Here is a 42,555-nt window from a genome sequence, read left to right as displayed (position 1 = left end):
CCAGCCATAGGATTATAATTAGCGGTTATCTAAAGTGTCCGCTAAAAAAACCAAAACCATTAATCAGAGGGGTCAATATGCTCCGGAATTTTGACCAAAGGGGGTCAACATGATCCGGAATCTTTATCAAATTCTTGCTTTAGGGGGTCAATATCCGCCGGAATGTCAGTCGAATCTGGCCAATCAGGCCACTTTCACTAAACAAAAACATTCCGATTCTGAGGGGTCAACATGCTCCGGAATATCCACCAGTGATTCTTTTAAAGAAAAATGGCTCAGTAGGTAAATAAGCTATTCTTCTCTTATCAAAATTTTCAGGAATTGAGATTAGCCCTTCATATTTCTCTATACCAACCAAACATTTGATAAATGTTGACTTCCCAGCACCATTTCTACCAATGATTCCGTGGATCATTCTTTCTTTGAAAGACCAAGAAATATTATTGAGAACATCTTTTCCCCCAAATTTTTTACACACATTTTTAAGAATGATCATAATGAAAAAGGTGCTTAATATTTGAAATAGCCTTATAATAAAAGATTGGAAATGTAATTAATGAAATTGGGAAGAATATAACAGAAATTGCCACTATAGTACCTTGCACGATACCAATCTCTTGAGGACAAGAAGCATATTTTGCCAAGACAACCAAACCTATGAATAACATCCCCAATATCAAAAAAACTAAAAATTCAATGTTCAATCCAAGTTTCAAAGTAATAATCAAAAACATTGGAAGCACCAATGACAATGTCAAAAATAAAGATTCCAAAACTTTCTTAAATAGAAAATCCTGAACTGATCTAACTTCAATTCTCAAATAACTTGAATCCTCTATATTTGATGAATAGAATGTCGATATCAAAGCAAACATTCCCAAAAAAGAAATAATGCTAAACTCATATAGCCAAGAATAATCAATAACTAAAACAGATAGATAAAGAGAAATCAATACCAGAATATTTTTTCTAAATCCTATCTGAAACTCAAAAGGATATTTAAAATAAGGTGTTGAGCTTTTTTTATACTAAAAAGTTCAAATCTAAAAAATGCATATATAAATGGAATAATTAAAACAAAAAATGACTCAAGATAATATCCATGGTAAACTACCCCAATAAAAAATGGTAAACATATCAAGCCATTTTCTACCAATCTAATCTTAATATTTTTACTTGTACCATAAATCATCTCAAGAAAAGATGATTTTTCAAAATTCACTCTTGATTGTAAAGTAAAAATCAGAGATGCTAAATAAATATATTGAGGAAAATAAAAATGCGTAAAATTAGAATATGATGCAAATATGAAAACTAAGGTTGAAAAGAGAAATCCAAAAATTGGGTTAATTCCCATTTCTCTAAATTTTCTAGAAATTGAAAATAATTCAATTTTGAGATATTCAATCATTGCAATAATTAATCTAACTTCAAAAAACAAAGAACTAATATACAAAAATATTTAACCTATAGCACTTACGAGCTTTATGAATTTAGTTGGATACATTCGTTTTGCTCAAAATAAATAAAACTGATAATAAAGACTATACAAAACTAATTCATGCCTTTACACTTACTTAAATAAAGCTCTTCTTCCAACTCTAATTCCTCGTAGCTTTCTCCCGCAATTCTGCGGGACAGGTTCTGCACCTCAGCAAACCTTTGCGAGCCTACATTTTATTTCCCCCAATTCTTCTCCCCTGCCTCTATCGCAAGCTCCAAAATATTCTGACGCGGTGGCAATGGACAGGTAGCAAAAGGAGTGAAAACACAAGGTGGGTTATAAGCTTTATTGAAGTCCAAAATCACAATGCCATTTTCATCGGCCTTCTGGGTATAGAGATAACGGCCTCCCCCGTATGTCTCAGCACCACTTGTGCCGTCAGCAAAGATCAAAAACAATTGATCTCCTTCTTCCAAAGCATCAATATTATATACCCTACCTTCAAACCCAAAGCTTAAATACCCTACTGATTTGGCAGCATAAGTTTGTCCCAAAACATTGGAAATTGGAATCTCTTTGGCAGGTTCATAAGGGATGAATTTTGCCTCAAATCTCCATTCTTTGTCAACTGGAAATCTATCAATCCCATGAAAATCACGAATCGTTTCTGACTCAAGGTCTCTCAACCTCAACCCGATCAAGTCCGATCTTTGCAATACATTTGCTCGAAATTGATTAAAGGAAATAGTAGGTGAGAAATTCATCTCAGGATCAAAAACCAAGGATTTTTCTGAAATTGATTCATTTCCAATCTGAATTCCATCTATCTCAGGATCAAAATACACTTGCTCAGCTACTCTCTCAAATGTCCCAAAAAACAAAGGAAAACCCTCTCCATCTACCAATAATTCAAAGCCTTCTTCAGTTCCTAGCCTGTTGGTATCTTGCTCAAACCAATACAAGCCAATCAAGTTCAACCAACCATTTTCTGATTTCAAAGATTCTATCCGATTATTATACCAGTTTTCTACTTCCTCCAAATGCGCTTCCTCTGTAATCGAATAGTGCAATTCCTTTTCTTTTTGACAAGAAGAAATAATGAAAGTCAATATAAATAAACCTGATAAGTACTGCTTCATAGATGAATTGAATTGCTAAAATTGATGATAAATTTATTGATGACTTCCCCGCTCTTAAACTTCCCGACCAGAAATTTCATTCTTTATAAAATCCTCAAACTTCCGAACTTCCAATGTATCTAACATTGTCCTTCGTAATTTTATTTTCGATTTCTCAGATTTTAAAATCAGAACATTATCTATTTTCTCGATAGTTTGCACTTCATCCATATCCATTTTCTTTTTGAAAAGGCTATGTTTGATAATTGTCTTTCCCACTATCTCAACATAAGGGATTTTGATTGAATAAAGTCCTGCCGCGATCCCTGCTAAACCAATTATTATCTGTGGAAATGCCGTAAACTTAGGGTAATCTGTAAATAGCCCAATCAGGCCAAATACAACCTGAAGAGCAGAGAAAAAAATCAAAACCTTATAAGAGTACTTGTCATAAATTTTCATAGGCTTTACATTGATCAAAGGAAGGTGTTTTTCTGAACTATCTATGCAATATAAGAAAATACTTATCCAAAATCTTAAGAAATTATAGAACAGAGATTGAACGGATTTGCTAGAGAATCACAGGTTATAAAAAATGAACATGGATTTACCGAACTTTGCCACTTACTAAATAAATGCCTGATTTAGTTTAAATCCGATAATAATTGATATTAGAAACTATTTAAATTAATTAATGGACTGATAACTAATCATCAAATAACTCTTGAGTGCTACACTAAGGCTCTCAAAAGTGAGGTAAATAACGATTATCCATGGTAAACTGAAAAAAAGGCTGACCACCGGCCAGCCTCTTATTTCATTTATTAACCATTAATTCAACAATTAAAATCTTATAATCCAAACAACCTTGGAAGCCATAAAGTCAAACCAGGCCATAAAGTAATCACGATCAATCCCAATATCATTGCTATAAAGAAAGGAATCAAAGGTTTGACGACTTTCTCGATACTGGTCTGGGCGACACCCACTCCTATAAAGAGCACCGAGCCTACAGGTGGGGTACACAAACCAATACAAAGATTCAAAATCATGATGATTCCAAAATGCACAGGATCTATTCCCAAAGCTGTAACTATAGGCAAGAATATCGGTGTAAAAATCAATACCGCCGGAGTCATGTCCATGAATATCCCAACAAATAAAAGCAAGATGTTGATCAGTAGAAGAATCACGAAGATATTATCACTGATAGACAACAAGGATTCTGAAATCGACTGGGGAATGTCTTCACTTGACATTACCCAAGACATACTCATGGATGTAGCGATCAAAAGCATCACAACTGCTGTAGTCTCAGAAGATTTTAGCAAAATGGAAGGAAGTTCTTTCCATTTCAATTCTCTATAGAAAAATGAAAGCGCCAAAGTGTAAATCACTGCAATAGCAGAGGCTTCAGTGGCAGTAAAAATACCACCTACAATTCCTCCCATCACTACGACCAATAGCATCAAGCTAGGAAGCGCTCTTAGAAACTTGCTCGTCAATTCTTTTAATGTAGTCGCTTGACCTCCTGGAAGATTTTTTCTTTTCACAAATACTGCTGCTGTCAACATCAACAATAAACCAATGAAAATCCCTGGGACATATCCTGCCACAAAAAGTGCAGCTATCGAAACTCCACCGGATGCCAAAGAGTAAACTATCAAAATGTTTGAAGGAGGAATGATCAATCCTGTCGTCGAAGCAGTAATGTTTACAGCTGCACCCAACTCTTTTGGATAACCTTCATTCTCCATTCTTTTTCCCAAAATCCCACCAATGGCAGAAGCTGCCGCCGCCGCAGAACCAGCTATTGCACCAAATAACATGGCCGCAATTACGTTTACATAAAGCAAGCCTCCTGGAAGCCTTCCTGTAATAGCTTTGGCCAATTCTATCAATCGGTTGGCAATTCCTCCCCGATTCATGATTTCACCTGCCAAGACAAAAAATGGAATGGCCAATAACGAGAAACTATCCAACCCTGTGCCCATTCTCTGGGCTATGGTAGTAGCTGATGGACCAGCAGCCACCGAAACCATCAAGGTCACAAGACTTGACAAACCCAAGCTCCATGCTACAGGCATTCCTATCGCCATCAATGTGACAAATGTCAATACAAGAATTATTATACTTATATACTCCATCTTAAACGTCGTTTTGGGTTTTGATCAAATGAAAAATTGCAGCTATTTGATAGTAAACCACCAAAATACCGCTTGCCGGAATGATCCCGTAGATGTAAGCCAAAGGAATCTGTAAAGTTGCAGACTTTTGACCCAACATATAGGTGATATAAACCAAGTTGCTACCTCCTAGGATCATCGCTGTTATCGCAAAAACCATGATGAGCACATTGATTAGGATCTGCAGTTTCATCTTCGCTTTTCCTTCCAATTTTCTCAAAACAATGTCTATTGCCAAATGTTGATTTTGGCCAGCTACGTACGCTGCACCCAACATTCCGAGCCAGATCAGCATGTAGCGTGAAAGCTCATCTGTGAAAGAGGAAGGATTTTGAAAAATATATCTTGATAAAACCTGCCAAGTAACATTCAAAACCATCGACCCCATCAAAACGATCAGGAGCCAAGAGATGATTTTATCTAAATTCTGTTTGTATTCTATGCTAAACATTTTTCTAATAGGTCTTGGGTTTTGAGGTTTGATTTAAGGTTGTTTCCTGATTTGATCTACAACTGAGTACAACTCCGGTTGAGTCACTTTCAAATCATCATACATACTTTCTACAGACGCCCTGAATTCATCCTGCTCTGGATAGACTATCGTAACTCCAGCTTTTTCCATTTCTGCCAAAGACTCCTCTACTGCTTCTGCCCAAATCTTGTATTGGAATTCAGCTGATTCATCTGATGCTTCTTGAAGCCATTGCTTTTCTTGGTCAGAAAGCAAATTCCAAACTTTGGTACTGATGATCATGATATCCGGTACGGCAGTATGTTCATTGATAGAATAGAACTTACAAACTTCATAATGTCTGGAAGTGTACAAACTTGGGGGATTGTTCTCAGCTCCATCCACGATTCCTTGCTGAAGTGCTGTGTATAACTCTCCATAAGAAACTGGCGTAGGAGAACCTCCAAAATTCTTGACCATATTGATAGCCGTATTGCTTTCCATCACCCGGATTTTCAAACTTTTCAAATCATCTGGCGATTCAACAGGTTTGGATTTGGTATAAAAACTCCTTTTTCCCGCATCATAATAACACAAACCTCTCAACCAAAAATCTTCACCATCAAGCAAAAGCTGTTTTCCTATTGGACCTTTTAAGACATGATCCCTATGTTCATCATTTTTGAACAGGTAGGGCATGCTAAATACTTGAAGCTTTGGAGCAAAACTTTCCATTACAGCAGAGGAGACTTTAGTCATTCCCAAGCTCCCAATTTGTAACAGTTCCACCAATTCCCTTTCAGATCCAAGTTGTTGGTTGGGGTAGATTTTGATGATCATTTCGCCATTGGACTTTTCTTTGACCCTATCGGCCAAAAACACCATTGCTTCATGAACAGGATGGGTGACTCCCAACCCATGTCCAAGTTTGATCACCCTCACTCCTCCCGGACCCTTGCAGGCAGAGAGAAAAAAGAATGAAATAGCGATTATGTAAAATATTCTAAATTTCATTTGAAAGCAATTTTGGGTTGTATCAGTTATGATCTAATGGTTTTAATCAATGCAATTGTAGCATTTATTTTTTCCTGAAGTATCTCGTACTGTCCCGATTCTATTATTTTTTTATCAAAAAGTTGGGAGCCCATACCTACGCAATGAACTCCAGAAGCAAACCATTCTGACAAATTTTCTTCTGTTGGTTCCACACCACCCGTAGGCATCATTTTCACAGCTGGCATGATTGATTTTACAGCTTTTATAAATCCCGCTCCTAGAAGGTTCCCCGGAAAAGCTTTGACTAGTTTGGCACCATAACTTTTAGCCTGAAATACTTCTGATACCGTAGCACATCCAGGTACCCAAAGCATTCCTTTCATATTACAGAAATGCGCCACCTCCGGGATCAGTGCTGGAGAAACTATAAAATCTGCTCCTGCAAAATTGAATCTTTGCGCATCGGATACCGTAAATATCGTCCCAATACCCAAGTACAGACCTTCAAATTGCTCACTGTATATTTTTAAGGCCTTGAATACTTCAAAAGCATTTTCTTCTCTATTGGTAAACTCAAAAACTCTTACTCCTGCCTCATAGGCCGATTTCAAAACTGATTTGGAAACTTCAATGTCCTTATGGTTGAATACAGGGATCATTCCTGTGTCTGTCATGGCTTGAAGGATGGTGTTGTGTTGGTTCATTTGTATTGTAGATTTATGATTGTAGATTTTAGTCCAGATAGCTATCGGGAAGATTTTGGTATTGTAAGATTTGAAGATTGAAAGATTTGAAAATTACAAGATTGGTAAATTGTTGTAAATGCTTGTCCGCCGTGGAGGATTATAAGGTTTGAAAGTTGGAATGTTTTAAGGTTGGCACTGCTCTTTCACCCTTTCTAATTCCTCCTTCATCCTTCCTAATTCACCCTTCCTAATTCCTCCTTCATCCTTCCTAATTCATCCTTTCCTACCTCAGCAGTTTTCCAACATTTTCACCTTTCACGAGTGATTTGACTTCGGCTAGGCTTACCAGATTGGCATCTCCAGGGATGCTGTGCTTCAACACGGATGCTGCTACTCCAAACTCCAAAGCTTCTTCATCAGAAAGATGGAGCAATCCATAGATCAATCCTGCCATATACGCATCCCCGCCACCTACTCTATCTACAATATGCGACATTTCGTAAATTTGTGAAGTCAACAAATTCTCCCCATCCCAAAGCACTGCATATAATTCATTCACTGATGCTGAAATCGAATTTCTCTCTGTTGTAGTTATATATTTGATTTGAGGAAAATCAGCCTTCGCTTTTTCACAAGCTGCCAAGTAATCCTCTGCTTTGATTCCCATACAATTTTCAAAATCAGCCAATCCAGCAACAATGACTTGTGTGTGTTTGATCAACTCAGGCATAACATCAAGAGGACCTTTGCCATACTGCCAAAGGTTTCTTCTATAATTGATATCCCCGCTTACCATCATCCCCCTTTTGCTGGCAGCTTCCAAAGCCTTCAAGGTAAGATCTGCAGCTTTCTGTGAAAGTGCAGGTGTAATTCCTGTCCAATGAAACCAATCAGCTCCATCAAATACCTGATCCCAATTAATTTCTGCCCCATCAAAATTCGCAAAAGCAGAATCAAAACGGTCATAAACTATTTTTGAAGCTCTTTGCATGGCGCCATTTTCGAGAAAATAAAGACCCATTCTTCCTTCGGCTGTATAAATGTAATCAATTCCTACCCCTACCTGTCTCAGGTAGTTGGTTGCAGCTTTTCCCAAATCATGATCAGGAAAAGCGGTCACATGATATGCATCAACACCCCATTGGGCTAGGGATACAGACACATTGGCCTCTGCTCCCCCATAGACGATTTGAAATTGGTCAGCTTGCAAAAAACGCTCATTTCCTGGTGTACTGAGGCGCATCATCACTTCCCCCAGTGTAATTACCTTTTTAGTCATTTTGTAAATTTATTTCCAATGGTAAATTAATGGCTTATATTTTCTTTTTTGAAATTCTTTTGCCTAAATTGTGCAATCGATTGCGCAATATAAACAAAATAATCAATGAACCATAAGTTTTTACAAATTCATCCACAAGACAATGTACTTGTCGCACTTACCGACTTGACACTTGGTGATGTAATAGAATTTGAAGGTAAATCTATCACTTTAAAAGAAAGTATCCCAGCCAAACATAAGTTTGCTTTGAGCAAATTAGAGGAAGGGGATTATGTCTATATGTATGGATCCGTAGTAGGCAAAGCTGTATCAATCATTCCTGAAGGTGGAGTCCTTACTACTGCCAATGTGAAGCATGAAGCCAATTCCTTCAGCGAAAAGACTGAAACAACAGGATGGACCAAACCTGATTTTAGCAGGTTTGAAGGACGTACTTTCAAAGGCTTCCATCGCAAAGATGGTCAGGTCGGGACTGCCAATTATTGGATAGTGGTACCACTTGTATTTTGTGAAAACAGAAACGTGGAAGTCATCAAGCAAGCATTTATTGATGAGCTTGGTTTTGGCAAACCAAATCCATTCAAAAATCTTGTGCAACAAATGGCGGAATTGTACAAATCAGGAAAAAAAGAACAGATTGAGACATTGGTGGTGGATGAAATCATCCAAGAAAGAGAACCAAAACTGTTCAAAAACATCGATGGTATAAAATTTTTGACCCATCAAGGCGGTTGTGGTGGAATCAGGCAGGACTCTGATATGCTCTGTGCACTTTTGGCAGGATACATCAATAATCCAAATGTTGCAGGAGCTACTATTTTGAGTTTAGGATGCCAAAATGCACAGCCAGCAATACTCCAAGAAAGACTTGCTAGAATAAACCCAAATTTGGATAAGCCAGTGATCCTTCTGGAACAACAGAGAGAAGGCACCGAAAACAACTTGCTTTCTCAAGCAATCAAGCAAACTTTCATTGCAATGGCCGAAGCAGACCAGCAAGAGAGGCAGGAAGCTCCATTAAGCAAACTGACAATTGGTTTGGAATGCGGTGGTTCTGATGGTTTTTCGGGTATTTCGGCAAACCCAGCCGTTGGCCATGTATCTGATTTGATTGTAGCTTTGGGAGGGAAATCAATCCTTTCAGAATTCCCTGAGCTCTGTGGTGTCGAACAAGAATTGATCAACAGATGTGTAAACAATGAAATTGCATCAAAATTCAGCAAACTGATGGTGGATTATGCCGCTTCTGCCGAGGCAGTAGGTTCAGGATTTGATATGAATCCTTCTCCTGGAAATATCAAAGATGGTCTGATCACAGATGCCATGAAATCTTCGGGAGCAGCCAAAAAAGGTGGCACTTCTCCTGTGGTAGATGTACTTGATTATGCAGAATATGTTACCAAACCAGGTCTAAATCTTTTGTGTACTCCAGGAAATGACGTAGAAAGCACTACAGCAATGGCTGGTTCGGGTGCCAATATCATCCTATTCACAACAGGACTAGGCACACCTACTGGAAATCCTATCACTCCAGTGATCAAAGTTTCCTCCAATACAAAATTGGCCAATAGAATGCCAGACATTATAGATGTAGATACGGGTGGAATTATCTCTGGAGATAAAACTATCCCTGAAATGGGAGAAGAAATGCTCGAGTACATCATCAAAGTAGCCAGTGGAGAGATCAAATCCAAAGCCCAACTCCTAGATCAGGATGATTTTATTCCTTGGAAAAGAGGGGTTTCATTGTAGATTTTAGATTGTAGAATTTAGATTTTAGATTGGCTTTGGAATAGCAATGGGCTGAGGCTTTAAGGAGTCTCAGCTTTTGTATTTTGAAGTTGGAGGGATGAAAGCTTGCCAAATAGAATTTCAGGGGATGAACCATGTGACCTTTGAGTGCACCATGGCTTACTTGCAAGTCTTCACCTTCAGTTTGGAATAATTTTCCTGTCTTGGAATTGCATCTATTTAGATTTAGAGGTATCACAGAAAAGTGTCAAGTGAAAGTGGGTTGATACTGGATGGGTGTAATTTGGAATCTTAGCTTTTTTTATTGAATTTTCTTGAAGAATCTAAAATACTCTCCTATCAAAATGATCGATAAACTGAAAGCATATTGTAGCCGATTTGTACCTTTGATTGACAAAGAGCTTGATTTAATTGATGAATATTTTGAAATCAGGGTAATCAAGAAAAAAGACTTTTTGCTTCAAGATGGAAAAGTTTGTGATTTCATTGGTTTTTTGGCAGACGGTACTATCAGGCATTTTCATATTAAAGATGGAAATGAAAAAACCTGCGATATATCTTTTGAGAATTCTTGGATAACAGATTTTCAAAGTTTTACAAACAACACTCCTTGTATTATGAATTTTCAGGCAATGGAGGAAGCAACTGTATTCGTAATCCAAAAAGATAAACTTCATAACATCTATCGCGAATGCAGTAAATATGAAACCTTTGGCAGGCTGATGGCTGAACAAGTTGCACAAAGAGCAACAGAGATTGCCATGTCCCTTTCTTCAGAAAAACCGGAAGAAAGATTTCAAAAGCTTTTGAAAAACCAACCTGATTTATTCCAAAAAGTACCTCAAAAATACATAGCCAATTTTCTGGGAATAAGTCCAGAAAGTTTGAGCAGAATCCAAAGAAGAATTCACAATAAACAAAAATCTTAACTTAAGTCATCGTCTTTACAAGCTTTGTAATTGCAAATTTGTATTTCTAAAAAGTTCCTAAAAAATGAAATACAGATTATTCACCTTAACGATTTTAGCAATGACAATAATAAGCAGTTTGACAGCCCAAGAACTAGATATTAAAAAAGTTAAATTTTATGAACATCAATTAGACGATGTAATGGAGTTGATTGATGTTGAGGAATTGAAATCAAAACTCAAAGAGGTTGAGTTGCAATTTGAAAAAGATCCTTCAGAGATAAACAAAACAAGGCTAGGAATCATATACCATGAAACAGCACTAAATCTTGGATTTCTCTCAAAAACGAGCTTCAAAGGTTATTCAAAAAAAAGTTATGATGTATTGAGCGAAATTTACCTTGACAACAAAACCACCAGAGAATTATTGCCCTTTATCACATCTTATCGTGCTTCTGCTCTTTCATTGCTCGGAGGAGAAACAATGAAACTAGGTTTGGTGGGTGATTCTTTCAAGTTGTTTGAAGAGAGTATAGCCATGTATGGTGAAGTCAGCTATTCACCCGAATTCTTAAGGGGAAGTGTTGCTGAAAATTTGCCTTGGTTTTTCTTTTCGAAAAGAAAATTTGCGAAAATAGATATGCAATCCATTATTTATAAGCAAAATAAAAACAGTGATTATGCCAATTGGAAAATCATGAGTTTTGTCTATTGGGCTTGGGCGAATCAAAGACAGGAAAATAGATACAGATCCCAAGCGCTGACCTATTTAGAAAAAGCCATTGAATTGGATCCAAATTATAAGGCTGGAAGGCAAAGAGCCGAAGAGTTAAAAGCTAAGTTGAATAAATGAAAAATTCAATTTGCCCAATTGTGAGAATTACTGATATTTTCTGAATGCTTGCAAGGCGCACATAGTTCCTTGGTCCCAAAGCAACTCTTGCTTATCAAGCATTTCTTGAAATCCCGTCAGATTAACCCATTTGACTGCTGTAATAAAATCTGTATCAGGATTCTCTGGCGGATTATCCATAATCATCGGATTCTCAGCAATAAAATAATGAATTGGTCTATTGCCAAAGACTCGCTCTGACGAGTAAAGATGATAAAATACTGATGATTCCATTGATACTTCTTCTGCTAATTCTTCAATAGCATGGGTAATGATGTCTTTGTCAACCTTATCCACTCCTCCACTTACAAACTTCCAGAATTTCCTATCGTAGGTGTGGATATATTCTTGAATCAAAAAAATCTCTCTGGTTTCGGTGTTAAAAGGAAAAACAATTACAACCTCACGATCTTTTTTATTTGGCTTTTCAACCAACTTTTTCTCAATAGACTCTAGCATTTTCTAAAAGTGGTATTCAATTGACTATCAACTATTTTTTCAGCATGCAAAAGTAGGGAAATTAAATGGTAATTATAAGTACAAACTCAAAGTAGATGGACTAAAAAAGGCATCATTCCTGATAAAGATAAAGTCTAAATGGTCACGTTGAATATAAATTACTGCTTTGATCTAATTGTTGTGTAAAAAAAGCAACCAATGCCTCGAACTCCTCTTTCCTAATTATAAACTTTCCACCACCAGCATTTTTCCTTTGGAAGCTTGGAAACGAATATTTTTGGCAATGGTATATTGTTCGGAATGGTACCATTCTTTGGCTCTTTCTACAGATGGGAATTCTAAAACTACCAACCTTTGAGGATTCCATTCCCCTTCGAGGGATTCGGTTTGGGCTCCTCTAACAATGAATTTCCCATCGAATGCCTCTACTGCAGGCAAACTCAACTTCTTATATTCTTCATATATTTCAGGATTATGGATTTCTACTTCTACTAGGACAAGTGCTGGCATGATTGAGTTTTATTTGAGTTTAGAATGCAAATTTAAGATTTCAGGATGTACATTTCGACATATTGAAAAATTTTGTATTTATAATTTCAATTGAAAAATTGTCTCTCCTTTCCATTTGAGCAGCTCTTTTCTCATAGATAAATTACGAGGTTTTGCGGAACTAATAGAGGATATTATCGAGGCTCAGTAACTTCAAAGTACAAATGGTAATGATTGCTACATCCAGGATTGAAGCTGGCTTTGCAATTTGGGCATGTGTTATCTGAATCCATATATTCTTTGACGCTGAGTTCCTTGGCGCAAACACCGCATAAGATCGCTTTTTGGTCAAATTCAGATTTAGGCCAAACTTCATGCTTGTGATCAGCTTCCTCTTCATGGCAAGAGAAACACGGATAATATTTCTCACAACATTTAAACTTAATAGCAATAACATCCAATTGAGAATGCCAATGTACACAGCGTGTTTGTTTATCGACTGATTTTCCAAAAACCCTCACCTTCCCAACTTCAACAAATTTGAATGGGGATTCTACTTTTTCTTGAGCAAAAGAAGAATTTGAAAAAACAAAAATTATTAAAATGGTAATGTAGAGTTTTGCTTTCATTGATGTTTTACTTTTTCATTAATCCAATACGCTCCACTTAGAGATTCTATTTAGAACGCTGCAAGGTACTACAAACATGAATTTTTTTTAACAGTTTAATAAAAACAAATATTTAAAGATGATCAAACAGTTCACCGTCATCCGACCTCATCTGATTGAAATCAACTTCATACAATCTTATAAATTACTAAGATAACTAAGCTGATATTCAGATTACCTAATTGTAATTCCCAACTTATATTTTCCAACTTGATCATATCAAAAACTTCATGAAAAAATAAAAAATTAAAAAATAGGATGTCTTGCTTTTGTTTGCGCCAAGATAGCTGCGATCAAAAATGCCGTGGCTGTATGTCCTGAAGGAAATGTATTGTAATGTGCAATCTTCACGCCCTCTACCAAGTGCAATGACAAATTTTCAAAAACCAACATCGGACGAGGCGCTCCACGAAAAAGACACTTTTTTGTCAAAAGAATAAACAAAAAATGAATCAATGCCCCCAAACTCAAAGTCAATCCATAGGCTGATTTTTTGAAAAATATTATTGGCAAAAACACCAACAAAATCAACCCATCACCTAAGTGGGTAATATTTTTGAAAAAAGTATCCAAAATTGGGTGATGTAAAGAATTTACCAAGAGGAAAAAGGCTTTGTTGCTGTGATTCAAAACCAAAAGAAAAAATACAATGGTACTGAAAAGCAAGTAAAAGGTAAAAGCAGGGATATCTTTTCGAAATGTCATGAGCTCAAATTCAAATTTCAATACCTTACTATCACTACAAAAATCGTTGAAGAGAATCTAATCGAATTGTTAAGACTAGTTTAATATCAAATAAACCTTCATGTTTGCTCAATAGAAGGATTTAGAGAAGGAATTAAAATTAAAAACATCAAAAAATGATCAATTCAATTTTCTATATTTAACAACGCTCCTTAAATATTTCTCGTCTTGTAGAAAAGTTAACTCAATGGAACTTTTACTGGAAAAAATTTTATATCAACACTCCTATCTCACGCTGTTTGGGTTGACAGTGGTTTATTTTTCTATCCTTTACTTTGGATTGGGCCCATTGTTTCTTCAAACGTGCAAATTCCTCGAAAAAAAGAATATTCTTCAAAAAATCACTGCTAAAAAGATTTCAAAAAAGCAGTTGAATTTTGAAATAAGGCATTCAATCAAATCTATTATTATTTTTGGCTTTTCTGTACTTCCCATTATCTATTTGATACGTGTGGGAGCTATCCAACTTTTGGCAAATACTTGGATAAACATCACTTTAGGTCTCATTATACTAACCTTGTGGAATGAAGTCCATTTTTATGTAGTCCACCGATTGATGCATCAAAAATTGATGATGAAGCATGTCCACTATATACATCACAAATCCACAATTCCAACAGTATATTCAGTTTACAGTTTTCATTGGCTTGAGGCAGCATTGCTCAGCACTATTCCATTGACTATTGTTCCATTTATTCCCTTTTCAATCGTCGCAGTATTTATATATCCTACTGTCAGCATCCTGCTAAACTTTGCTGGTCATTGTAATTATAGGTTTGGGTCTGGAAAAGGAGATAGTTGGCAACTATTTGGAACAGCTCACAATGAACACCATACCAAAGGAAGAAATAACTTTGGTTTTGCATTGAATTTTTTAGACAAATTATTTTCAAAGCCAAACAAGCAACTATGAATGATGTATTTATAACAAGTTCGGGAACCTTTATGCCAAATCAGCCAATTTCCAATGATGAGATCGAAGATTTTTTGGGAAGGATAAATGGCAAAAGCAGTAGAAATAAAGAGCGTGTTTTGAAGCAAAATGGGATCAAAACTCGATATTATGCTTTGAATGAAAACCAAGAGACTACCCATTCTAATGCTCAACTCGCTGTAAAGGCGGTAGAGAACGCACTTCAAAAAAGTAGTTTAAGAGCTGCTGATGTGTCTTTATTGTGCACAGGAACGACACAGGCAGATTTGCCCATTCCAGGATTTGCAAGTATGGTACATGCGGGTTTGGATTTTGAGAGGTGTGAAGTCTCCAGCCATCAAAGTGTCTGTGCGAGTGGGATCATGGCATTGAAGAATGCTTTTTCCCAAATCAAGTCTGGTGAAAAACAAAATGCAGTATGCGTAGGTAGTGAACTCGCCAGTAGGCTTTTCAAAGCTTCTAGATTCGAAGCACAAGGCAGCGATAGTCTTCCCTTTTCTGTGGATTTTTTGAGATGGATGTTATCTGATGGGGCTGGCGCGTTTGTCTTACAAAATCAAAAAAGTGAGACCAACATATCCCTTAAAATCGACTGGATTGATATAAAATCACACGCCAATGAATTCCCTGTTTGCATGTTTACAGGCAAAACGGACAATAAGAATGAAAACGAGCTAACATGGTTGGACTATCCAAGTTATGAGGAAGCTTCAAAAGCTGGAGCCATCAACTTGAGGCAAGACCCAAGGCTTTTGGATAACTTAGTCAAAACAGGAGTTGCCCATTATTTTGAATTGATCAATGATGGGAAAATCAACAGGGAAAAGATTGATTGGTTTTGCTGTCATTATTCCTCGGAGGTGTTTAAAGGACCAATACGTGAATTGATGGAAAAAGGTGGAGGGGAGATTTCCGAAAAGAAATGGTTCAGCAACTTGACTAGTAAAGGAAATACAGGTGCTGCATCGATATTCATTATGCTTGATGAATTGATGTATTCGGGAAAATTAAAACCGGGAGACCAAATCCTTTGCATGGTGCCTGAGAGTGGGCGATTTATTACTACTTTCATGCACCTCACTGTAGCAGGAAATGCTGACCAACACCGAAAGGGGTATGTGCAAAGAGAAATTGAATCTCCGGAATTATTGATTGCCGAAAATGAAACTTCCGAGTGGCTGATCAGAAACTTAGCTCAGGTATGGATCGACTTCGAAACTGAATTGCTCAAGGTGCCGATAGTTATCAAAATCCATGATGGAAATTTGAGTCTCGTTGATTACAAGCTACTTTTGACTGATCTCCGACAACAGGTAATAGACGGTTCGCAATGGATCTCCCGTGCCGCTTCCAATATTGACATTGATCTATTTGAACTGCGTTCTGCATTTATCAAACACACTGCCGCAGAGCATAAAGATTATCAGATGTTGGAGAAGAATTTCGGTGCCTTGGGTGAGGATATTGAAAAAATAAGAAGTGGAGAAAAAAATATCGGTTCAGTAGCCTTGACTTCATTTATGTTTCAGCAAGCCAGCAAACCAAATCCTATTGACTTACTAGGTGCAATGTTTATCATCGAAGGAATTGGAAAACGCCTAGCTGGATATTGGGGAAGGATGATTCAGGATCAACTCAATCTGCATGATGATCAGGTGTCTTTTTTTACTTATCATGGGGTAGCCGATGAAAATCATTTCCATAATTTGGAAAAAGCATTGGATCATCCACGGATGAATCTTGAATTGGCAAAAAAGATTGTAAAAACAGCCAAAACAACTGCAAAACTATATGTAATGCAGTTGGAAGAATTGGGAAATTATTAAGTTTATCAAACAAATAAATATGGATTATTCAACCCACGACGAAAGAGACCCTAACCCTTGGTTAGCCCTGTATCTTGACGATAGCATTCCGATAAATCCAAAGACCAAGCTGGCTTTGATGCGGGACAATTCATCAAAATCTGTCAGATACTTATTGCCATTTATTCAGATATGGTCCAAAGTAGCCATGTTTTTTATTCATGTATTTAAATACTTTTTACCAAGAGGTTTCAATTCTTCAAAAGTTCTGCACCGAATACTCGCCTGGGGACTAAAAAACTTCGTAAGCCCTGATGCCAACTTGCTTATTTTCCGTCATTTTCATGTGGGGACAGAAATACTTCAATTTATTGCAGGAAATATACCCGGTGTAGAACTAGTAGGAAACCCATTGAAACCGAAGGATTTTGAAAGTATCAAGGATGACTTATTTCTAAAACATGATTTAAATCTTTACAATTTTGTCATTAACCTAAACAGGCAACTAAAAGAAAATAACCTGACTATCCGACCTCCAGAAAAAATCAACTTAGATATGATCACAGAAGATCAATTTGACCATATAGCGTTTCCGAAAAAATGGACAAACATTCTGGATTTGAGATCTGCTATTGAACTATTTACTCCTTTTTATCAGCTATTTTTGACTTCCAATGACTTTATCCGTGCATCAAACTCCCTGCAACTGGACGAAACCATCGCCATTTACACTTCTCAAATCCTTTCCTCTCCTGCACATCTGGGGTTGGTGAACAACAAGCACCCGATGGTCCCTGTAAGCACCTACAGTGCTGCATACAGATTGGTTTTGCATGGATTAGCCGCTGAAACCCTTCATGAGATTTTGGTAAAAATGAAGCTCACCAAAATCAAAGATGGAATTATTGTAACCTAATCAAATCCTAGCATCACCCTCCTATTCCATTCTCAACTTTTCGATTTCTGAAAAATCAATCGTTTTTGATGGATCAAAATGAATCAAAGAGAACTCTCTTCTTAAATTACTGATATCATTCCTTATATACATTTCAATGTTTTTGACTAAGGTAAAATAGTGGAAACACTTATAAATTGTATTTTATATAAAATTCAAAATAACCCCTGAAAAAAACTTTTTAGATAAAAACAAAATAAGGAAACCTAAAATTAATTGTAGTGGCATTTCCTGAATTTGGGGTTTTATTTCCCAGCTTTATTTTTTGAAATCAATTTATATCTAGAAAAGTTGATCAATGGGATCAAGAGTTATAAGCTTAGAAAGTGAAGGGGAAAATCATTTTTTCATAAAAATTCAGCTTTAACGTATCATTTTGAGCATTTTTTCAAAAGCAATTTTAAAACGCATGAATTCCCTAACCATTATTTTTCTTTAACAAATTTGAATTAAGGATAGTCGGAATAGAAATTGAACAGTTTGTATAAAAAATAATACAAACCAAATAAAATCACCATGCTATATATCAACAACAAACCAACAGGAATTCTACCACTTTTGGCTTTAGCAAAAAAGAAAGATGACGATGTAGATAAAAGATCAAACAGGGACACACCTGGAGAATCTGATGGTGCAAGACCCCCAAGAAAAGAGGAGTACAAAAACAGTGAAGGCAAGAAGAAAAAGAATTCTCCAGAAGGTCGAGATCAAGAGGTAGATAATGAGGAAAAAGATAAAAACCAAAAGAAGTAAATCAATAAATGATAGAAATAAGAATCATAACTTTTATGATAGCGACATTTTTTGGGATCGATAATAGTAATATTTATTCAGAAGCTGTCCAAGTCGAAATTGATCCTGAGAGCAAAACCATCCTTGTTTATCAAAAAGCCTTATTTACTTTCATCAAGGAGAATGATGAAATCCTACTAGTTTTGCAAGAATTGGAAGTTCTGGGAAATCCAAATAGGCAAACTCCTTCTGGAGAAATCTGGAGCAATGAACAGGATATGTATGAATGGGTTGGATTAGATTTGATATCAAACAAAGACGAAGAAAAGCTTGATGCAAAACTTCAACTCAAATATAAAGATGATGAATTTTTACTAGGTATGGGAATAAGCTATTCCGAAAAAGATGAAGCATATACAATGGTAAATTTTGAATCGGACAATATTCAATCAAGTGAAGGCAAATTAAAAGGCAACTATTGGATTTTTAAAGAAAAAATAATTTTCACCATAGAACCTTTTGAAATTGAGCCAAATATACAAGGGGCTAAAAAAATCAATTTATTTCCATTTTGGGAAAAAGTAAAACCTTGATTAGGAGAAGCGAGATACGAGACGTGAGATATGACGCGAGACGTGAGGCGTGAGACACAAGATTTGAGACTTGAGATTTGAGATTTGACATATGAGATGTGAGAGTGAGACAGGACAAAGAAATGAGAAACAAGAAAAGAGACGAGAATCGAGAAGCAAAAATCAAAAGACAAAATTCATTAACCCCGAATGGGGTTAAACTTTAAATAGCCCCGGGTCGCAACCTGGGGATTAATGATGATATAGGAGACAACAACCCCGAAGTGCCTGTCCCGATAATTTCGGGAGGTTGAACTTCTTTAATCTGTCAAGTAAAATCAGGACTCGACATAAACTAGTGACCTTTAAATCAAAAGAAACTTCCTAGGTCTTGAAACTTCCCCAAAGATTTATTTTCAAATAAACATCTATTTGATAGAGATTGAATTTTTGTATATATTTATATTGTATACAATTTAATTTTAAACAATATTAAAATGCACTCATCACCTTTTCAAAAAATCATGAGAATCTTGCTTGGCTTGTTGATGGTACTGGCTGGAATTGGTCATTTGACATTTCAAAGAGAAGAGTTCCAAGCACAAGTACCGAGATGGTTGCCAACTGACCAAGCATTTATGGATTTTGTCGTATTGGCATCAGGAATTGTAGAAATTTCATTGGGGTTAGCAATGATTTTCATTGTCAAATACAGGATAAAAGTAGGAATGGCTCTGGCAATTTTCTTTGTCCTTATATTCCCTGGAAACATCTCCCAATACACCAATGGCATTGATGCCTTTGGTCTAGACACTGACCAAAAACGACTTATTCGTCTATTTTTCCAACCTATTTTGATATTTTTGGCACTTTGGTCAACAGGTGCTTGGAGGTTTCTGATGAAAAAAATTAAATAAATATCCTCAACAAAAAAATCTAATCAGTCTGCTGAAAAATGATGAGTATCCGCAAATTAGAATGCCTCTAGTAAACTAAAGTGCAACATTGCGGATACTCATTTTACTAAAATTCAACTTTCACATCATATAACTTTTCGTTCAAACTTTTTAGCGCAGCTATATCGAATTTGATTACTTTTCGGTCGTAAGTCATCAAGCCATTTACCTCAATTTCTACATCGGTAGTTTGTGTATAAACAGCTGCAGACAAACCTCTTTGGATCAAAGGAATCATTGAGGCCATCAATTCTTTGTATTTTTCTTGAAGTTCTCCCCTGGTTTTAAAACTTTGGTAACCCCAATTATCCTTTTCCTGCCAAGTGTGGCCTTCTACTGGTAAACCTAATCCCCCAAATTCTCCAAGAACAATCACTTGCTCTTTTCCATAAATCTCAGGTTCTGGCATTACAGCATTTGGATAATTGTGCAGGTCAATTATATCTCCTGTGATTTTTGTCCCTTCCATTTCGAAGTTTCCTCCACTTGCACTGTTTACCAGTCTTGAAGGGTCATATTCCATTGTCCATTCTGTAATTTCTTTGGTTTTGAACTGCCCCCAAGCCTCATTGAAGGGAACCCAAACTACGATAGATTGAAAATGACTCAATCCATCAATAATTGCTTTCCATTCTTTTTTGAAAATTCCCTCAGATTCTTTTGTCCTAACTTTGTCTGTACCATGCCCAAGAATCCCAGGTCTTGATTCCCAATTATTACCATGGTCACCATTGGGCATATCTTGCCATACAAGCAAACCTAGTCGATCTGTGTGATAGTACCATCTAGCAGGTTCTACCTTCACATGCTTTCTGATCATATTGAATCCCATTTCTTTGGTCTTCTCTATATCAAAAAGCATTGCCGCTTCTGATGGTGCAGTGTAAAGTCCATCAGGCCACCAGCCTTGGTCAAGTGGACCATACTGAAACAAAAACTCATTATTGAGCATCATTCTTTCTATTCCATTCTGGTCTTTTTCGACACTTATTTTTCTAAGTGCTGAATAACTTTTCACTTGATCCAACACTTTTTTCCCTGATCTGAGCTTGATAGTAACATCATACAAGAAAGGATCGCTGGGAGACCATACCTTTGGATTGTCAATAGTGATTAAGCCATTTTCATTTGCCTTGAACGCGGATCTCCCTACTTCGCTCCCATTTGCTGAGAAAATCACTTCTAGGGTTTGATCCTTATCTGATTTATTGACTTTTGCAGATACTCTGAATGCTCCTTGGTCAAAATCAGGCTGTAATTGCACTTCAGTTAGGTAGCTTGTGGGTACTGATTCAAGCCAGACAGTTTGCCAAATTCCGGTGACAGGGGTGTACCAAATACTGTGAGGTTTCTTCACTTGCTTTCCTCTTGGCTGCGGGCCATCATCTGATGGATCCCAAACCCGAACTGAAAGCTCCTGACTGCTTCCGGATTTCAAAAAATCAGTGATGTCATAGGAAAATGAATCGAAACCACCCTGGTGGATACCTACTTTTTGACCATTGACAAATACCTCTGATTCCCAATCCACAGCTCCAAAATGAAGCAAAACCCTTCCTTTTCTTAATTTTTTATCCAAATCAATCGTTTTGCTGTACCACAGTTCCTGATCTTTCCCTACATTTTTTCCCACCCCTGACAAGCTTGATTCTACAGCAAATGGCACTTTGATCTTGCCTTGATACTGACTAGGCACAGACGTTCCTTTTGCCAAAATTGCATAATCCCATTCTCCGTTGAGATTCACCCAATCGGCTCTTTCCATCTGTGGACGAGGATAATAATCATGGTTCAAACCATCTGATTCTTCAGCCCATGTACTTTGAATAACCGGTTTTGGCAGTTCTTGTGCATTGATTTGCGTGCTAAAACCAAGCCCTAAAACCAATGCAAAAGTCTTTGTCAGAATTTTTCTCCTTTTCTTTTTAAACATAATTATCTGGGTTTATTTTTTATGTGTATCCGCTTTCTTGCACGTAGCCAAACAAAAGATTTTTGGAGGATCGATTTGTGTTTCTGTTGACTGTGAACAGTTGTCTGATGACGAGTATTCGCAACTTACAAAGCTACTTCTTACCCTACGTGCTACATTGCGGATACTCATATTATTTTTTGAAAAATCCTGAAGTCCTGCCAATGATCAATAATTCCCAAATGGAAGCAACTGTCCATCCCGGTGCAAAAATATCATTGTAGAAACCTTTCCCGTTTTTGCCATAATCCCAAGCAGTATGTTGGACTACTTCAGGATAGTAACCTACTTTGCCTATTCCCATCATATTCCCGGGATGCGGTAGCAGCTGCTCTCGCATAGAGGATCTGATCACCTCGGCAAATGCACTAAACTCTGACTGATTTGTTTCTTCCGCCAACCAATCCAGTACTTCATCAAATTCAAAAATGAATACATCAATATGGTTGTTTTCCACCGAGACATTTCCCCACCCCCTACTTTTCAGACCTATATCTCCCAACATTTGCCCTTGTGCAAATGGCACATCCCAAGTGTAGTACCAAGAAAGGGTAAAGTATGCAGCCTTCTTTGCTAGATTTGTGTAGTGAAGTTTTTCTTTTCCCTTGGTAACTTGAGCCAAATAATACATCGCTGTAGCTGCATAAAGTGAGGCTTCTTTGTCCTCACAATCAGCATCAAGGGTGGATGAAAAGTAATCAGATGGATTGATAATCGCCTCTTCCTGATAAATAGCTACTTTCCTCGCTGTTTCCAAGTATTGTTTATCCTTGAAATAATGATAAGCCATAGTCAATGGCAAAACAATAGATGGTGAACTTCCTCCAGTTTCATCAATTACTTTCAAATCTTTATCAAACTTCCTTGGAAAACTCCCGTCAGCAAACTGCAAAGTCATTAGTCTGTCAAATAGATTTTTGATTTTGTCTTCTAGCTCTTTATGTTGTCTTCCCTGCTTTTTTTCATATTTCAAATAAAGCAACAAAGCATAGATTCCTTCTGATTGCCTCCTGATCGAGAATACATCTGTTTCTGTTTTTTTCTCAAAATCAATCACTTCTCGGATCAAGCCACTCGAATTGAATCCATTTGAATTGTAACTATCGAAAACAGCATTAGCCATTTCCACCAATTCTGCGTCCTGATTTGCTTCGCCAAACTCAAGGGCATTGAAAGCATTCAGCAAAACTCTACCTATAAATCCAACTTCCAAAATGCCTGTCGAAGTACAAGTCGCTGTTTCTAAATGCACTCCAGAGAATCCTTTCAATTCTTCAAAATCAACATAGGATGATTTGAAAAAGGATGTTAATGTACTTTTTATTTCATGATCTGTAAATTTCTGGTTCTCCAGAACAGAAGGTTTCATTTCTTCAAAAGAATGCTCCCACACGTCAGCCACAAAATCCGAAAAATCATTTTTATGATGCTTCTGAACCCTGTATTTCAATTGTCTGATTTCTCCTGCCTCAAGTTTGGCAAAAGTAGTAATAGGTTCTGCAAGTGTCAGTTTTCTGATATAAGTGTATGGACGCTCAGCATAAGGAAATGCAAATTCCAAATAGGTTTCATTTCCAGATTTACCGAAACCCAAAGCTCCCAGGTCATTTTCCCCAGAAAGTACAACCTCCCCGGCATCATGGGTGGTCAATGAAAGCGTTTCGATCCCATCCAATCTCAACAAGCTATACCCTTTTTTACTTTTAGGATCAAAAACACTTGTCAAAGGCGTACTCAATCTATCTTCTCTTACCAGCCAGTCTGTAGATTCCCTGATTGAAGGTGCATTATCAGGTGATCGGAGATTTTTTCTGTACCAATACCCTGGCATCAAGACTTGCGAAGGTTCGAATTCAATATCAGAAAAGTGGATTTTAGATGAAAAATTAAAATAAACCTGTTCTTCGGCATTAATGTTCACCAAAATATCAGTGTATTCATCACCTACTTCAAACTGAACTTCAACCTGAACTGGAATTTCTTTGGTAGCCAAAAACTTCCCCGATTCATTTATAACAATTGGGAATTCCTTAGATTGATTTCCAGGTTTTTTCAAGATTAGCGAAAACGTACTATTCTCCTTGACTCCTTCATTTTTACGATCACTTGCCTTGGCGCCGAAAGTCAATAAAAATAGACTGCAAATAAGTATTAAATTTCTCATCTCTTTTTTAATTAAATTCTGGAACAGCCTTACTGCTGATACTTGGAACTCCTGCTTCAATTCTTGGCCATCCATTTTCCCAAATAATTTTATCAAGCATCAATGGTCTTCTGCTAGCTCCATTTTGAAGCAGTGGATTGTTTTTAGGAATGGCATGATAGAGAATCCAGTCTGTTCCTGCTTCATCTGTCATGATATGTCCATTGTGTCCAGGACCTGCAAAACCATAAGATTCTGAATTGGCGCTAAGTATTACTTCTCCGAAATTTCCATCTTTGATATCGTTTCCCGATTTGTCTAAATACGGCCCTAAAAGATTGTCTGACATAGCAACACGAACGCGATAAGTACTGTTTGCTCCAGCGCAGCATGAACCTTCAGATCCGAAATAGATGTATTTGTTATCCTTTTTGATGATATAAGACGCTTCCAGATGATTGTACCCAATATGGATTTTTTCACCTTGGACAGATTTGCCATCATCGGATAATTGCACTGCATAGATTCCATGAAAACTTCCCCAAAAAAGATATTTCTTACCATCTTCCTCAATATAAAATGCATCTATCGAATTTGCAACGCCGATTTCTTGGGAAAGAAACAGTTTTCCTTGATCGATAAACGGCCCCTCAGGTCTATTCGCTATGGCTAAGCCAATACCTGGATTGGGGTCACCCCATGTAGAATAAGAGTAATACATAAAAAATTCATCACCAACCTTGGCCACATCAGGTGCCCAGATTCCTCCATTATTTTTCCAGCTTGGTTTTGAAGGAAATGCCGTTCCCACCAACTGCCAATTGACCAAATCAGTGGAACGTACAATAGGGACAAGTTTGTGACCTCCTTCACTTCCCCAATTGTCCTCTGTACCGTACGCGTAGAAGTAATCTCCTTCTTTCAAAACTGCTGGATCTGCCAATACTGGTGAAAAAACAGGGTTGACATAGGTTTTTTGGACAGGATCTGGGTTTTCATCAATCGGCGTGGTAGGCTCAGTACCATTGTCTCCACAGCCCTGAGAAAAGACAAATATAAAAGCCAAAAACCCGATTTTATTTAAGAAATATTGCATCTGAAAATTTTTTATAATTCATAAAACAGTAACGTAGAGATAAACCTACGTTACTGCATAATTTAATAGGTTATCTTTTTACCAACCCGGATTCTGACTAAGATTTTTGTTGATATCCAAATCCCTTTGAGGAATTGGCAAAAACTCATGTCTTCCGATTACAAAATTATTGAAACCTGGATCCCTGTTTGCGATTTGAGAACCTAGATCACCCCATCTTACCAAGTCTGCCCAACGATGACCTTCTCCTGATAGCTCTAGTAGTCTTTCATGTTTGAGTTGTTCTAAGAATGCTGTCTGACCCAATCCCGGCTGTGTTTGCGATAATGGAGCCAATCCAACCCTAGCCCTTACCCTATCGACATGTGCATAAGCCTGAGCAGTTCTACCTGTTGCATTCAACACTTCAGCATACATCAGCAAAACATCAGCATACCTTACTACTCTGTAATTATTAGGAGATCTATATCCTTCTTCATTTCTCCAGTGATCATTGAGAAACTTCCTGAAATAGGCTCTATTATTTTCCATACCATATCTTTGGGCATAAGTCTGTCCATAAACCATCGTAAACTGAGGACCTCTCTCGTCTGTATTGGCGAAAAGATAAGATGCAGAAAGTCTTGGATCTCTTTCTCCTTGGGTGGTTTGTTCTTTGAGGAATTCTTGAATCGCCCAAGTTCTTGCTTCAGCATCAGCCCATCCAATCCCTGGAGGTGCCATAAACTGAGATATCGAAGTTCCATAATTATGATTTGGTGTATCAACATCGTTATCAGTCACTTCTGTTGGATTGATGGTAAATTGCCATTCAAAAACCGATTCTTGGTTGTTTTCGGAAGTGATCAGAAAATTGTCTCTGTAATTTGGCATCAGATTATAGATCGAGGCTCCTTCTCCAGTCACCAACCAATTTAATGGTCCTTCTGCTTCAGTGTATTTTCCTTGCTGCATGTAAGTCTTCGCCAGCAATGCTTGTGCAGCGCCTTTGGTTACCCTGCCTAAATCCCTGCTATTGGCATAAACGGCAGGAAGTCCATCTACTGCTCGAGCTAGATCCAATTCGACCTGAGCCCAAACATCGGCTTGAAGGGTTGTCGGAGGTAAGTCCGTTGGTTTGGAAGACTCTAGCATCATTGGAACATTTCCCCAAAGCAATGCCAAGTTATAATAGAAATATGCGCGTAGAAAATATGCTTCACCAAGTAATCTGTTTTTTAGATCATTATTCATTTCGATACCCGGAACATTGTCAATCACTTGATTTGCTCTAAATATCCCCACATAACAATCCACCCAAACATCGATCACTGGACCAAAATTATAATCAGGTTGGATAAATCCTCCCATAGCATTTGCCAAATCAGACCATGGACTTCCTGAATATCCCTCGTCAGATCTGGTGACATAGATTATCGGCATCCACCTAGACATTCCCGGTCTAGCGAAGGTTGAGTAAATTGAATTGACACCTTGTTCGGCATCAGTGGCATTTTGCCAAAATACTTCGATCGTAGGCTGATTGGGATTAATGATGTCCAAATCAGGATCACAGCTCATCACCCCAAAGGAAGCTGCCATCAATATATATTTAAGTAACTTTTTCATGTGTTTGTATTTTTTTCTATGGTCATCCCGATTGGTCGGGACAGGCTTTGGAATCTCGCATGATTGAGAATCATCCCATTGTTTGACTTTTTTGTCATGCTCGATTTCATAAATTAAATGCTTTAGGAATATTAAAATTCAAACTGTAAACCAACGGAGTAGATTCTGCTGGCAGGCCAATTTCCATTGTCGAAACCTCTTTGAAGGATTCCGTTACCTGTGACATCAGGATCTAAACCTGAGTATTTGGTAAAAGTCAGTAGATTCTGTCCACTCACAAATACTATTGAATTGCTTACATTCCATCTTTGTAGAAGTGACGAATTAAAATTGTAGGCTACTTCCAAATTTCTCAATCTGATGTAAGAGCCATCTTCCAACCACCTGTCACTTTCCAATCTTGCATTGTCGATCAAACCAGGATCTCCAACTGACACACCAATTCTAGGATCTGTTGTATTGGTGTTGTCTGGTGACCAAGGACTGATATCTGCCCTGAAGTTTGTATTTTGATAGCTGTCAATATCCCTTCTGACACCATTCATCAATGTGTGACCAAATACACCGATCCACTGCATGTTGAAGGAAAAATTCTTGTAAGAAGCATTGAATTGCGCTCCTGTTTGGAGTGTAGGCCAAGGCGAACCAACGAAAGTTCTGTCTTCTTGGTTGATTTCACCATCATCATTTATATCCAAGAATTTCACATCACCAGGCCTTGCAAACGGTTGGATGATCTGTCCATTAGTATTCCTATAGTTATTGATTTCTTCCTGACTTTGGAACAAGCCGTCAGTTTTCAATACATACCATTCACCCAAAGGTCTTCCGATCTGTGATCTTGTAATTCCAGTCTGTATATAGTCAATACCTTCACCAAGATTCCCTACATCCATCACCCTGTTGCGGATGGTGGTCATATTTGCTGACACATCCCATTTGAAGGCATTTTTGATACTTCTGTAAGTTGCTGCCAATTCGATCCCTCTGTTTCTGATGGATGCTGCATTGACTGCTGGTTCACCACCTAGATTCCCTAAGTACCAAGCGATTGGTAAGTTTACCAATACATCCTCAGAAAGGGAATTGTAATACTCAGCAGAAATGGTCAGTTTGTCATCAAAAAATCCTGCATCAAAACCAATGTTATGACTACTCCTTCTTTCCCATCCCAAATTTGGATTGGCTAGTCTAGCTTGGGTTGCTCCCACATAAGCTTGCTCATCAGGACCAAAAATCGCCCTTGGGTTTGAGTTCAGGAATCCTATGTAATCCCAAGAGCCCACTGTTACGATTCCCAACTCTCCATAAGACGCCCTGAATTTCAAATCCGATACCAGAGAAGAATTGAAAAATGCTTCTTCGGAGATTCTCCATCCACCTGCTACAGAAGGAAAAAATCTCGAACGATTGTCAGCTCCGAATCTTGAATCAGAATCGTATCTTCCTGTTACTGTAAGTAGATACCTTTCATCGTAGGTATAATTTGCCCTTCCCAAAAACCCTGAAATAGTGTAATTGACGGGGATAAATCCATCTGCGATCGGATCACCTGTGGCAGAACTTACAGTATTCAAGTATCTTCCATCAAAGGACTGCAAATCTGTCCTTCCTGCCGAAAGCACATCTCTTTTGGTATGTTGCTGAGAATGACCTACCACAGCTGACAAATTGTGCTTGCCAAAAGTCTTTGTGTAGTTCAATGTATGCTCCAACAAGAAGCTGGAAAATAAAGATCTATCTTCAATAATATTGGTCGGAGCAGCTGGTTGGTTAAAATGCCACTCTCCTGCCCTCCTCATTCTTTTATTGTGATCGAAGCTCAATTCAGCACCTGCATTGAACCTGTAAACCAATCCATCCAAAATATCAACATCCAAAAATGCATTTCCGACAACCTTCGCAAAATTGCTGCGGTAGCTATTGATAGCATTCACAGCCACGGGATTCCAAGCGTAGGTAACTGCGTCAGTTGTTCCTTTTCCCCAACCGTCTGGATTTGCACCAGTGATAAATCGTGAATCTTGAACAGGAATGACTGGAAGGTGTAGTGGCATGTCATAAAAAGGATTTCCTGTGCCAGGTGAGTTGGTGATGGAGTTGGTGAAAACCAAATTTTCTCCAAAAGTCACTCGTCCCTTAGTATTTTTGGTATTGATTCTCAAGGCCGCCCTTTTGAAATCATTCCCGATCAAAACACCTTTGTTCTCAAAGTAGGATCCTGAAATCAAATAATTACTATTCTTAGATCCTCCAGACAAAGTGACATTGTAATCTTGGGCATTTCCAAGTCTTGTACCTTCATCATACCAATTGGTATTTATAGCTGGGTCAAAATTCACACCCACACTTGCGGGAGGTGTTAGGCCTGAGTTGTTGAATTGGGTGCGTTGCATTTCGGCAAACTGCACGTTGTTCATCATATTATACCCAGGAGGCAATTGCTGAATACCGAATTTTGCAGAAACACTTACTTTTGGAGTACCTTCAGCACCTTGCTTTGTGGTGATGATAATTACACCATTTGCTGCTCTTGATCCATAGATCGCTGCAGCTGATGCATCTTTCAAAATCTGGATTGATTCAATATCATTCGTATTCATGGTTGGATTGGCATCAGCAATCATCCCATCGATTACGTATAGAGGATTTGAATTGATAAAACTGGCAACTCCCCTGATTTCAACCTGTGCTCCTTGACCTGGAGCACCTCCATTTCTGATAGAAACACCAGGAGCTAAGCCTTGCAGGGATTCGCCAAGAGATGCTGCAGTTACTCTGCTGGTTTTATCCGTACCTACCACGGCTGTTGCACCAGTCAAGTCCTTCTTTTTTACCGTTTGATAACCAATGACAACTACTTCGTTGAGGTCACTGATATCTTCATCCAATTCCACTTCTATAGTAGATCTTCCAACCAAAGGAATCTCTTGTTGCAAAAATCCAATGAAGGATATTACAAGCGTACTTTGGCTACTGCTGACATCTAGCTGGAATTTACCATCCATATCTGTCACAGTACCTTTGGAAGTGCCTTTTTCTATAATGGTAACACCAGGAAAAGGCTCTCCTGTTGTCTTGTCTATTATCGTCCCTTGCACAAGGTGACTACTTTGCGCAATAACAGGCAGATAGTTACAGCTTAGCAATAATAGTAGCCATAAAGCTGATTTCTGTAGCTTTTTTTTCATCGATCATTTTGGGGTTAATGTATTTTATTAAATTTTTCTTTTCAGAAATCCTGAATATTCTTGCAGCATATTTCGCCGCTAAGAATGGTTGAAGCTAGTTCCAATCGTGTTCAATGAATAGCACAAATCCGCCAACATATGATAGAAATCCTCCTTTATAAAGCTTTTGACGGCTTAGTTTCAAAACTTGATTGATTAATTACTTTATTTAAAGTAAGCTTGTTCTAAGATTCAACTGTTAGCCCAAAATCGTGAACCTAGAAAAATCATTTCCTCTTATTCTTAAAAGAAAAAATGGCATTACCCTTTGCTTGATTATTCTTTTCATTTACCTTTTGCCTAATATTTCTTTTGCTCAAAAAACGTATTTTAAGCATATCAATGTAGAGGATGGACTAAGCCATAATACTGTATTTACAATTTTTCAAGACTCAAAAGGCTTTATGTGGTTTGGCACAAAGGATGGTCTCAACCGATATGACGGGCACCAATTTAAAATATTCAAAAACGAACCTGACAAACCACAAAGTCTGAGAAACAACAATGTGCTTTTCATCTATGAATCCGTCGAGAAAAAACTTTGGCTGGGAACAAATGATGGGATTTCAATTTATGATCCCAGCACGGAAACTTTCACGGATCTTTTGGTTACAGATCAAAATAAAGAACCTATCTGGGGTCAAATCCTGAAAATTAAAGAGGATAAATCAGGAAATATCTGGGTAGCATCAAGTTCTGCGGGACTGTATCGCTTTGATCCTAAAACAGAGAAGCTTACGCACTACTATCATATTGCCGATAAATCCGGCTCTTTGGGCTCAGGATCAGTTTCATCTTTGAGCATTGATGAAAAAGGTGTCGTCTGGGTTGGAATTTTGGGAGGCAGTGTTCAGCGATTTGTGCCAGCCAATGAATCATTTACCCAATTTGACAGTCCTGACCATACATTGAAGAAAGACTTGATTTTGGACATATTTGATCATGGGAATGAATTGCTAATTGGAACGAAAAATGGAGGGCTGAAATCATTGGACAAAGAGACTGGCAAACTTAAAGATGTGCTGGCAGAAGATCAGGAAAACAACTCCCTCTTTGTAAGAAACATCGCCAAATATGATGGCCAAGAAGTATGGGTCTGTACAGAATTGGGAGTGTATGTATATAATGCAACGGAGAAAAAATACAAACACCTCGTGCAGAATCCAAATGACCCCTATTCTCTTTCTGACAATGCTGTTTACTCCATTTATAAAGACAATGAAGGTGGCATTTGGCTGGGAACCTATTTTGGAGGAATCAATTACCTACCAAATTCCCCAACGACTTTTGAGAAGTACTACCCGATTATCAACCAAAACTCTATTGAAGGAAAAAGGGTCAGGGAGTTTGTCGAAGATGGCAAAGGCAATATTTGGATAGGAACAGAAGATGCTGGATTGACAAAGTTCAGGCCTGAGGAAAATACTTTTACAAATTACCTACCCAAAAAAGACAAAAATTCCATTAGCTATCACAACATACATGGCTTGATGCTTGACAAGGAAGAACTTTGGATTTCCAGCCATAGCCAAGGTCTCAAACTAGATATTCTCAACCTCCAAGACGAGGAGTTTAAACGTTTGGATCAATCAAATCTTCAAAATCCATTATTTGATTCTGATATATTTTCGATTCTTAAAGATTCTAAAGGCAACAAATGGTTTGGAACCATCTCAGGTGTGTATATCATCCGTGCAGGTCAAAGCACCATGGAGTTTTTCGAGCCACTCAGTATCAGTTTTTACTATGACATCCTGGAAGACAGCAAAAAGAACATTTGGTTTGCAACAGTGAATAATGGTCTCTTTCAATACAATTCCAAAACAGGTAAAATCAAGCATTATATGCCTGAAAATAAAATCAATGGCTCCTTACCAGGAATATCTGTCATTAGCTTATTTGAGGACAGTAAAAAGAGATTGTGGCTCGGAACAGAAGGATATGGGCTAAGCCTCTACAATGAAAAAGAAGACAACTTTGAAACATTCACCACTTCAAATGGACTTCCTAGCAACACTGTTTACAAAATCCTTGAGGATGACTTGGGTTATCTTTGGACGAGTACTGGAATGGGACTTGCTAGATTTTCTCCAGAAAACAAAAAAATAGAATCCTACACCAAATCGGATGGCTTGCTTTCTGACCAATTCAATTACAAATCAGGCCTAAAATCCAAAAATGGAACTTTATACTTTGGTTCTTTGAATGGGTTTATAGCCTTTGACCCAAAGACATTTACCAAAACAAATAAAGAATCGAAAATTGTATTGACTGGTTTGAAGCTGTTCAACGAAGAAGTGCAAGTAAATTCTCCAGATAAAATACTCCAAACCAGTATTTCTGAGACCACATCCATTGACCTAAAGCATTTCCAATCTTCTATCACCATTTCCTTTGCCGCGCTAGGATATACGTTTACTGATTCGTGGAAGTATGTGTACAAACTTGACGGATTGGAAAAAGAGTGGAATTATTTAAGGAAAAACAATGAGGTATCTTACCTAAATATCCCTCCCGGATCATATACTTTCAGAGTAAGAACAGTCAACGACCAGGGAGTTTTCAGCGCTGAAGAAACAACCTTGATGATCAATGTTTCTCCACCATTTTACTTCTCCAACGTAGCGCTGTTTGTGTATTTCCTACTATTCTTAGGCTTGGCTTATTTACTCATTTCTGCATATAGAAACAAAGTTTCCAAAAGGCATAGAGACAATATCCGAAAACTGGAGTCCGAAAAAGAGAAGGAGATTTTCCATGCAAAAATTGAGTTTTTCACAAACATCACACACGAAATCAGAACACCACTGACCTTGATCAAAGGGCCTTTGGAAATTCTTGTGAACTCAAATGAAGGTTTTTCAGATAATACAAAGGAAAACTTACGAATCATGGAGAAAAATGCCAATAGACTGATTCTTTTGAGCAATCAGCTTTTGGATTTTCGAAAAGCTGAAAAGCAAAGTTTCCAACTGAATTTTGTACGAACCGATATCTCGGGGATTTTGGAAGATCTTCACTACAGATTCAAACCTTTGGCTGAAAAAAACCAGCTCAATTTCACCCTGACAGGTGTGGAGAAAAGTTTCTTTGCCGATGTGGATCAAGAAGAAACCACAAAAATCCTGAGCAATCTGATTTCCAATGCGCTCAAATATGGGGATTTACAAGTGAGCATTCAATTGGATACCCATGCATCTGATTACTTTCAGGTACATGTTTGCAACGATGGAAAACTGATAGATGAAGCTTATCAAGAGAAAATCTTTGAACCATTCTATCAAATAGACCCTGACGAAACCCAAAAACCCAGACAAGGAACTGGACTTGGCCTTCCACTTGCCAAATCACTATCCGAAATGCATGGTGGCGAGTTGTTTTTCAATCCATCCTTCAAAACCGGGGTCAATTGCTTCACATTAAAACTTCCGATAAAGCAAGCATACAGCTATCAATTGGAAGAATCTGATGATGCAAAGGTGTACGAGGAAGTGCTTTTGGAAGATGATTCAGTGGCAGATACTATAAACGATACAGCCAAACCAAGTATCCTTTTGGTAGAGGATAATAAGGAACTGCAATCATTTATAGATACCAACCTCAGGAATGAATATCAGATCTACAAAGCTTCAAATGGTATAGAAGCCTTGCAAGTTTTGGATTCCTTGATGGTGGACCTGATCATTTCTGATATTATGATGCCACTGATGGATGGAATAGAACTATGTAAGCAACTGAAGTCCAACCTGGCATATTCCCACCTACCGATAATTCTACTCACTGCGAAAAGCAATATGAATTCAAAAATCGAAGGCTTGGAAGTTGGCGCTGATGTGTATCTAGAAAAACCATTTTCACTGGAATATTTGATCCTTCAAATCAAAAACCTCCTGAAGTATCGAGATCAAGTCAGAAAAAGCTTTGCAAACTCTCCTGGAGTATTGGCTATCAGTATCGCACATACCAAAGCAGACGAGGAGTTCCTTGACTCAGTGAACCTATTTATCAATGAAAACATCTCCAACGAACAATTTGGAGTCAATGAATTGGCCGAAAAGGTAAATATGAGTCAATCAAGCTTGCTGAGAAAAATCAAAGGAATCTCAAAATTAACCCCAAATGAATATATCCGACTTGTAAGGCTGAAACATGCTGCAGAATTATTGGGAACAGGAAAGTACAGTATCTCAGAAGTTTGCTCCATGATCGGATTCAACTCACCCAGCTACTTTTCAAAATGCTTCCAAAAGCAGTTTGGCGAGTTACCGAAGGATTATCAGAAAAATTAAAATAGTCAACGGTGGATAGCAACATAAAAGGTCGATTGATAACTCTGAATTTGTCTTAAGAAAGGTTAAAAACCAAATATTTTTTGATCACAATTTTTTAAATGTCAAAATTACACTAATTTTATGACGAGTGAATTTGTTAAACCCTTTTTATTAGAATTGTGAAAATAACCAGAAGAAATCTAGCCTGCTTGAGTGACAAATGCGCGAAGTAAGAATTACAGAAGTAAGCTTTACAACTAGCCATTAAGAACCGACATGCGAAGATTCTATCTGACCACTAAAAACCATTGTAACCAAATGAAATACCTACAAAATTATTGCTTGACTTTGCTCTTGGCAATTGCATTGAACACACCCTCATTTTCTCAGCAAATGGCGTTCGACAATCCCATCGCAGAACAACGTGCAGATCCATGGGTTTATAAAAATGATGATGGGACCTATTTTCTGATTGCTACAGTACCAGAATATGATAAGATTGTAATCAGACAAGCCAACAGCATCAATGGATTGAAAGATGCCAATGAAAAAGCTGTCTGGCACAAACACGAAAAAGGCGTGATGGGACACCATATTTGGGCACCGGAGTTACATAAAATAGATGGAAAATGGTATATCTATTTTGCCGCAGGTGAAGCTGAAGATATTTGGAATATCAGAATGTGGGTATTGTCCAATAGCTCCGAAGATCCTATGGAAGGAACTTGGGTGGAAGAAGGACAAATCAAAACCGACATCGATTCGTTTTCTTTGGATGCCACAGTTTTTGAGCACAATGACAAAATGTATATGATCTGGGCACAAAATGTACGTGGTGGAGATCATGGTACTGCTTTGGTCATGTCAGAAATGAAAGATCCACTTACCTTAACTGGCCCTGAAATCGTATTGACAGAGCCGGAATACGACTGGGAAAGAGTAAAGTACAATGTCAATGAAGGCCCAGCAGTAGTCAAAAGAGACGGAAGGATTTTCGTGACATATTCTGCAAGTGCTACCAATGAAAATTATTGCCTTGGATTGCTATGGATAGATGAAAGCAAGGACTTGATGGATCTCTCCAATTGGGTAAAATCGCCAGGTCCTGTATTTTTCACAAATGAAGATCTTGAAAGATATGGTCCAGGTCATAATTCCTTTACTGTAGCCGAAGACAATGAAACAGTGATCATGATCTATCACGCGAGGGATTATAAAGAAATCCAAGGCCATGAATTATCAGATCCAAATCGTGCCACAAGAGCCAGAGCCATCAAATGGACTACGAGCGGATTCCCTGATTTCCGTCAAAAAGAAAGAGACTGATTTCGCTTAGAAAAAATAGATATATGAAAAAAAGGTGAAAGAAATGATTTCTTTCACCTTTTTTTCATATCCATATCATTCTAAACACTCGCAAACAAACTTCTTTTCACTCCTGATACTTCTAGCAAGAAATTGTGTAGTTCGTAATTTTTCACAAAACCTGACAAACTTTCACTTCCTGGACCATATGCTGCTAACTCCACAAAATCAGCCGAGTGATTGGAATGTGCCCAGCTGATTGCATTATGCTTTGATAGAATTTGTCCAAAAACCTCCATTGGCAGCTTGTTGGTATTGTAAAGACCATTTTCCCCAACTGTAAAATTCTTCAATAAAAGACTCGCTTCGTCTTTTTCCAAAGTTACATTTTGGTAATGATTGACCATTTCAATTACTTGGGAAGCGGAAGTTTCTTTTTTGATTTGACCCAACAAATATTCATTTGAGCACTTTGAATCAAAAATGCTTTCGAACCTCACATTCTTTGGGCCTGGGTTGAACAAGCCTGGGTTTGCATTGCCATGATCTGTGGTAATGATGACAAGGGTATTTTTGTCCTTCATAGCAAAATCCATCGCTACTCCTACTGCTTCGTCAAAATCAGCCTGATCATAAAGTAAGGCTGATGCATCATTGCCATGAGCTGCCCAATCCACTTTACCTCCTTCTACTTGCATCACAAAACCATTCTGGTTTTTATTCAATAATTCAATCCCCTTTTTGGTCATTTCGGCCAAGCTTGGGATGGACTTTTTCAGTTCTTCATTATTTTCCCTGTCGATCGCATAAGGTAAGCCATCTTCTGAAAAAACTGCCAACACAGGTTTTGTGCCTGTTGCTTTTAGCATTTCGGATTTATCCTTGACGACTTCAAAACCATTTTCTTCAAATTCTGAATACAAATCCCTCCCATCCGAGCGCTTAGAGGGATCAAAAAACTCACGTCCCCCTCCCATCATCACATCAAATTTCAGCTTGAGATAATCCACTGCTATTTGCGGCATGGAGTTTCTGCTGTTTTGATTTACGCAAAAAGAAGCTGGAGTAGCATGTGTAATCTGTACTGAAGTCACACAGCCGACTGCCTTTCCTTCTTCTTTGAATTTTTGTAGAATAGGTCTATGTTCCTCACCGTTTGGACCTATGTTCAGTGAACCATTATTTACCCTGTTTCCTCCACCCCATGCAGAACCTGCCGCTGCGGAATCTGTCACAAAAGAATTTGCAGATGCTGTATCCATCAAGGATCTCCCTACAGTACCTGATTCGTATAGAGAAATCCAGTTTGATGCTTTGCCTAATTTGTGACGCATCAATAAATCTGCCATGTTTAAAGTCCCGGAACTCATACCGTCCGAAACCAAGAAAATGATATTTTTAGCTTTATCAGCGGCATAGTGATTCGGTTTTGCAATGATTGGCCTTGAACCCAATACACTGAAACCTACTGTGGTTAGAAGTCCATTTTTAAAGAAATCCCGTCTTCTCATTGGTGAAATATTTGTAAAATGTGAATGATAAATATCGAAGGTAAACCCAATCTAATAAAATTTTGGGATTTGACGATTAGCAAAATGTTAAGAATGATAATGTTGGAATGTTCGATGGGATAAAGGCCATTGTTTTTGGTGATGGCTTGTATGGACACAAACCATGGGTGGGAATTTACGGGCTATCAAAATTAAATCTATATTAATCCAATATGAAATAATCGTGACTTTACGATCTGCTGGATGCTAACGGTCAATAAATATCTAAATTTGGAGTATTCTAAATTTGTGATGAAGACAACTGCTAATTTTATAAAGCAAATCCAAGAGGGGAATCGAAAGGCTTTTGAAGTGCTTTTTGACACTTATTGGGAAGGGCTTGTCAATTATAGCTTTAGAATTTTGGAGGATCATCAAGCCTCAGAGGATATTGTACAGGAACTGTTTTTGGAAATCTGGGACAAACACAAAGATTTCAACATTACAAGCAGTATTGATGTGTTTCTATATTCTTGCGTCAAAAAGAAAATACTGAAGATCTTCCGCGACAAAGGAATCAAGAAAAAACACATTCAAAGTCTCTATCACCTTGCAGAAAAAGAAGAAAGCCCGATCAAAGAACTTCTGCATGATGAATTGCTTCAATCAATCATCGACACACTTGATCAGCTACCCAAAAAGGAAAAAGAAGTGTATATCCTTCATGAAATAAAAGGCTACTCTGTCAAAGAAATCTCAAAACTTTTTACCGTATCAGAACAAACCGTCCGCAACCAAATTGCTTCTGCAAGCAAAAAAATCAACCCGAGTGTTATCAAAATATTAACTTCCTGATACCAATTTAGCTGCAATACTAATTAATTGTTAATTCGTTTTTTCGCATAGTTATTTTTCATTCCAAATGGTACTTCCTTACAAACGTAAGAACATTGGAAAACCCAAATCTCAAAAAACTCATCAGTCAATACCTAGAAGGTAAGACTTCGGAAGCAGAAAATAAACTCGTAGAGCGATGGTTGGACAACATTGCCGAAGAGAACAATTCCAATTTGCCAAATCTTGATTTTGTGAAATTGAAAGCGAAGCAGCAATTTCTGAGTAAGATTGAAAAAGATCCTACTTCCAAACAGGAAAAAAACAAAATAAATTGGATTTGGAAAGTCGCGGCTGGACTTATCCCGCTATTTGTTATCACTGTGCTTTGGTTACAGTTTGGTAATGAAGAAAAATGGATGGAGTCTTCGACTGCCTTTGGGGAGTTTAAGGAAATCTATTTGCCAGATAGCAGCAAAGTACTCCTAAAGCCAAATTCCAAAATTCGCTATTCATCAGATTTCGGAAAAGAAAGATTGGTTGACTTGGAGGGAAATGCATTTTTTGATGTCAGAAAAAATCCAAATTCGCCATTCACAGTCCAAGCTAACTCACTGGATATAAAGGTTCTTGGAACTTCATTCGATATCATGTCCTTCAAAAACATCACCGAATCCAAAATTACGGTTGCTACTGGTCTTGTGTCTGTGTCCAATGAAGAAGGCGAACTGGCAGTTCTTGAAAAAGCTGACCAATTGACTTATGACAATTCAACCAAATCATTCTTGACTTCAAAATCCTCTTCTTTCGATGATTTACAATTCAAACAATTGGTTTTTGAGGATGAAAGCCCAAAGCAGATTTCACAAATATTATCAAACTACTATCCAATTTCGATCACTTGCGAATTGGACAAGGACATAAAAATTTCTGCCACACTAAACAGTTCACTTGCCTATGAAGATATTATCAACGTCTTGAATGAATTATTAAAAAACCACCAATCATCTATTGTCAAAACTGGAAAAGGAAGCTACTTAATCAAATAACCCTACACCCGGGCCAACGGGTATAGGGAAAGAATTGCTGAATAGTAAACTATTCCAAATCATCTTATTACACACTAATTAAACGCTAAACTAATGAAAAATTTTAAAAAGAGGAAAAACATCCTTTTCACCTCTTTGATTATCCGATGCATGGCATTCTGTCTATGTTGCCAAGCTATTCCTTTGCATGGTCAAGGGATCCCGATGGAAATTGCACAAAACACAAACTCAGAAGTTCCACTTGTCGATCTTTTGAAAACTATTCAAAGAAAAAACAACCTTAACCTGATTTATGACACAAGTTTACTAAAGGGAAAAGTGAGTTCGGCTTCTAAACTAGAAGGTAAGAATTCAGAAGAAATTCTAAGAAACCTGATTAGAGAACATGGTTTGGTACTTGAAAAAAGAAATGACATCTACTTGATCAAAGCCGCTGAGCAGCAAACAAAAGCTGTTAATTCAAACCCGCGCATCATAAAAAACATCACTGGTACTGTAAAAGATGCCCTTACTGATGAACCTTTGTTTGGAGTGAATATTTTGGTAAAAGGCAAAAACCGTGGACAAGTTACAGATCTTGATGGAAACTTTACTTTTACCGAATTGGCAGACAATGATATCCTTATTTTTTCAATGCTGGGATATGAAAAAGTAGAAGTTGATGTAGCGTCTCGATCCAACTGGACGATTGCTTTACAGCCAAAAGACAACCTTCTAAGTGAAGCAGTGGTAGTTGGCTACGGTGAAGTAAGTTGGGAAAAGTTGACCAGTTCGATTAGCAGTGTTTCACCGAAGGAATTCAATAGAGGTGTATTGGGAAATCCAGACCAGTTGCTACAAGGAAAAGTGCCGGGCTTGGTAATTTCCAGAGATGGAAATCCAAATTCAAACGCTTCGGTCGTACTTAGAGGTGCTTCTACTTTGAGAGAAGGTGCAGCTCAACAACCATTTTATGTGATTGATAGAGTACCTGGGGCTTCTATCAACCTTGTCGCTCCAGATAACATTGTTTCCATTGAGGTATTAAAAGATGCATCGGCAACAGCGATCTATGGTAGTAGGGCTGCAAATGGTGTTATTATCGTTACCACAAAAAGGGCACAACCTAATTACGGATTCTCTTACAATGCATACGCAGGTATTGAAAATGCAGCGAACCAACTCCGCATGATGACGGGAGACGAATTGAGATCCTATTTGAGCAAAAATGGTCAGCAACTTTTCCCAAATGACAACAATTACACCTTGGAAAATGGGGACACAACATTTGTAAATACCAATTGGCAAGATGTGGTGATGCGCCAAGGAGTGAGTCAGAACCACACTTTGAGCTATGGCGGTGGAACCGAAAGAGCTTCCTTCAATGCCAGCTTAAACTACTTCAAAAATGAAGGTATCATCTTGGGTACATCAAGGGAAAGAGTAATCGCACAGTTTTCTTTGGAGCAAAAAGGTATCAATGACAGGCTGAAATTGAATTTTCAAGTAACCAATTCACTGGAGAAACAAGAACTTGTAAATGATCAGCTATACAGACAAATGGTCTCTTACCTCCCTACAGTTACTATAAGAAATGAAGATGGTACATTCAAGGAAAATACAATCGACCATACTTCGAACTATTTCAATCCGCTGGCGATCATAGAGCAAAATCAGGAAGAAAGACAATTGAATACTCTGATGGGTTACCTGGGTGCAAGGTTTGACGTTACCAAAAATCTGAATGTCAACATTACAGGTTCATACCAACTGGAAAAAACAGAAGGCAAACTGTACCAAAACAGTGCTTCCATCCTACCAATTGGATATCTTCAGACCTCCTATACAGGTTCACAAGTTGGTGGTTTGGCTAGAAGATTCAGTGTACAAAACAACAGGAAGGTTTTGGAAACATTCTTCGACTACACGCCAATAAGCAATATGAATCATGAACTCAAAATCTTGGGTGGATATTCTTGGCAAAATGACGAGAATAACGATGGCTTCCAAGCGACAAACAATGGCTTTGTTTCAAATGTAACTGGAGCAGACAACTTGGCTTTGGGAACAAATACACTCCGAGTTGACTATGGCAATTTTATGCAAATCCCATTGAGAATCATCTCTTTCTATTCTAGGGTAAACTATTCATTTTTAGACAAATATTTATTCCAAGCATCATTTCGTAGAGATGGATCATCAGCTTTTAGTGTCAACAATCGTTGGGGAAATTTTCCTGCAGCATCCGTTGGCTGGTTGATTCATGAAGAAGAATTCTTTAAAAACCAATCACTTGTCCAAAATCTAAAACTAAGAGCTGGATATGGAGTGACTGGAAACTCACTTGGCTTTGATCCGCTTTTGTCAGTATTCAGATATGGAACAGTAGGTACATATTACAACAATGGAAATTACGAGCAGGCTTTGGGTTCGCTAGCGAACATCAATACAGATTTGAAGTGGGAAAAAACCTCCATGCTCAATCTGGGACTTGACTTTGGCATGTTCAAAGACAAGATTGCAGGTAGCATAGATGTGTATCAAAAAAATACCTCAGATTTGATTTTCTTCTATCCTGTCTCTACAACACTATTTGTTCACTCTACAATGACAGCAAATGTTGGTGAAATCTCCAACAAAGGGGTAGAATTTGCCATTCAAGCCACAGCTGTGGAAAGAGGGAAGTTTTCATGGAACATCAATGCAAATATTGCACACAACAAAAACAGGGTAGAGAAGCTATCAAACTTTGAGTATCAGCTTGACTCTATCGCCACAGCAGCAGGTTCTGGAGCAGGAGTTACAGGGGTATTCACCCAAATCATCAAAGAAGGCTATCCTATTGGACAATTCAATGTTTTTGAATTTGCAGGAAGAAATGAAAATGGTGTGTCCACCTACTACACAGCTGATGGCAGCACTACAGCCGCACCAAGGTCTCCGGCTGATGCCAGATTAATGGGAAATGCACAGCCTAAATTCACTTATGGAATCGGCAATACTTTCAATTATGGAAACTGGTCTCTAAATGTATTTATGCGAGGTGTGTATGGTAACCAAATCCTAAACTCAACTAGAGCTGTCCTCAGCGCTACGAGCCAAGCGTATTTGAGAAACATCCCCCTTTCTGCTCAAGATGAACCAATGTCAGATACAAATAACAACTTCTATTCTGACAGATATTTGGAATCAGGTTCATTCCTCAGAATGGACAATGCAACTTTGGCGTACAACTTCCCAATCCGAGGAAATCAGATCAAGAATCTGAATGTGTATGTGACAGGTACAAACCTGTTTGTAATAACAAAGTACACCGGAATCGATCCTGAAGTCAATTTAGGAGGACTTACTCCTGGATTTGACAACAACAATTTCTATCCAAGAACAAGGGGATTTCTTCTAGGACTTACTCTTGACTTTTAAAACGAAAAATATTGAAATCAAGCTTGACCAGAAAAACCGAATTGAGAAAATCATGATGGTTAGGTCAAGCAAAAATAAACTCTGAAAATAATAAAGAGATGAAAAAATCAATTAAAATTCAATACATAC

At 37.8% G+C, this 42,555-nt stretch carries 35 protein-coding genes (1 of these 35 cut by a window edge); 15 read left to right on the top strand and 20 right to left on the bottom strand.

The window, feature by feature from the left end; translation table 11 throughout:
- Positions 1–226: 226 nt before the first annotated feature.
- The 10 genes from MM213_RS16475 to MM213_RS16430 form a co-directional block, all read right to left on the bottom strand.
- On the bottom strand, positions 227–496 hold the full coding sequence (locus MM213_RS16475) for an ATP-binding cassette domain-containing protein (protein WP_241413999.1): 270 nt from the start codon (positions 494–496) through the stop codon (positions 227–229).
- Positions 483–953, bottom strand: coding sequence for a hypothetical protein (locus MM213_RS16470; RefSeq protein ID WP_241413998.1), 471 nt, complete (start codon positions 951–953; stop codon positions 483–485). The genes MM213_RS16475 and MM213_RS16470 overlap by 14 nt, the downstream gene beginning before the upstream one ends.
- Positions 954–976: 23 nt before the next feature.
- The gene (locus tag MM213_RS16465; protein ID WP_241413997.1) at positions 977–1,411 is read right to left on the bottom strand and encodes a hypothetical protein; all 435 of its coding nucleotides are present in this window, start codon (positions 1,409–1,411) and stop codon (positions 977–979) included.
- Positions 1,412–1,677: 266 nt separating this feature from the next.
- Positions 1,678–2,583: a DUF1684 domain-containing protein gene (locus MM213_RS16460; RefSeq protein ID WP_241413996.1), complete on the bottom strand. Its 906-nt coding sequence runs from the start codon at positions 2,581–2,583 to the stop codon at positions 1,678–1,680.
- A gap of 54 nt (positions 2,584–2,637) precedes the next feature.
- Complete coding sequence (locus MM213_RS16455; protein ID WP_241413995.1) at positions 2,638–3,024, bottom strand: hypothetical protein; 387 nt, start codon at positions 3,022–3,024, stop codon at positions 2,638–2,640.
- Positions 3,025–3,413: 389 nt separating this feature from the next.
- Positions 3,414–4,709: a TRAP transporter large permease gene (locus tag MM213_RS16450; RefSeq protein WP_241413994.1), complete on the bottom strand. Its 1,296-nt coding sequence runs from the start codon at positions 4,707–4,709 to the stop codon at positions 3,414–3,416.
- Position 4,710: 1 nt separating this feature from the next.
- Positions 4,711–5,199, bottom strand: coding sequence for a TRAP transporter small permease (locus MM213_RS16445; RefSeq protein ID WP_241413993.1), 489 nt, complete (start codon positions 5,197–5,199; stop codon positions 4,711–4,713).
- Between the two features lie 33 nt (positions 5,200–5,232).
- Entirely contained in the window at positions 5,233–6,213 is a 981-nt protein-coding gene (locus MM213_RS16440; RefSeq protein WP_241413992.1) for a TRAP transporter substrate-binding protein, read from the bottom strand.
- Between the two features lie 26 nt (positions 6,214–6,239).
- Positions 6,240–6,899 (bottom strand): beta/alpha barrel domain-containing protein, encoded by a 660-nt coding sequence (locus tag MM213_RS16435; protein ID WP_241413991.1) that lies wholly within the window; start codon positions 6,897–6,899, stop codon positions 6,240–6,242.
- Between the two features lie 265 nt (positions 6,900–7,164).
- Positions 7,165–8,160 carry a sugar kinase gene (locus tag MM213_RS16430; RefSeq protein ID WP_241413990.1) on the bottom strand — a complete coding sequence of 332 codons (996 nt, stop codon included), beginning with the start codon at positions 8,158–8,160 and terminating at the stop codon, positions 7,165–7,167.
- Between the two features lie 105 nt (positions 8,161–8,265).
- Here MM213_RS16430 and MM213_RS16425 point away from each other — a divergent pair, with 105 nt between their 5' ends.
- From MM213_RS16425 to MM213_RS16415, 3 genes are all read left to right on the top strand, one after another.
- Positions 8,266–9,912 (top strand): UxaA family hydrolase, encoded by a 1,647-nt coding sequence (locus MM213_RS16425; RefSeq protein WP_241413989.1) that lies wholly within the window; start codon positions 8,266–8,268, stop codon positions 9,910–9,912.
- Positions 9,913–10,256: 344 nt separating this feature from the next.
- A complete protein-coding gene (locus tag MM213_RS16420) occupies positions 10,257–10,841 on the top strand; it encodes a Crp/Fnr family transcriptional regulator (RefSeq protein WP_241413988.1) in 585 nt (194 codons plus the stop codon).
- A gap of 64 nt (positions 10,842–10,905) precedes the next feature.
- Positions 10,906–11,673, top strand: a complete 768-nt coding sequence (locus tag MM213_RS16415) for a hypothetical protein (RefSeq protein ID WP_241413987.1) — start codon at positions 10,906–10,908, stop codon at positions 11,671–11,673.
- A 27-nt stretch (positions 11,674–11,700) separates the two neighbouring features.
- On the opposite strand, the gene MM213_RS16410 is transcribed toward MM213_RS16415, so the two are convergent.
- From MM213_RS16410 to MM213_RS16395, 4 genes are all read right to left on the bottom strand, one after another.
- Positions 11,701–12,171, bottom strand: a complete 471-nt coding sequence (locus tag MM213_RS16410; RefSeq protein WP_241413986.1) for an NUDIX hydrolase — start codon at positions 12,169–12,171, stop codon at positions 11,701–11,703.
- 222 nt (positions 12,172–12,393) lie between these two features.
- Entirely contained in the window at positions 12,394–12,681 is a 288-nt protein-coding gene (locus MM213_RS16405; protein WP_241413985.1) for a DUF1330 domain-containing protein, read from the bottom strand.
- Positions 12,682–12,854: 173 nt separating this feature from the next.
- On the bottom strand, positions 12,855–13,289 hold the full coding sequence (locus tag MM213_RS16400) for a CHY zinc finger protein (RefSeq protein WP_241413984.1): 435 nt from the start codon (positions 13,287–13,289) through the stop codon (positions 12,855–12,857).
- A 285-nt stretch (positions 13,290–13,574) separates the two neighbouring features.
- Complete coding sequence (locus MM213_RS16395) at positions 13,575–14,033, bottom strand: phosphatase PAP2 family protein (RefSeq protein ID WP_241413983.1); 459 nt, start codon at positions 14,031–14,033, stop codon at positions 13,575–13,577.
- A gap of 226 nt (positions 14,034–14,259) precedes the next feature.
- On the opposite strand from MM213_RS16395, the gene MM213_RS16390 reads away from it, so the two are divergent.
- From MM213_RS16390 to MM213_RS16365, 6 genes are all read left to right on the top strand, one after another.
- A complete protein-coding gene (locus MM213_RS16390; protein WP_241413982.1) occupies positions 14,260–14,985 on the top strand; it encodes a sterol desaturase family protein in 726 nt (241 codons plus the stop codon).
- Positions 14,982–16,832 (top strand): 3-oxoacyl-[acyl-carrier-protein] synthase III C-terminal domain-containing protein, encoded by a 1,851-nt coding sequence (locus tag MM213_RS16385; protein WP_241413981.1) that lies wholly within the window; start codon positions 14,982–14,984, stop codon positions 16,830–16,832. The genes MM213_RS16390 and MM213_RS16385 overlap by 4 nt, the downstream gene beginning before the upstream one ends.
- 19 nt (positions 16,833–16,851) lie before the next feature.
- Positions 16,852–17,727 carry a DUF6999 family protein gene (locus MM213_RS16380; protein ID WP_241413980.1) on the top strand — a complete coding sequence of 292 codons (876 nt, stop codon included), beginning with the start codon at positions 16,852–16,854 and terminating at the stop codon, positions 17,725–17,727.
- Between the two features lie 555 nt (positions 17,728–18,282).
- Entirely contained in the window at positions 18,283–18,519 is a 237-nt protein-coding gene (locus MM213_RS16375; RefSeq protein ID WP_241413979.1) for a hypothetical protein, read from the top strand.
- Positions 18,520–18,554: 35 nt separating this feature from the next.
- Positions 18,555–19,091 (top strand): hypothetical protein, encoded by a 537-nt coding sequence (locus tag MM213_RS16370; RefSeq protein ID WP_241413978.1) that lies wholly within the window; start codon positions 18,555–18,557, stop codon positions 19,089–19,091.
- Between the two features lie 476 nt (positions 19,092–19,567).
- Positions 19,568–19,987 carry a DoxX family protein gene (locus tag MM213_RS16365; protein WP_241413977.1) on the top strand — a complete coding sequence of 140 codons (420 nt, stop codon included), beginning with the start codon at positions 19,568–19,570 and terminating at the stop codon, positions 19,985–19,987.
- Positions 19,988–20,093: 106 nt separating this feature from the next.
- On the opposite strand, the gene MM213_RS16360 is transcribed toward MM213_RS16365, so the two are convergent.
- From MM213_RS16360 to MM213_RS16340, 5 genes are all read right to left on the bottom strand, one after another.
- Complete coding sequence (locus tag MM213_RS16360) at positions 20,094–21,959, bottom strand: glycoside hydrolase family 2 protein (RefSeq protein WP_241413976.1); 1,866 nt, start codon at positions 21,957–21,959, stop codon at positions 20,094–20,096.
- A gap of 172 nt (positions 21,960–22,131) precedes the next feature.
- Complete coding sequence (locus MM213_RS16355) at positions 22,132–24,162, bottom strand: glycoside hydrolase family protein (RefSeq protein WP_241413975.1); 2,031 nt, start codon at positions 24,160–24,162, stop codon at positions 22,132–22,134.
- Between the two features lie 7 nt (positions 24,163–24,169).
- The gene (locus MM213_RS16350) at positions 24,170–25,237 is read right to left on the bottom strand and encodes a family 43 glycosylhydrolase (protein WP_241413974.1); all 1,068 of its coding nucleotides are present in this window, start codon (positions 25,235–25,237) and stop codon (positions 24,170–24,172) included.
- A 78-nt stretch (positions 25,238–25,315) separates the two neighbouring features.
- On the bottom strand, positions 25,316–26,845 hold the full coding sequence (locus tag MM213_RS16345) for a RagB/SusD family nutrient uptake outer membrane protein (protein ID WP_241413973.1): 1,530 nt from the start codon (positions 26,843–26,845) through the stop codon (positions 25,316–25,318).
- Positions 26,846–26,976: 131 nt separating this feature from the next.
- Positions 26,977–30,036, bottom strand: a complete 3,060-nt coding sequence (locus MM213_RS16340) for a SusC/RagA family TonB-linked outer membrane protein (protein ID WP_241413971.1) — start codon at positions 30,034–30,036, stop codon at positions 26,977–26,979.
- A 251-nt stretch (positions 30,037–30,287) separates the two neighbouring features.
- On the opposite strand from MM213_RS16340, the gene MM213_RS16335 reads away from it, so the two are divergent.
- Entirely contained in the window at positions 30,288–34,364 is a 4,077-nt protein-coding gene (locus MM213_RS16335; protein WP_241413969.1) for a hybrid sensor histidine kinase/response regulator transcription factor, read from the top strand.
- Positions 34,365–34,664: 300 nt separating this feature from the next.
- Positions 34,665–35,672 (top strand): glycoside hydrolase family 43 protein, encoded by a 1,008-nt coding sequence (locus tag MM213_RS16330; protein ID WP_241413967.1) that lies wholly within the window; start codon positions 34,665–34,667, stop codon positions 35,670–35,672.
- 80 nt (positions 35,673–35,752) lie between these two features.
- Here MM213_RS16330 and MM213_RS16325 read toward each other — a convergent pair whose 3' ends face one another.
- Positions 35,753–37,162 carry an alkaline phosphatase gene (locus MM213_RS16325; RefSeq protein ID WP_241413965.1) on the bottom strand — a complete coding sequence of 470 codons (1,410 nt, stop codon included), beginning with the start codon at positions 37,160–37,162 and terminating at the stop codon, positions 35,753–35,755.
- Positions 37,163–37,453: 291 nt separating this feature from the next.
- Here MM213_RS16325 and MM213_RS16320 point away from each other — a divergent pair, with 291 nt between their 5' ends.
- The 4 genes from MM213_RS16320 to MM213_RS16305 form a co-directional block, all read left to right on the top strand.
- Complete coding sequence (locus MM213_RS16320) at positions 37,454–37,996, top strand: RNA polymerase sigma factor (protein ID WP_241413963.1); 543 nt, start codon at positions 37,454–37,456, stop codon at positions 37,994–37,996.
- 95 nt (positions 37,997–38,091) lie between these two features.
- On the top strand, positions 38,092–39,024 hold the full coding sequence (locus MM213_RS16315) for a FecR family protein (RefSeq protein WP_241413961.1): 933 nt from the start codon (positions 38,092–38,094) through the stop codon (positions 39,022–39,024).
- Positions 39,025–39,117: 93 nt separating this feature from the next.
- Positions 39,118–42,426 (top strand): SusC/RagA family TonB-linked outer membrane protein, encoded by a 3,309-nt coding sequence (locus tag MM213_RS16310; RefSeq protein WP_241413959.1) that lies wholly within the window; start codon positions 39,118–39,120, stop codon positions 42,424–42,426.
- Between the two features lie 98 nt (positions 42,427–42,524).
- A protein-coding gene (locus MM213_RS16305) for a RagB/SusD family nutrient uptake outer membrane protein (RefSeq protein ID WP_241413957.1) crosses the window boundary here: on the top strand, positions 42,525–42,555 show its 5' end (the start). Its footprint extends 1,544 nt past the window's final position; only the first 31 of its 1,575 coding nucleotides appear in the window; the start codon lies at positions 42,525–42,527; the stop codon falls past the right edge of the window.

Origin of the sequence: Belliella alkalica, assembly GCF_022549785.1 — a bacterium.
Taxonomy (GTDB): Bacteria; Bacteroidota; Bacteroidia; order Cytophagales; family Cyclobacteriaceae; genus Belliella; species Belliella alkalica.
Note: the sequence above shows the minus strand (reverse complement) of the source record. Positions and strands in the feature narration are given on the sequence as shown.

What these genes read in the sequence shown, in the direction of transcription:
- MM213_RS16475 (WP_241413999.1), bottom strand. Translation starts at nt 496, where the DNA reads ATGATCATTCTTAAAAATGTGTGTAAAAAATTTGGGGGAAAAGATGTT.
- MM213_RS16465 (WP_241413997.1), bottom strand. Translation starts at nt 1,411, where the DNA reads ATGATTGAATATCTCAAAATTGAATTATTTTCAATTTCTAGAAAATTT.
- MM213_RS16460 (WP_241413996.1), bottom strand. Translation starts at nt 2,583, where the DNA reads ATGAAGCAGTACTTATCAGGTTTATTTATATTGACTTTCATTATTTCT.
- MM213_RS16455 (WP_241413995.1), bottom strand. Translation starts at nt 3,024, where the DNA reads ATGAAAATTTATGACAAGTACTCTTATAAGGTTTTGATTTTTTTCTCT.
- MM213_RS16450 (WP_241413994.1), bottom strand. Translation starts at nt 4,709, where the DNA reads ATGGAGTATATAAGTATAATAATTCTTGTATTGACATTTGTCACATTG.
- MM213_RS16445 (WP_241413993.1), bottom strand. Translation starts at nt 5,199, where the DNA reads ATGTTTAGCATAGAATACAAACAGAATTTAGATAAAATCATCTCTTGG.
- MM213_RS16440 (WP_241413992.1), bottom strand. Translation starts at nt 6,213, where the DNA reads ATGAAATTTAGAATATTTTACATAATCGCTATTTCATTCTTTTTTCTC.
- MM213_RS16435 (WP_241413991.1), bottom strand. Translation starts at nt 6,899, where the DNA reads ATGAACCAACACAACACCATCCTTCAAGCCATGACAGACACAGGAATG.
- MM213_RS16430 (WP_241413990.1), bottom strand. Translation starts at nt 8,160, where the DNA reads ATGACTAAAAAGGTAATTACACTGGGGGAAGTGATGATGCGCCTCAGT.
- MM213_RS16425 (WP_241413989.1), top strand. Translation starts at nt 8,266, where the DNA reads ATGAACCATAAGTTTTTACAAATTCATCCACAAGACAATGTACTTGTC.
- MM213_RS16420 (WP_241413988.1), top strand. Translation starts at nt 10,257, where the DNA reads ATGATCGATAAACTGAAAGCATATTGTAGCCGATTTGTACCTTTGATT.
- MM213_RS16415 (WP_241413987.1), top strand. Translation starts at nt 10,906, where the DNA reads ATGAAATACAGATTATTCACCTTAACGATTTTAGCAATGACAATAATA.
- MM213_RS16410 (WP_241413986.1), bottom strand. Translation starts at nt 12,171, where the DNA reads ATGCTAGAGTCTATTGAGAAAAAGTTGGTTGAAAAGCCAAATAAAAAA.
- MM213_RS16405 (WP_241413985.1), bottom strand. Translation starts at nt 12,681, where the DNA reads ATGCCAGCACTTGTCCTAGTAGAAGTAGAAATCCATAATCCTGAAATA.
- MM213_RS16400 (WP_241413984.1), bottom strand. Translation starts at nt 13,289, where the DNA reads ATGAAAGCAAAACTCTACATTACCATTTTAATAATTTTTGTTTTTTCA.
- MM213_RS16395 (WP_241413983.1), bottom strand. Translation starts at nt 14,033, where the DNA reads ATGACATTTCGAAAAGATATCCCTGCTTTTACCTTTTACTTGCTTTTC.
- MM213_RS16390 (WP_241413982.1), top strand. Translation starts at nt 14,260, where the DNA reads ATGGAACTTTTACTGGAAAAAATTTTATATCAACACTCCTATCTCACG.
- MM213_RS16385 (WP_241413981.1), top strand. Translation starts at nt 14,982, where the DNA reads ATGAATGATGTATTTATAACAAGTTCGGGAACCTTTATGCCAAATCAG.
- MM213_RS16380 (WP_241413980.1), top strand. Translation starts at nt 16,852, where the DNA reads ATGGATTATTCAACCCACGACGAAAGAGACCCTAACCCTTGGTTAGCC.
- MM213_RS16375 (WP_241413979.1), top strand. Translation starts at nt 18,283, where the DNA reads ATGCTATATATCAACAACAAACCAACAGGAATTCTACCACTTTTGGCT.
- MM213_RS16370 (WP_241413978.1), top strand. Translation starts at nt 18,555, where the DNA reads ATGATAGCGACATTTTTTGGGATCGATAATAGTAATATTTATTCAGAA.
- MM213_RS16365 (WP_241413977.1), top strand. Translation starts at nt 19,568, where the DNA reads ATGCACTCATCACCTTTTCAAAAAATCATGAGAATCTTGCTTGGCTTG.
- MM213_RS16360 (WP_241413976.1), bottom strand. Translation starts at nt 21,959, where the DNA reads ATGTTTAAAAAGAAAAGGAGAAAAATTCTGACAAAGACTTTTGCATTG.
- MM213_RS16355 (WP_241413975.1), bottom strand. Translation starts at nt 24,162, where the DNA reads ATGAGAAATTTAATACTTATTTGCAGTCTATTTTTATTGACTTTCGGC.
- MM213_RS16350 (WP_241413974.1), bottom strand. Translation starts at nt 25,237, where the DNA reads ATGCAATATTTCTTAAATAAAATCGGGTTTTTGGCTTTTATATTTGTC.
- MM213_RS16345 (WP_241413973.1), bottom strand. Translation starts at nt 26,845, where the DNA reads ATGAAAAAGTTACTTAAATATATATTGATGGCAGCTTCCTTTGGGGTG.
- MM213_RS16340 (WP_241413971.1), bottom strand. Translation starts at nt 30,036, where the DNA reads ATGAAAAAAAAGCTACAGAAATCAGCTTTATGGCTACTATTATTGCTA.
- MM213_RS16330 (WP_241413967.1), top strand. Translation starts at nt 34,665, where the DNA reads ATGAAATACCTACAAAATTATTGCTTGACTTTGCTCTTGGCAATTGCA.
- MM213_RS16325 (WP_241413965.1), bottom strand. Translation starts at nt 37,162, where the DNA reads ATGAGAAGACGGGATTTCTTTAAAAATGGACTTCTAACCACAGTAGGT.
- MM213_RS16320 (WP_241413963.1), top strand. Translation starts at nt 37,454, where the DNA reads ATGAAGACAACTGCTAATTTTATAAAGCAAATCCAAGAGGGGAATCGA.
- MM213_RS16310 (WP_241413959.1), top strand. Translation starts at nt 39,118, where the DNA reads ATGAAAAATTTTAAAAAGAGGAAAAACATCCTTTTCACCTCTTTGATT.